This is a genomic window from Citrobacter sp. MGH104 (assembly GCF_001034485.1).
Taxonomy (GTDB): Bacteria; Pseudomonadota; Gammaproteobacteria; order Enterobacterales; family Enterobacteriaceae; genus Citrobacter; species Citrobacter freundii.
The window spans coordinates 403,701-461,147 of record NZ_KQ089818.1 but is presented as its reverse complement, the minus strand read 5'-3'; the positions used below and the strand labels follow the sequence as shown (position 1 = coordinate 461,147).

Sequence of the window (57,447 nt, the reverse complement as noted above, 5' to 3'; positions counted from 1 at the left end):
CATTTACCGCCTCGATGAGCTAAAGACGCTGTCACCCCAGCAGTTGCAGCGTTATTTCATGCGCGGTACCGGTCCGCATGAAGGGCTGGTACGCGTTCGGCAGGAACTGGCAGGTCATGTTGAATTTTCCAGCGTCAATTTACTGGATAAGCAGTACAACGTGCCAGGCCCTTTTGATGCCATATTTTGCCGTAACGTGATGATCTATTTCGATAAAACGACGCAGCAGGACATTTTGCACCGTTTTGTTCCACTTCTTAAACCTGACGGACTGCTGTTTGCAGGTCATTCAGAAAACTTTAGCAACCTTGTGCGCGAGTTTAGCCTGCGTGGACAGACCGTGTATGCGCATGCGCCAGGTAAGGATAAAGCATGAGTAAAATCAGGGTGTTGTCGGTAGATGATTCTGCATTGATGCGTCAAATCATGACCGAAATTATTAACAGCCACAGTGATATGGAAATGGTGGCGACGGCGCCGGATCCGTTGGTCGCCCGGGATTTAATCAAAAAATACAATCCCGACGTCCTGACGCTGGACGTGGAAATGCCGCGCATGGACGGCCTCGATTTCCTTGAGAAGTTGATGCGCCTGCGTCCGATGCCGGTGGTTATGGTTTCTTCACTGACCGGTAAAGGTTCTGAGGTCACGCTGCGGGCCCTGGAACTGGGGGCGATTGACTTTGTCACCAAGCCTCAGTTGGGGATCCGCGAAGGCATGCTGGCGTATAGCGAGATGATTGCGGAGAAAATCCGCACCGCATCGCGGGCAAAACTGGCCGCCCACAAACCCTTGGCGGCACCGACGACCTTGAAAACGGGGCCATTACTCAGTTCAGAAAAACTGCTGGTCATCGGCGCCTCAACCGGAGGAACAGAGGCAATTCGCCATGTACTCCAGCCATTGCCGCTTTCAAGTCCCGGTATTCTTATTACCCAGCATATGCCGCCAGGATTTACCCGATCGTTCGCCGAACGTCTGAACAAACTGTGTCAGATTACCGTAAAAGAGGCAGAGGACGGAGAGCGCGTTCTCCCTGGGCATGCGTATATCGCGCCTGGCGACAAGCATATGGAGCTGGCGCGCAGCGGCGCGAACTATCAAATCAAAATTCATGACGGTCCGCCGGTTAACCGGCACCGGCCCTCAGTGGATGTGCTGTTTCATTCGGTGGCGAAACATGCGGGGCGTAATGCCGTTGGGGTGATCCTGACCGGTATGGGCAACGATGGTGCAGCCGGAATGTTAGCGATGAACCAGGCGGGTGCCTGGACCATTGCGCAAAACGAAGCAAGTTGTGTGGTGTTCGGCATGCCGCGCGAGGCCATCAATATGGGTGGCGTAAGCGAAGTGGTCGATCTTAGCCAGGTGAGCCAGCAAATGCTGGTGAAAATTAGTGCCGGACAGGCAATACGTATTTGAATCAGGAGTTTATTTTTATGGCGGATAAAGAGCTTAAGTTTTTGGTTGTGGATGACTTTTCCACCATGCGTCGCATCGTGCGTAACCTGCTTAAAGAGCTGGGATTCAACAATGTTGAAGAGGCTGAAGATGGCGTGGATGCGCTGAACAAGCTACAGGCAGGGGGATTCGGTTTTGTTATTTCTGACTGGAACATGCCGAACATGGATGGACTGGAACTGCTGAAAACCATCCGTGCAGATGGTGGGATGGCTTCTCTGCCGGTGCTGATGGTCACGGCAGAAGCGAAAAAAGAGAACATCATTGCGGCGGCACAGGCAGGCGCCAGTGGCTATGTCGTGAAACCGTTCACGGCGGCGACGCTGGAAGAAAAACTGAATAAAATCTTTGAGAAACTGGGCATGTGAGGGTGTGATGATGATGCAACCACAAATTAAACCTGCTGACGAACACTCTGCAGGGGACATCATCGCGCGCATCGGCAGTTTGACCCGAATGCTGCGCGACAGCCTGCGTGAACTGGGGCTGGATCAGGCTATTGCCGAAGCGGCAGAAGCAATTCCCGATGCCCGCGATCGTCTCGATTACGTTGTACAGATGACCGCTCAGGCGGCAGAGCGCGCGCTGAACAGCGTCGAAGCTTCGCAGCCGCACCAGGACGCGATGGAAAAAGGGGCCAAAGACCTGACCAAACGCTGGGATGAATGGTTCGAAAATCCGATCGAACTGTCAGACGCTCGTGAACTGGTCACCGATACCCGTCAGTTCCTTGGTGATGTGCCCGGACATACCAGCTTTACCAATGCCCAGTTGCTGGACATCATGATGGCGCAGGATTTCCAGGATCTCACCGGACAGGTCATCAAGCGCATGATGGATGTTATCCAGGAAATTGAACGTCAGCTGTTGATGGTTCTGTTGGAAAACATTCCGGAACAGGGCGCTCGTCCTAAACGTGAAAACGAAAGCTTGCTGAACGGCCCGCAGGTTGACGCCTCGAAAGCTGGCGTAGTGGCAAGCCAGGATCAGGTTGACGACCTGCTGGATAGCCTCGGGTTCTGATGAGTATTTGCCGGATGTGAGGCGTGGGCCTCTCATCCGGCTTACGCGCAATTCTGCTTAAAGCCATAAATCCCGTCTTTTTTACCGCTTACTCTTCCCATTGCTGGATAGCTGTTCTGGCATCATTCTCGCCTATATCTCTATCCAGGGTCTGATGCGTGGCAGAAGAAAGCGACGACGACAAAACAGAAGCCCCCACACCCCACCGACTTGAAAAAGCGCGGGAAGAAGGGCAGATCCCCCGATCCAAAGAGCTAACCTCACTACTTATTTTGCTGGTGGGCGTGTGTATTATCTGGATTGGCGGGGAGTCGCTTGCCCGCAGACTGGCCGGTATGCTGTCGGCCGGATTACGTTTTGACCACAGTATGGTTAACGATCCAAACCTGATCCTCAGCCAAATCATCCTGCTGATTAAAGACGCGATGATTGCGCTGTTGCCGTTGATTACCGGCGTCGTTCTGGTGGCATTAATCTCCCCGGTGATGCTTGGCGGCTTGATTTTCAGCGGTAAATCCCTGCAACCCAAATTCTCTAAGCTGAATCCGTTGCCGGGCATTAAGCGCATGTTTTCCGCGCAAACCGGCGCAGAACTGCTCAAAGCGATACTGAAGTCGACGTTAGTGGGCAGCGTGGCCGGGTTTTATCTCTGGCACAAGTGGCCAGAGATGATGCGGCTGATGGCGGAATCTCCGATTACGGCGATGGGCAACGCCCTGGATTTAGTCGGCATGTGCGCGTTGTTGGTGGTGCTTGGTGTCATTCCGATGGTGGGATTCGACGTTTTTTTCCAGATTTACAGCCATCTGAAAAAGCTGCGCATGTCGCGCCAGGATATCCGTGACGAATTTAAGCAAAGCGAAGGTGACCCGCACGTTAAGGGCAAAATTCGTCAAATGCAGCGCGCGGCCGCTCAGCGTCGCATGATGGCGGATGTACCAAAAGCAGACGTTATTGTCACTAACCCTACGCACTACTCAGTGGCGTTGAAGTATGACGAGAACAAAATGAGTGCGCCGAAAGTTGTCGCTAAGGGGGCCGGGCTGGTTGCGCTGCGCATTCGTGAAATTGGCGCAGAGCACCGTGTCCCTACGTTAGAAGCGCCACCACTGGCGCGTGCGCTCTATCGCCATGCTGAAATTGGTCAGCAAATACCGGGTCAATTATATGCCGCCGTTGCCGAAGTGCTGGCATGGGTATGGCAGCTAAAACGCTGGCGTCTGGCTGGCGGCAAACGTCCACCACAACCTGAAAACCTTCCGGTGCCTGAAGCACTGGATTTCATGAACGAGAAGAATACTGATGGCTAATCTGGTCGCGATGCTGCGTCTGCCCAGCAACCTGAAATCCACGCAATGGCAAATCCTTGCCGGACCGATCCTCATCCTGCTGATCCTGTCGATGATGGTGCTGCCGCTGCCGGCTTTCGTCCTCGATTTGCTGTTCACATTTAACATTGCGCTGTCGATCATGGTGCTGCTGGTGGCGATGTTCACCCAGCGTACGCTGGAATTTGCCGCATTCCCGACGATTTTGCTGTTTACCACATTATTACGCCTGGCGCTGAACGTTGCGTCGACCCGTATCATTTTGATGGAAGGACACACCGGCGCGGCGGCGGCGGGGAAGGTGGTTGAAGCTTTTGGTCACTTCCTGGTGGGCGGTAACTTTGCGATCGGCATCGTGGTCTTCGTGATTCTCGTCATCATTAACTTTATGGTAATCACCAAAGGTGCAGGGCGTATCGCCGAGGTTGGCGCGCGCTTCGTGCTGGATGGTATGCCCGGCAAGCAGATGGCGATTGATGCGGATTTGAATGCCGGTCTGATTGGCGAAGATGAAGCTAAAAAACGACGCTCGGAAGTGACCCAGGAAGCGGATTTTTACGGCTCAATGGACGGTGCGAGTAAATTCGTCCGTGGAGACGCCATTGCCGGTATTTTGATCATGGTGATCAACGTAGTCGGCGGTCTGTTAGTTGGGGTGTTGCAGCATGGTATGAGCATGGGCAGCGCTGCGGAAAGTTATACCCTGCTGACCATCGGTGACGGGCTGGTGGCACAAATTCCTGCGCTGGTTATCTCTACCGCGGCGGGCGTTATCGTGACCCGCGTGAGTACCGACCAGGACGTAGGCGAACAGATGGTGACCCAACTGTTCAGCAATCCTAGTGTCATGTTGCTCAGTGCGGCGGTACTTGGACTTTTGGGCCTGGTTCCGGGCATGCCGAACCTGGTGTTTCTGATGTTTACTGCCGCATTGCTGGGCCTGGCCTGGTGGATGCGCGGTCGTGAGCAAAAAGCGCCAGATGAACCGCAGCCGGTGAAAATGCCGGAAAACAACTCCGTGGTGGAAGCCACGTGGAACGACGTGCAGTTGGAAGATTCGCTGGGAATGGAGGTAGGTTATCGCCTGATCCCAATGGTGGACTTTCAGCAGGATGGCGAGTTACTGGGGCGAATTCGCAGTATTCGTAAGAAATTTGCTCAGGATATGGGCTTCCTGCCGCCGGTGGTACACATCCGTGACAATATGGATCTGCAGCCGGCCCGCTATCGAATTTTGATGAAAGGGGTAGAAATTGGCAGCGGTGATGCCTATCCGGGACGCTGGCTGGCCATTAACCCAGGTACTGCTGCCGGGTCGCTGCCGGGCGAGAAAACGGTCGATCCGGCTTTCGGACTGGACGCTATCTGGATTGAAAGCGCATTGAAAGAACAGGCGCAGATTCAGGGCTTTACGGTGGTTGAAGCCAGTACTGTTGTTGCTACGCATCTAAATCACCTGATTGGCCAGTTCGCCGCTGAGCTGTTTGGCCGTCAGGAAGCGCAGCAGTTACTGGATCGAGTGTCGCAGGAAATGCCAAAGCTGACGGAAGATCTGGTGCCGGGCGTTGTGACGCTCACCACGCTACATAAAGTGCTGCAGAACTTACTGGACGAGAAAGTACCGATTCGTGATATGCGCACCATTCTTGAAACGCTGGCGGAACATGCGCCGCTGCAAAACGATCCGCATGAGCTTACCGCGGTCGTCCGTGTTGCGTTGGGACGCGCCATCACTCAGCAGTGGTTCCCGGGGAATGAAGAGGTTCAGGTTATCGGTCTTGATACTCCGCTCGAGCGTTTGCTGCTGCAAGCGCTGCAGGGGGGGGGAGGCCTGGAGCCTGGGCTTGCAGACCGCCTGCTGGCCCAAACACAGGAAGCGCTGTCCCGGCAGGAAATGTTGGGCGCGCCGCCGGTCTTGCTGGTTAATCACGCGTTGCGTCCGCTGCTGGCGCGGTTTTTACGTCGCAGCATCCCGCAGTTGGTGGTGTTATCGAACATGGAGCTTTCCGATAACCGCCATATCCGCATGACGGCGACCATTGGAGGTAAATAATGCGCAAGTTACTGTGGTTGTTGTTTTTTCCTCTGGTGGCGCAGGCCGCCGGAGAAGGGGCCTGGCAGGCAAGCGGTATGGGGATCATCTTAAATTACCGTGGCCAGTCAGCCTCGTCTGCGCCTTTGGTTCCTGGCCAGCCGGTCTCAGGCTTAATGACGCTGGTAGCCTGGCGCTATGAGCTGAATGGCCCCACGCCCGCAGGTCTGCGGGTGCGTTTATGTTCTCAGTCCCGTTGTGTCGAGCTGGACGGGCAAAGTGGGACCACCAACGGGTTCAATAATGTTCCGGCCATTGAACCGATGCATTTTGTCTGGGAAGTCCCCGGCGGTGGTCGCCTGATCCCCGCGTTACGCATTCAGAGCAATCAGGTGATTGTGAACTACCGTTAACACCCTCCGTCATTCAGACCAGCAGTTGAAACTGCTGGTTGTTTCAACACTCCAGCCTCTCATTCAATTAAATAGAAACGCAGTTTTATAAAATAGGTGACGTACGTTGCCGGACTCTTTGTATTGTTGCCATTTCACGAATCCTTCTGGCAGAAATAGAAAGGTTTCGCTTCCTGTTTGCTTTTACTGTGCCCCTATAAGGATGCCCATTGTCAAAGCGAGGATTGCGGGGCCTCCCAAATACAGCTGCTGCGCCGCAACAGGGGCAGGTCACAGCATTGAATCCGACATTGACAGAGGTTAAGTAAATGATTGTTTACCCGGTTAAACATAGCCCGTTGTTGCGCCAGCCAGAACATTTTATTGCCAGGGATGAATTAAAAACGCTGATCAAAAAGGTGACGCATAACCTGGTCAATATTCATGACGAAACTGGTGAGTTCTTGCTGCGTCTGGACGATGGACGCGTAATTGATACCAAAGGCTGGGCGGGATGGGAGTGGACGCACGGCGTCGGCTTGTACGGGATGTATCAGTACTATCTGCAAACCGGCGATGAAACGATACGCGATATCATCGATAGCTGGTTTGCCGATCGCTTTGCTGAAGGTGCAACCACCAAAAACGTTAACACCATGGCGCCATTTTTAACGTTGGCGTATCGCTATGAAGAGACGCGTAATCCAGCGTATCTACCGTGGCTCGACAGCTGGGCTGAGTGGGCAATGCATGAGATGCCGCGTACCGAGTTCGGCGGTATGCAACACATTACGCTGGCGGAAGAAAACCACCAGCAGATGTGGGATGACACGCTGATGATGACGGTTCTACCGCTGGCGAAGATTGGCAAGTTACTCAATCGCCCTGACTACATCGAAGAGGCAACGTATCAGTTCCTGCTGCACGTGCAAAACCTGATGGATAAAGACACGGGGCTGTGGTTCCACGGCTGGAGCTATGAAGGAAATCATAACTTTGCCAATGCCCGCTGGGCGCGTGGCAACAGTTGGTTAACTATCGTGATCCCGGACTTCCTCGAATTACTTGATTTACCAGAAAACAATGCCGTTCACCGCTATCTGGTACAGGTCCTGAACGCACAAATCGCGGCGCTGGCGAAATGCCAGGATGAAAGTGGGTTGTGGCATACCTTGCTGGACGACCCGCAGTCGTATCTGGAAGCATCGGCAACTGCCGGATTTGCTTATGGGATCCTCAAAGCTGTACGTAAACGCTATGTTGGGCAAGAGTATACGCTGGTGGCCGAAAAAGCCATTCGTGGCATTGTGCAGCATATTTCACCGGAAGGTGAACTGCTGCACACCTCGTTTGGCACCGGGATGGGACACAATCTCGATTTCTACCGCAACATCCCTCGGACTTCTATGCCTTACGGACAAGCGATGGCGATGCTGTGTCTTACCGAATACTTGCGTAAGTATTTTTGATATCGGTATTCGATGGCGCTAACGCTATCGGACCTGATGGTTGAGTCGTCACTGTGTGTACCGTGTTGTCCTGCGGGGCAAAGAGATGATCCATGATTTGACGCATAACCGGCGCGGCGGTGACACCATCGCTGCCGCCGTTTTCCAGAATTAACGCCACCGCGACCTTCGGGTTCTTATAGGGCGCAAATGCGGTATAGAACACGTGGTCGCGCAAGCGGACAGGGATCATCTTCGCATTGTAGGTCTGATTTTCTTTCAGGCTAAAGACCTGCGAGGTGCCGCTTTTCGCCGCAATGCCGTAAGGTGCTGTGTGAAAGAACTTATAACCTGTACCATTTGGTTCATTCGCCATGCCGAACATCGCCTGACGCACCAGTCCCCAGTAGGGTGACGAGGCTGAGGCGATTTGTGACGGTGCTTCTGGAGCCTGATACGGCGTGAAGGTTTTGCCATTTTCTTCATCGAGTAGCAGGTGAGGGACGATAACCTTGCCGTTGTTAATCAGTGCGACCATGGCTTTGACCATCTGGATAGGAGTGGCAATCCAGTAGCCCTGGCCGATGCCAACTGAGATAGTATCCCCCTGATACCAGGCTTTTTTATGCACTTTTTGCTTCCATTCACGGCTCGGGAGCAGGCCGTTATACTCCTCATCAAGATCGATGCCGGTCGGTTTACCGTAACCAAACTGGCTGAGCATGCTGTTAATCCGGTCGATCCCCATCATATACGCTACCTGATAGAAGAACGTATCGGCAGACTCTTCTATCGCTTTGGTGACATCCAGCATACCGTGGCCTGTTTTTTTCCAGTCACGGTAATGTCGCTCGGTGCCGGGTAGCGTCCAGGTAGGAGCACCGAAGAAACTGGTCTGCGGCGTGATCACACCGTTTAGTAATGCTGACATCGCCATATACGGTTTGACCGTTGAAGCGGGGGGGTACAATCCCTGTGTGACGCGGTTGATTAATGGCAGGTCTTTATCCTGGAGTAGCTTGTTATAGTCCTGATAGCTAATGCCTTTGACAAACGGATTAGGGTCATAGCTGGGGTTTGAGACCATCGCCAGTACAGAACCGTCGTGTGGATCTTCAACCAAAACGGCGGCACGCTGGCCAGCCAACAAGCTCTCAATATATTGCTGTAAATGTAAATCCAGCGTCAGATGGATATCTTTACCGGCAACGGGCGGCACATCTTTGAGCAGGCGTACGATGCGTCCGTGGTTATCTACTTCCACCTCCTGATAACCGGTCTTTCCATGCAGTTCATTTTCGTAATAGCGCTCAATACCTTGCTTACCGATATTGTGATCGGCGGCGTAGTTCTCAGCCTGACCCTTTTGATCCAGAGCTTTCAGGTCGTTGTCATTGATTTTTGAAACATAGCCAAGGACATGTGCCAGCGCCGCGCCATAGGGATACTGGCGGTCTTCGTAGCTATTGATGTTTACGCCGCTAAAATGAAACTGGTTTACCGAGAAACGGGCGATTTCCACATCGGTAAGCGCATTTTTTAGCACGACCGGACGATAACGGCTGCTGGCTTTTAGCTCATGGCGAAACTGATCAATATCATCAGGAGTGAGGTCAACGATGGGCGTGAGCTGCTGGATTAACGCATTCATATCACTGATTTTATAAGGCGTAACGGAAATATCGTACCAGGTGACGTTGCGCACCAGCGGGATGCCGTTGCGATCGTAAATCATGCCACGTGTGGGGGCGACGGGTAGCATTTTGATATCGTTTGCATTCGACCGGGTGGTGTAATACTGGTGCTGACAGATTTGTAAGTTATACAGATTGTAAATCAGGATGCCAAAACAGATGACCACCAGGCCAAAGGCCACCAACACACGCCGCTGAAAGAGTTTTTCTTCCGCCTCAAAATCTCTGAATGTCATTGACCCGTACCCGATTAATTCGCCGCCTAATGATACGGAGGCTTAAACGGGATGACAGGCAAAAAATGTTCCATATCTCTAGGGAAATGTGTCATTCCTTGTGGGCTGTTACAAATTACAGTGAACGTCGCCGCTTCTCGTAGGCCTGATTGCGCTGCCATGAGAACGGGTCAGGGAAAATAAAAAAGCCCGCGACATAGCGCGGGCTTCCACATTACTTGAGGTAATTACATACGTTCTACGGTTTCGATACCCAGTGTATCCAGACCCAGCTTCAGGGTTTTCGCCGTCAGCTGTGCCAGTTTCAGCCGGCTGTTACGAATCTCTTCGTTTTCAGCGCTGAGGATAGGGCAGTGCTCGTAGAAGCCGGAGAACAGACCGGCAACGTCGTACAGGTAAGCACACATCACGTGCGGTGTACCTTCACGCGCAACGACGGTCAGCGTTTCTTCAAACTGCAGCAGACGCGCAGCCAGCTGAGCCTCGCGATCTTCGTTGATAATCACCTGCGCATTTGCCAGCGCGCTTTCGTCGATATCCGCTTTACGGAATACGGACAGTACGCGGGTGTAAGCATACTGCATGTACGGAGCGGTATTGCCTTCGAACGCCAGCATGTTGTCCCAGTCGAAGATATAGTCGGTGGTACGGTTTTTGGACAGATCCGCGTATTTCACCGCACCGATACCGACCGCATTTGCCAGCTTTTCCAGCTCATCGGCAGGCATGTCCGGGTTCTTCTCCGCGACCAGACGACGTGCGCGCTCCAGCGCTTCATCCAGCAGATCGGCCAGTTTAACCGTGCCGCCAGCGCGGGTTTTGAACGGTTTACCGTCTTTACCCAGCATCATACCGAACATGTGGTGTTCCAGCGGCACCGAATCCGGCACATAACCAGCTTTACGTACGATGGTCCAGGCCTGCATTAAGTGCTGATGCTGACGAGAGTCGATGTAATACAGTACGCGATCGGCATGCAGGGTTTCGTAACGATACTTGGCACAGGCGATGTCGGTTGTGGTGTAGAGATAGCCGCCATCTTTCTTCTGAATGATAACGCCCATCGGTTCGCCTTCCTTGTTTTTATACTCATCAAGGAATACGACGGTAGCGCCTTCGCTTTCAACAGCCAGGCCTTTGGCTTTGAGATCGGCCACGATGCCAGGCAGCATCGGGTTGTACAGGCTCTCGCCCATGACGTCGTCACGGGTCAGGGTAACGTTGAGGCGATCGTAGGTTAACTGGTTCTGCGACATGGTAATGTCGACCAGTTTACGCCACATCTCGCGGAAGTATTCGTCGCCGCCTTGCAGCTTCACGACATAACTACGGGCGCGTTCCGCGAAGGCTTCATCTTCGTCGTAATGTTTTTTCGCGTCACGGTAGAAACCTTCCAGGTCAGCCAGCGCCATCTCTCCGGCATTTTCCTGCTGCTGTTTTTCCAGCCATGCGATGAGCATACCGAACTGAGTACCCCAGTCACCGACGTGGTTGGCGCGGATAACCTTGTGACCAAGGAATTCCAGCGTACGCACCGCCGCGTCACCGATGATGGTGGAACGCAGGTGACCAACGTGCATCTCTTTCGCTACGTTAGGCGCGGAGTAGTCAACCACGACGGTTTGTTTAGTCGGTTGGGTGACGCCCAGACGATCGGAAGCCAGCGCCTGCTGAACGTGCTGCGCCAGAAATGCCGGGTCGAGAAAAATGTTGATAAAGCCCGGGCCTGCAATTTCAACTTTGCTGGCAATCCCGTTGAGATCCAGATGAGTCAGCACCTGCTCAGCCAGTTGTCGCGGCGCCATACCCAGTTTTTTAGCGACAGCCATCATGCCGTTAGCTTGATAGTCGCCGAACTGTACTTTTGCTGACTGACGAACCTGTGGTTCGCAATCTGCAGGCGCGCCTGCAGCAATCATGGCCTGACTGACTTTTTCTGAGAGAAGAGCCTGAATATTCACCGGAATACCTTACATTTATGAAGCGGCCTAAAATTCACCGCACCAGTTTAAGAATTAAGGGCGGGAGTATACTGCAAATGCCCGTTGCCGTCAGCATTGTGTGTACCGCCAGTAGCCTGAAATGTAAACCATGCAATGGCGTAAATTTATCCATGATGTGTTCGGAGAAAACAGCGGTTGGATGGCGCAGCGCAACAGAGTAAATTAGCGACTTTGAACATGGATATGAGCTTTTAATATGGCGAACTGGCAAACCGTTGCAGAACTACAGGATATTTCTGCAGATTTACCGCATTTCACGCAGGCATTAACGGAACTTTCTACCCGTCTTGGGCTGGATATCACAGGCCTGGAAGCCGATCACATTTCCTTGCGTTGCCATCAAAATACCACTGCAGAACGCTGGCGTCGCGGGTTTGAACAGTGCGGTGAATTGTTGTCAGAAAACATCATTAACGGCAGACCTATTTGTCTTTTTAAACTGCATGAGCCGGTTTGTGTGCAACATTGGCAATTTTCCATCGTCGAACTGCCGTGGCCGGGCGAAAAACGTTACCCACATGAAGGCTGGGAACATATTGAAATTGTTCTGCCGGGTGAGGCACAAACGCTGAATGCGCGAGCGCTGGCGCTGCTTTCCGATCACGGTCTGAGTCAACCTGGTATATTTGTGAAAACCAGCTCGCCAAAAGGAGAACGTGAACGTTTACCGAATCCGACGCTGGCGGTTAGCGATGGTAGCGTGACGATAAAATTCCACCCGTGGTCGATTGAAACCATTGTGGCAAGCGAACGTCAGGAGTGAGCATGACTATACTGGAAATCTGCTGTTACAGCATGGAGTGCGCGCGCACGGCGCAGCAAAACGGCGCGGATCGTATTGAGCTTTGCTCGGCACCCAAAGAAGGGGGCTTAACGCCTTCGCTGGGCGTCTTGCGTTCTGTTCGCCAGCACATTTCGATTCCCGTCAATCCCATTATTCGTCCACGTGGAGGCGACTTTTGTTACACCGAAGGTGAATTCGCTGCAATGCTGGATGATATAGCGATGGTCAGAGAACTAGGGTTCTCAGGGCTGGTGACCGGCATTTTAGATGCGGATGGCGATGTCGATATGCCGCGCATGGAGAAAATAATGATCGCCGCCGGTTCACTGCAAGTCACTTTTCATCGTGCCTTTGATATGTGTGCTAACCCACTCAATACGCTTAAAAAATTAGCTGATTTGGGCATCGCCAGAGTACTCACCTCCGGGCAAAAATCAGATGCGGCGCAAGGTTTAACAAAAATAATGGAACTTATTACGCAGCCTGGTGCTCCAATCATTATGGCCGGAGCGGGGGTTCGCGCCTCGAATTTGTCCCTGTTCCTTGATGCTGGGGTGCAGGAAGTCCACAGTTCTGCCGGAGTATGGCTGGCTTCACCAATGCGTTATCGCAATTCGGGGTTGTCGATGTCTTCGGATGCGCAGGCGGATGAGTATTCTCGCTATGCGGTAGACGGGGCGGCGGTTGCTGAAATGAAAGCAATCATTGCACACCATCAGGCCAGCTGATTTTACCGTTGCATCATGTCGCCCAATATGATGCTTGCTCGTACCAGGCCCCTGCAATTTCAACAGGGGCCTTTTTTTCTCCTTCTCCTGCATATTTCGGTCTGCAACTGTGTTGGCTTTCCTCGCTCACCCCGGTCACGTAGTTATCTACGCTCCCAGGGATTTGCTGCGTCGCCGCCTTGTTGCAAACCGAACTATTTTGGAGAAATGGTGCTATACGTAATAGTCATTTGGCAAAAATGACTACGGTTTACGCGCAATCAATACCGCACGCAGTGGGGCAGGGTAGCCTTCCACCGTCTTGCTGTGGTCGTTCGGGTCAAGGAAGTCGGCCAGCGATTCGGTAATCATCCATTCGGTGCGGCGCTGTTCTTCGGTAGTGGTCACACATACGTCGGCAATGCGCACATCAACAAACCCGCATTTTTCCAGCCAGTTTTTTAGCGCCAGTGCAGACGGGATAAAGTAAACGTTACGCATCTGGGCGTAGCGATCGCCCGGCACCAGCACGGTATTTTCATCGCCTTCGACGACCAGCGTTTCCAGTACCAGTTCGCCGTCTTTAACCAACTGATCCTTTAACTGCCACAGGTGTTCCAGCGGCGAGCGGCGGTGATAAAGCACGCCCATGGAGAATACGGTATCAAAGGCGTTGAGCGCCGGAAGCTGTTCAATACCCAGCGGCAGCAGATGCGCGCGCTGGTCATTGCCCAGCAGTTTACGCACCGCCTCAAACTGGCACAGGAACAGTTGGGTCGGATCGATACCGACCGCCAGATGTGCGCCCGCGCCAATCATGCGCCACATGTGATAGCCACTGCCGCAACCGACATCAAGAATGGTACGTCCGGTGAGATCAGACAAGTGCGGCAGGACGCGATCCCACTTCCAGTCGGAACGCCATTCGGTATCGATATTGACGCCGTACAGCGAGTAAGGTCCTTTACGCCATGGCATCAGGTTACGCATCAGGGTGTCTATGCGTTTAAGCTGACCTTCGCTGAGCGGCTCTTTGCTTTCTGCGGTAACGCTGTGCAGTAAGTCCAGACGATGCGGCGTTAGCTCGGGCAGAAACTCGACGGCGTTTGACCATTGTTTAAAAAGACCGTGCTGATCGCGCTGCCAGGCAGCGATTTGCGCCGGAAGTGTTTCCAGCCAATGGGACAGATGATTTTTGGCAATCAACTGATAAAAGTTACCAAAATCGATCATGCGCTAACCTCAGCCTTCAACGCCACCAGAGAGCCAAAGTTGAAGCACTGGAACCACAATTCGCTGTGCTCAAAGCCGGCCTGATGCAGTCGCGCTTTATGCGTTTCGACCGAGTCGGTGAGCATCACGTTCTCCAGCATGCTGCGCTTCTGGCTGATTTCCAGTTCGCTATAGCCATTGGCTCGTTTGAAGTCGTGGTGCATGTTGAACAGCAACTCGCCTACGTTCGCGTCTTCGAAGCTGAATTTTTCAGATAGCACCAACGCGCCACCGGGATTCAGCCCCTGATAAATCTTATCCAACAACGCCTGGCGCTCGGGTGGCTCAAGGAATTGCAGGGTAAAATTCAGCACCACCATCGAGGCATTTTCGATAGTAATGTTGCGAATATCGCCTTCGACAACCTCAACCGGGGTCGGTGCCTTATAGGCGTCAATATGACGACGGCAGCGCTCAACCATCGCCGGAGAGTTGTCGACAGCAATAATTTTGCAATTCTCGTGATGAATATTGCGACGCACCGAGAGCGTCGCCGCGCCCAGAGAACAGCCCAGATCGTAGACCTGCGTGTTGGGTTGTACGAAACGTTCGGCCAGCATGCCAATCATAGAAATAATATTGGAATAGCCAGGAACGGAACGCTGGATCATATCCGGGAAGACTTCAGCTACCCGTTCATCAAAGGTCCAGTCACCCAGACTGGCGATAGGCGCAGAAAAAAGCGTGTCGCGGTGAGACATAACGTAAAAATCCGGGAAAAATAAAGTGGCGTATTGTGCGCTAATGCAGGGAGAAAACCAACTCCCAGGGCATATACCAAAGATTCGCCAGCACCATTAGCAACAGCGAACACCAGGTTGCGCTCATGCCTGAACGGCGCCAGCGGAAAAGCCGATGGTGGAATCCGTAATAATGCATCAGTCGTCCGGCAATCAACATCAGCCCGCAAAGATGCACCATCCACGTCTCTGCGCCGTTCATTTCCATAAATAACAGCAGCACTAACGCGACGGGAATATATTCCACCGCGTTACCGTGAATGCGGATAGCGCTTTGCAGTTCGCTAAAACCTCCATCGCCATAGGCAACGCGATATTGCATGCGCAGGCGAACAACGTCAAAGGAGAACTTTATTAACAATAACGCACCCAATACGGCATAAAGCGCGCTTACCATACAAACTCCCTTTTAAAATGGCTGATGGCCTTGACTATGATAGGTGGCATTTTCAGAAAAGAGAAGATTGCTGTGGAATAGACGGCGCTGATCCGATCTCTGGCAGAGCATTGCGTAAATCTGCCCATAGCGTATCAACAAGCTCCGGGGCCTGCGCGATGTCCGGCGTATGCAAAAACAGATACGGCGTCGTGGTGTGTTGCCATAGTGATAGCTTGGTCAGCCAGACGGCAAAAAGCGCGCTGTTTTGTGCCATATCATCGCTGCCGATAAAGCGTACCATCGGATGGTTTGCCGTCACCACCGCATGCACCGGAACCTTTGGTTTCTTACGCTGGGCGTCACGTATCGCTTCGGTATGTGGGATTGCGGCATGTACCGGGCGGCTGTCCAGAATCACCCGGTTTACTCCACGCTCGTGTAACCCGCGATTAAATAGCTGTTCGGCTTCGCCTTTGGCAAAGAAGTCTGGATGGCGAACTTCCACACCGTAGGTAAAGCATTCGGGGAGCGCATCGAGAAACTGCCACAGGGCAGGCAGGTCGCGTGGGCTAAAAGTCGCGGGTAATTGCAGCCAGTATTGTCCAATGCGCGATCCCAGCGGCGACATGCGCGTAAAAAATTCCTGCACCAGGTCATCACAATTACGCAGCGCGGCCTTATGCGAAATGGTCGCCGGAAACTTAAAACAAAATCGAAACGTATCGGTGGTCTGTGCTTGCCAGCGGGCAACAATATCGGCTTTAGGCAGCGCATACAGCGTGGTATTGCCCTCCACGCAGTTAAAGTGGCGGGCATACTCTTCAAGACTTGTGATCCCCAAACGCACCCATTTTGGATGCGACCACTGGGGTAAACCGATATAGATCATAGCGCTTGCAAAATCTCTTCCACGCTGCGAACGCGCGCAATGCGGGGGAAAATGTGAGTCATGCTGCCCAGGTGTTGCTCAGCACTGGCGGCACTACAGGCATCCTCTGCAATGATAAGACTGAAACCCAGCTCCCACGCATTTCGCGCCGTCGACTCAACGCCAATGTTCGTAGAGATGCCGCACAGGACGATGGTATCGATACCCCGGCGACGCAGCTGCAATTCCAGATCGGTGCCGTAGAATGCGCCCCACTGGCGTTTGGTTACTTCGAGGTCGCTGGTGCATTTACCCAGAGCAGCCGGGTAATCCCACCAGTTTTCGGGCAACGCTTTTGCTGGAGTCTGAGCATCTACTGGTTGTTTTAGCGCTTCGGCGTAATCGTCAGACCACCCGACGCGCACCATTACCACCGGGGAACCGTGGGTACGGAATTTTTCCGCCAACTGCGCGGCGCGGGCAACCACAGCGTGTGCCGTATGAGGTCCGCCAGCGAAAGGCAGGATCCCTTCCTGTAAGTCAATCACGACAAGGGCAGTTGTTTTTGCGTTCAGTTCCAGCATGGTCACTCCAGTAAAAAATAGAATTCCGTTACACCTTAAGCGCGAATCAGTGTGAAAGGGGCGACAATTTTTGTTATTTTTTGTGAGATTACGCAATGCCCGTCCAGGAAACAGGCGTACAGTCAGTACCGGACTTATCGTGCGGCAGAATTTCCAGTATAATAGCCGCCTTTTTTCATTCAGTTGTGACATTCAGCTAAAGCTGCGACTTCGTCATCTGCGAGACAGGTGACAATCCGCCTGCGGCAAAGTTAAGGGATATCTCATGCGTACAGAATATTGCGGACAGCTACGTCTGTCCCACGAGGGGCAGCAGGTGACTCTGTGTGGTTGGGTCAACCGTCGTCGTGATCTTGGTAGCCTGATCTTTATCGATATGCGCGACCGCGAAGGTATCGTGCAGGTATTTTTCGATCCGGACCGTGCGGACGCGTTAAAGCTGGCCTCCGAACTGCGTAATGAGTTCTGCATCCAGGTTACGGGCACCGTGCGTGCGCGTGACGCGAAAAACGTCAACGCCGAGATGGCGACGGGCGAAATTGAAGTGCTGGCCTCCGATCTGACCATCATCAACCGTTCAGACTCGCTGCCGTTGGACTCTAACCACGTCAACACCGAAGAAGCGCGACTGAAGTATCGCTATTTAGATCTGCGTCGCCCTGAAATGGCGCAGCGCCTGAAAACGCGTGCCAAAATTACCAGTCTGGTGCGTCGTTTTATGGACGACCACGGCTTCCTCGACATCGAAACACCGATGCTGACCAAAGCGACGCCGGAAGGCGCGCGCGATTACCTGGTACCTTCTCGCGTACATAAAGGTAAATTCTACGCGCTACCGCAATCACCTCAGTTGTTTAAACAACTGCTGATGATGTCTGGCTTTGACCGCTACTATCAGATCGTAAAATGCTTCCGTGATGAAGACTTACGTGCTGACCGTCAGCCTGAATTTACCCAGATCGACGTTGAGACTTCCTTCATGACCGCACCGCAGGTGCGTGAAGTGATGGAAGCGCTGGTGCGTAATCTGTGGCTGGAAGTTAAAGGGGTGGATCTGGGTGATTTCCCGATCATGACCTTTGCCGAAGCTGAGCGTCGTTACGGTTCCGATAAACCAGACCTGCGTAACCCGATGGAGCTGGTTGACGTTGCCGATCTGGTGAAAGACGTTGAGTTCGCAGTGTTCTCTGGTCCGGCAAACGATGCGAAAGGCCGCGTAGCTGCTCTGCGTGTACCGGGCGGTGCCGCACTGAGCCGTAAGCAAATTGACGATTACGGCAACTTTATTAAGATTTACGGCGCGAAAGGTCTGGCTTACATCAAAGTCACCGAGCGTGCGAAAGGTCTGGAAGGTATCACCAGCCCGGTTGCTAAGTTCCTGAACGCAGAAATCGTGGAAGCGATTCTGGCGCGTACCGGTGCGCAAGACGGCGACATGATTTTCTTCGGTGCCGACAACAAGAAAGTGGTTGCCGACGCGATGGGCGCGCTGCGTCTGAAACTGGGTAAAGACCTGAACATTACCGACGAAGCCAAATGGGCGCCGCTGTGGGTTATCGACTTCCCAATGTTTGAAGACGATGGTGAAGGCGGACTGACCGCAATGCACCATCCGTTCACCGCGCCGAAAGATATGACTGCTGCTGAGCTGAAAGCTGCGCCAGAAGACGCGGTTGCTAACGCATACGATATGGTTATCAACGGCTACGAAGTGGGCGGCGGTTCCGTGCGTATTCACAACGGCGACATGCAGCAGACCGTATTCGGTATTCTGGGCATTAACGAGCAAGAGCAGCGTGAGAAATTCGGCTTCCTGCTGGATGCGCTAAAATATGGTACACCACCGCATGCGGGCCTGGCGTTTGGTCTGGACCGTCTGACTATGCTGCTGACCGGTACTGACAACATTCGTGACGTTATTGCTTTCCCGAAAACCACTGCTGCAGCGTGTCTGATGACTGAAGCGCCGAGCTTTGCCAACGAAGCTGCGCTGGCGGAACTGAGCATTCAGGTTGTTAAGAAGGCCGAGAATAACTGATATGAGATACAAACAGCCTGTCTCGGTGTTAGTCGTGATTTATGCAAAGGACACCGGGAGAGTGCTGATGTTACAGCGACGCGACGATCCTGATTTCTGGCAGTCGGTCACCGGCAGCCTTGAAGAGGGTGAAACCGCGTCGCAAGCCGCTATGCGCGAAGTAAAGGAAGAGGTCGCCATTGATGTTGCATCTGAGCAACTGACCTTAATTGACTGTCAGCGCACGGTGGAGTTTGAGATTTTTAGCCATTTACGTCATCGCTATGCACCGGGAATTGAACGAAATACTGAATCCTGGTTTTGCCTGGCACTTCCCTCAGAACGAGAGATCGTGTTCACCGAACATCTGACCTATCGTTGGGTTAATGCGGTTGAAGCCGCCCAATTAACCAAGTCGTGGAGTAACCGGCAGGCGATTGAAGAGTTTGTAATTAACGTCGCCTGAAAAGGCGCGCTTTTTGGAGATATTATTTATGGCAGGTCATAGTAAATGGGCCAACACCAGACACCGTAAAGCAGCGCAGGATGCTAAACGCGGTAAAATTTTCACCAAAATAATTCGTGAGCTGGTGACGGCGGCAAAACTCGGCGGCGGCGATCCGGACGCTAACCCGCGTCTGCGTGCAGCGGTTGATAAAGCGCTGGCTAACAACATGACCCGTGACACCCTGAACCGTGCAATCGCTCGCGGTGTGGGTGGTGATGAAGATTCCAACATGGAAACCATCATCTATGAAGGTTATGGTCCTGGCGGTACAGCCGTTATGATTGAATGTCTGTCTGACAACCGTAACCGTACTGTTGCGGAAGTGCGTCACGCGTTCACGAAAACGGGCGGCAACCTCGGTACCGACGGTTCCGTGGCTTACCTGTTCAGCAAAAAAGGCGTGATCTCCTTTGAACAAGGCGACGAAGACGCCATCATGGAAGCGGCGCTGGAAGCAGGTGCTGAAGACGTGGTGACCTTCGACGACGGCGCAATTGACGTTTACACCGCGTGGGAAGAGATGGGTAAAGTGCGTGACGCGCTGGAAGCGGCGGGTCTGAAAGCGGACGCGGCTGAAGTGTCTATGATTCCATCCACCAAAGCAGATATGGATGCAGAAACAGCGCCGAAGTTGTTGCGTCTGATCGATATGCTGGAAGACTGCGACGACGTGCAGGAAGTTTACCATAACGGCGAGATCTCTGATGAGGTTGCAGCTACCTTAGAATGAGGTGGCTGTACCGCAACCTGACAGGAGGTGCGTGATGTCTATCATTCTCGGCATTGACCCGGGGTCGCGCATCACCGGTTATGGCGTTATTCGTCAGGTCGGAAGACAGCTGACCTACCTCGGCAGCGGTTGTATCCGCACCAAAGTCGAGGATCTCCCGTCACGCCTGAAGTTAATTTACGCGGGCGTGACGGAAATCATCACCCAGTTCCAGCCGGACTATTTTGCCATTGAGCAGGTCTTTATGGCGAAGAACGCTGACTCGGCGCTAAAGCTTGGACAGGCACGTGGCGTGGCAATCGTTGCGGCGACCAATCAGGATCTACCGGTCTTTGAATACGCGGCCCGCCAGGTAAAACAGACTGTGGTGGGGATCGGTAGTGCGGAAAAAAGCCAGGTCCAGCATATGGTACGCACGCTGCTAAAACTCCCGGCGAATCCGCAAGCGGATGCCGCGGATGCGCTGGCGATTGCTATTACCCACTGCCATGTCAGTCAGAATGCCATGCAAATGAGCGAGTCGAGGCTGAATCTGGCGCGAGGGCGGTTGCGTTAGTTATGATGCCTCGGTCTCTGTAGACTGCGGCATTTCAATTCCCTTTTCGTCAATCAACTCTAAATTTGGATGCTGCCACAAACTGGCTGGTGTCACCGTTTTCCGCTCCCAGGGAATAGACCCTAAAAACCACAGTTTCCAGAAGGTGAGCTTCGCATTCGGATTACTGTGCAGCAACGCTTCAAACGTCTCGACCTCGCCTATCGGAATACACAACGCTTCTTTGTAGATATCAAACACAAATTTCGAACAGAACTGGCGTGATGACTCATATTTAAATCCCGTATGATAAAACTTACTCAGGCGAGCAGGGACCTGCTCCATGATGGCGAGCTTCTGTTCGATGGTCAGGCCGCCGTGCAGGCGACGAATAGCGTAACGCTGCCCGACTGAACGTTGTATGAATAATGACAGCGTGGTAACGGTTGACAGCGGAACACGGCTTTCTGCCACCAGATAATCCTCGCCATTGTGGCCGATGATAATGCCAACATGATTGCTCCAGCATTGTGAGGCCGTGGATATCTGGCCGAATAGCGCTGCCCCTATACAGGTGAATACAATATCTCCGGTTTCATAGTTGGCGGTATAATTTTTTTCCAAGATTCACTCCATTGTTATTGTCTGAAGTAATTTCCATCTTCTAACCTGGTGCATAATTAACATTATATTGAAAGAGTGACCAGATAGTGTTCTGAATGAATTTTTCAGATGAGTATCTGGTCGCATATTAATTTACCGTGTCAATTAATTGATGGAGAGGGGAGATTACGCAAGAGCAACTTTGCAATAGCAGGGTGAAAGCTCCTCAGCGTATAACCACTGAGGCTACTGCGTTCTTATCCCTAATCCTATTATTATAAGCGGTTACCGGAAGGATTCCTGGCAATTCCGATACTCTACCCCTTGCGGCCAGACATCTGGTTCTGTTTGCCCTTGAATCATCTTGTCGGCCTTCAGAAACACGTCTTTATCACGCGCAATACAGGCAGTTGCTAGAATATTATTGAGTGTCCTGGTCGATGGATATTGTTGATAGCGATCTTCCCAACCTTGTCGCATATTGTCCCATGAAATAACTTCATGTTTATTTAATAAGGTTAAAAATTCTGGTTGGAAAGAGATCGCATTGAACCAGATATAGGAGTAATAAGATAAACCTGACTTATTTTTGTTGTTCTCAGCAGCCATACGTGCGATTTTCTCGACCTCTTCGGCTGATCCCCCCCACTTAGGTAAACGACCTTCCATCGCCTGTAAATAAATGTTCTGATAGGTAGGGAATTTTTTGCTCCCTTCCTGCAGAGTACTGTAGAGCAGCTCTTTATCGTCAAGATTACGAGCAACCATTTCCATTTCCTGATACCAGGTTGCATCTTTATCGGCAATATCTTTATTTTTCAGCAGGAATTCTTTTTCTTCGACCATGAGTTTTTTGTACTTAGGCCATACATCGGGATCTACCGAACTGGCGGCGCCTTCTCCACGCAAACCGACGGCTTTGACATCAAATACCATGGCTTGCAGCATTCTCGCGCCGGTAGAGTTCGGCCTGGCCTTAAGCCACTGAGTCGCAACATCATCGATACTTTTACCGGAAATATCGCCTGCGTAAAGGCCATAGATTCCTTCCCAGGCAAGAACCAGTTTATGAGTTCCGCCGCTGGTGGTTGGGAATCCGGTATTATATTCCTGAATCATTTCATCTAATTTGGCCCAGTCTCCGCTAACTGTATAAGCAATGGCCTGTTGTTCAATGACCATACGTTCCTGGGGTTCTGTAATACTATTTGCTGAAGCCAGCATGGGCGTTGCTAATAAAGAACAAAAAATGATATTTTTAAAGTGCATATTATTCTCTCTGTGAATGATTTTGGGAGATAGAGGTGGTTTTGAAAATATCTAAGCAAATAGTTTATAATATAATGGTGATTGTTTTTTAGATGTTCAACTAGTCTGATGTGTATGAAACAGGATGTTTATTACAACTATAATTCGCGTGATATTTATCATATTGGTGTATATAAATACTCTTATCGGTGGTTGGATGCAGAATTGGTGGGGTAATGCGCAATGTAACGATAATAAAGCGTACATAACCGGTATCCTGACCTACCGATACTGATGACCTGGCGCATTATGAATCTCCTCAATCAGTCGTTACTGGAAACACAAGATCGAGAAGAAGCGCGACGGTTTATCGATAGCAGTTATCGCATTTGCCATACGACGCGCGGGCAGGAGGTTATCCGGGTAGGGCGAAAGAAAGTCGATAATCATTATACGGTATATTTTGTGCGCGCCAGCAACGGCACTCGCAGGCGATAAAGCGCCTGGCAAATCGCGAAAGACGTTTTTCATCTGGATATCTATCCAGCCTTTTTTTATGATAGCGCATTACCTTTTAGCCCTTAACGCAGGAGCGTCACGTGATAGGCAGACTCAGAGGCATCATTATTGAAAAACAACCCCCGCTGGTCCTTCTGGAAACGGGTGGGGTAGGCTATGAAGTGCATATGCCGATGACCTGTTTCTACGAGTTGCCGGAAGCCGGGCAGGAAGCGATTATCTTCACCCATTTTGTGGTGCGTGAAGACGCTCAACTGCTGTATGGCTTTAACAACAAGCAAGAGCGCACGCTGTTTAAAGAGTTAATCAAAACCAATGGCGTGGGGCCGAAGCTGGCGCTGGCGATCCTCTCCGGAATGTCTGCGCAGCAGTTTGTTAATGCCGTTGAGCGCGAAGAGCTTGGCGCGTTAGTGAAATTACCGGGCATTGGTAAGAAAACCGCAGAGCGTTTGATTGTTGAAATGAAAGACCGCTTTAAAGGCCTGCATGGTGACCTCTTTACCCCGGCGGCGGATCTGGTTCTGACCTCTCCGGCCAGTCCGACAACGGACGACGCCGAGCAGGAAGCGGTTGCTGCGCTGGTGGCGTTGGGCTATAAACCACAAGAAGCCAGCCGCATGGTGAGCAAAATTGCCCGCCCTGATGCCAGCAGTGAAACCCTGATTCGTGAAGCGCTTCGCGCGGCATTGTGAGGTAAAGGATGATTGAAGCAGATCGCCTGATTTCGGCTGTCAGCACGACCCCTGAAGACCTGGTGGATCGTGCGATCCGCCCTAAATTTCTGGAAGAGTATATTGGCCAGCCTCAGGTCCGTTCGCAAATGGAGATTTTTATCCAGGCGGCGAAGCTGCGTGGTGACGCTCTCGATCACCTGCTGATTTTCGGTCCTCCAGGTCTTGGTAAAACCACGCTTGCCAATATTGTCGCCAATGAAATGGGCGTTAATCTGCGCACCACGTCCGGTCCGGTACTGGAAAAAGCGGGTGACCTGGCGGCAATGCTTACCAACCTTGAACCCCACGATGTGCTGTTTATCGATGAAATCCATCGTCTTTCACCGGTGGTGGAAGAGGTGCTGTATCCGGCGATGGAAGATTATCAGCTGGATATCATGATTGGTGAAGGGCCGGCTGCACGTTCGATCAAGATCGATCTGCCACCGTTTACGCTAATCGGGGCGACGACGCGCGCCGGGTCGTTAACGTCTCCGTTGCGTGACCGTTTTGGTATTGTACAGCGCCTGGAATTCTATCAGGTGGCTGATCTGCAGCACATTGTAGGACGCAGTGCGCGTTTTATGGGCCTGGAAATGAGCGATGAAGGCGCGCTGGAAGTGGCACGCCGCGCCCGCGGTACGCCGCGTATTGCCAACCGCTTATTACGCCGGGTACGTGATTTCGCCGAAGTGAAGCATGACGGCACGATTTCAGCAGATATCGCCGCTCAGGCGCTGGATATGCTCAATGTGGATGCGGAAGGATTTGATTATATGGACCGTAAGCTGCTGCTGGCGGTTATCGACAAATTCTTTGGCGGACCGGTCGGACTGGATAACCTGGCAGCGGCGATCGGGGAAGAGCGTGAAACCATTGAGGACGTGCTTGAGCCATATCTGATTCAGCAAGGTTTTCTGCAGCGTACGCCGCGTGGACGTATGGCAACCGTGCGCGCCTGGAACCATTTTGGCATTACGCCGCCACAAATGCCTTAATGCATGATGTCGCTACGCTCACCAGGCCTGGGCGATTTTGTAGGCCCGGTAAGCGCAGCGCCACCGGGCAACGCATGCTTAGCTCGCTTGCTTTTTCATCATGCTGAAAATAAACAGCAGCGCGGCACACAGCACCACGGAGGGACCTGCCGGGGTGTCATAGAAGGCCGAGAAAGTCAGCCCGCCTGTAACCGCTATCATTCCCACACCAACGGCAACTCCTGCCATCTGTTCCGGCGTACGGGCAAAGCGACGGGCGGTCGCCGCAGGGATAATAAGCAGCGAGGTGATAATCAACGCCCCGACAAACTTCATCGCCACGCCAATCGTTAACGCCGTAACCAGCATCAGCAGCAGCTTCACGCGTTGCAGCTTCACGCCATCGACAAATGCCAGATCCGGACTGATGGTCATCGATAGCAGGTTACGCCACTGCCAGAACAGAATCGGCAGAACAATAACCACGCCGATGGCGATGGAGATAAGATCTTCAGGCGTCACGGCGAGCAAATCACCAAACAGGTAAGCCATCAGATCCACACGGATGTTGGACATCAGGCTGACGACAACCAGCCCCAGCGACAATGCACTATGCGCCATAATGCCCAGTAAGGTATCGATCGCAAGGTGAGGGCGCTTTTCAAGCCATACCAGACCGCCAGCCAGCAACAAAGTGACGGCGATAACCGCATAGAAAGGGTTTACATCCAGCAGCAGGCCAAAGGCGACTCCCAGCAGCGAAGCGTGGGCCAGCGTATCACCGAAATAAGACATTCGACGCCAGACCACAAACGAGCCGAGTGGGCCAGCAGCACAGGCCAGCATGATCCCGGCTAACCAACCGGGTAATAACAATTCAATCATGAGTGACCATTTCCCCGGCGTAAGACGATACGACCCTGTAAATCGTGGCGGTGATTGTGATTATGACGGTAAATTCCGAGTTGTTCGGCGCCGCGTTGCCCGAACATTGAGATGAATTCCGGGTGCATGGAAACCACTTCCGGTGCACCGGAACAGCAAATATGATGGTTCAGGCACAGTACTTCATCGGTTTTGGCCATCACCAGATGCAGGTCATGGGAAACCATCAGTACGGCGCAATCCAGTTCACGTCGCAACTGGTCGATAAGGTCGTACAGTGCGACCTGCCCATTGACATCTACGCCCTGGGTCGGCTCATCGAGCACCAGTAGCTGAGGTTTATTCAATAAAGCACGGGCTAACAGGACGCGTTGCGTTTCCCCGCCAGAGAGCTTTTGCATCGGCGAATTCATCAGATGTCCGGCCTGAACGCGCTTCAGTGCCGGAAGGATATCCTCTTTTTTGGTGCCGGGACGTAAGCGCATAAACCTGCTTACCGTCAGCGGAAGCGTAGTATCGAGGTACAGTTTTTGCGGTACATAGCCAATCCGCAATTGGCCATTACGCTTGATAACTCCCTCATCAGCCGCTACCAGTCCTAATACAACGCGTACCAGCGTAGACTTCCCGGCACCATTTGGGCCGAGAAGCGTTAAAATTTTACCGGGTCGAAGTTCAAGCGATACGTCAGACAGGACGCGGCGTTGACCATAAGAGACCGAGACATTTTCCAGTGAAACCAAAGTCGTCATATCAATTTTAGTCTTGCAGAAGTTATAGAATGTTATAATATCACATTTCTTACATTCATTACGATGATTGGTCGCATTATGTTACATAAAAATACGCTTCTTTTCGCAGCATTATCCGCTGCTCTTTGGGGTAGTGCAACACAGGCAGCAAATGCTGCTGTGGTGGCCTCGCTCAAGCCGCTGGGATTTATTGCTTCGGCCATTGCGGACGGGGTAACAGACACTGAAGTTTTGCTGCCTGACGGGGCTTCCGAACACGACTATTCACTGCGTCCATCAGACGTAAAACGCTTACAGGGCGCGGACTTAGTCGTTTGGATTGGACCTGAGATGGAAGCGTTTATGGAAAAGTCAGTCAAGAATATTCCTAACGCGAAACAGGTAACGATTGCGCAGCTCAATGACGTGAAACCGTTACTCATGAAAGGTGCTGACGACGACGATGACGATCATGGACACAATGATGCTGGCAGTGAAAAAAGTGACGAGCATCACCATCACGGCGATTACAACATGCATCTTTGGCTTTCCCCAGAGATAGCGCGGGCCTCAGCGGTTGCAATCCATGAAAAATTAGTGGAACTTATGCCGCAAAGTCGAGCCAAACTTGACGCCAACCTGAAGGATTTTGAGGCACAATTAGCCGCAACCGATAAGCAGGTAGGTAACGAGCTCGCACCGCTCAAGGGAAAAGGTTATTTCGTTTTTCATGACGCCTATGGCTACTACGAAAAACACTACGGACTAACACCGCTTGGTCACTTTACCGTGAACCCTGAGATTCAACCTGGTGCGCAGCGTTTACATGAAATAAGAACACAGTTGGTTGAGCAAAAAGCAACCTGCGTTTTTGCTGAGCCACAGTTCAGGCCAGCGGTCGTTGAAGCCGTCGCGAGAGGGACATCCGTTCGAATGGGAACGTTGGATCCGCTCGGTACGAATATCAAACTGGGTAAAACAAGCTATTCAGCGTTTTTGAACCAATTAGCCAACCAGTATGCGAGCTGCCTGAAAGGAGATTAATGAGGAAGTGAATACGTGCAACAGATAGCCCGCTCTGTCGCTCTGGCATTTAATAATCTGCCGCGACCCCATCGCGTTATGCTGGGGTCGCTTACCGTACTGACGTTGGCCGTCGCCGTCTGGCGGCCTTATGTTTACCATCCCGATTCTGCACCCATCGTCAAAACTATCGAGCTGGAAAAAAGCGAGATTCGTTCTCTGTTGCCTGAGGCAAGCGAACCTATTGATCAGGCTGCACAGGAAGACGAAGCCATTCCGCAGGATGAACTGGATGACAAAACGTCTGGTGAAGCTGGTGTGCATGAGTATGTCGTCTCCACTGGCGATACGCTGAGCAGTATTCTGAATCAGTACGGCATCGATATGGGCGATATCAGTCAACTCGCTGCTTCCGATAAAGAGCTGCGTAATCTGAAAATTGGTCAGCAACTTTCCTGGACCTTAAGCGCGGAAGGTGACCTGCAGCGTCTGACCTGGGAAGTATCCCGCCGTGAAACCCGTACTTACGATCGCACTGCGACGGGTTTCAAAATGAGCAGCGAAATGCAACAGGGCGATTGGGTTAACAGTCGTATCAAAGGCACGGTGGGCGGAAGCTTCGTCGCCAGCGCCAAAGATGCCGGGCTGACCAGCTCTGAAATCAGCGCAGTGATTAAGGCCATGCAGTGGCAGATGGATTTCCGCAAACTGAAAAAAGGTGATGAGTTCTCGGTGCTGATGTCTCGCGAAATGCTGGACGGCAAGCGCGAGCAAAGCCAACTGCTGGGCGTGCGTTTACGTTCTGAAGGCAAAGACTATTATGCCATCCGTGCAGCAGACGGTAAGTTCTATGACCGTAACGGTACCGGGCTGGCGAAAGGCTTCATGCGTTTCCCGACGGCGAAACAGTTCCGTATTTCCTCGAACTTTAACCCGCGTCGCCTGAATCCGGTGACTGGACGCGTAGCGCCGCACAAAGGTGTCGACTTTGCGATGCCGCAGGGGACGCCGGTACTGTCGGTGGGCGATGGTGAAGTGGTTGTAGCGAAGCGTAGCGGCGCTGCCGGATACTATGTTGCGGTTCGTCATGGTCGCACCTACACCACGCGTTATATGCACCTGCGTAAGCTGTTGGTGAAACCAGGTCAAAAAGTGAAACGTGGCGATCGTATCGCGCTGTCAGGTAACACCGGGCGTTCAACGGGGCCGCATCTGCACTATGAAGTATGGGTTAACCAGCAGGCCGTGAACCCTTTGACGGCGAAACTGCCGCGTACAGAGGGTCTGACCGGCTCGGATCGCACCGATTACCTGGCGCAGGTGAAAGAGGTTATGCCTCAGCTACGTTTTGATTAATTAGTACACTGACAAAGCCGGTACGCTATGCGTGCCGGCTTTTTTATTTTGTACGGCGCACGGTGCGCCGCTACACTATCAGCAGATTTACTTTTCGCGGCACCAGACACTGGAAGAGCATGGAAACGAAAAAAAAGAATATTGAGTATATCCCTGAGTTTCACAAATCATTTCGCCATCCGCGCTACTGGGGCGCCTGGCTGGGGGTGGCGGCGATAGCTGGTATTGCGTTAACGCCGGCAGCATTTCGTGATCCTATTCTGGCAAAACTCGGACGGCTCGCCGGAAGACTGGGAAAAAGTTCCCGTCGCAGAGCATTGATCAATTTATCCCTCTGCTTTCCTGAACGTAGCGAAGCTGAGCGTGAAGCCATTGTTGATGATATGTATGCAACTGCGCCTCAGGCGATGGTCATGATGGCTGAATTAGCAATACGTGGCCCGGAGAAAATTCAGAGTCGGGTTGACTGGCAGGGCCTGGAAATCATCGAAGAGATGCGGCGCAACGATGAAAAAGTTATTTTTCTCGTTCCACATGGCTGGGGGGTAGATATCCCGGCGATGCTGATGGCGTCCCAGGGACAGAAAATGGCGGCGATGTTCCACAATCAGGGGAACCCGGTATTCGATTACGTCTGGAACACGGTACGCCGTCGCTTTGGTGGTCGTTTGCATGCGCGTAATGATGGCATTAAACCGTTTATTCAGTCTGTCCGTCAGGGATATTGGGGATACTACCTGCCGGATCAGGACCATGGACCTGAACACAGCGAGTTTGTTGATTTTTTTGCTACCTATAAAGCAACGTTACCGGCGATTGGACGTCTGATGAAGGTCTGCCACGCGCGCGTGGTACCGCTGTTCCCCGTATACGATGGGAGAACGCACCGCCTGACGATCCATGTTCGTCCACCGATGGATGACATCCTGACGGCGGATGACCACACCATTGCCAGACGGATGAACGAAGAGGTGGAGATTTTTGTCACGCCTCATGTCGAACAATACACCTGGATTCTGAAACTGCTTAAGACGCGTAAACCCGGCGAGATTGAGCCCTATAAGCGCAAAGATCTCTATCCGAAGAAATAAAAAAAAGCCTCTCAAACGAGAGGCTTTTTTACATTTAAGCGACTTATTCTACGGTCAGAATACGCGTGGTATTGGTTGAGCCAATGGTGCTCATCACATCGCCCTGGGTCACGATCACCAGGTCACCAGAAACCAGGTAGCCTTTATCGCGCAGCAGGTTCACCGCTTCATTGGCGGCAACGACGCCGTCAGTTTCGCTGTCGAAGTGAACCGGGGTGACACCGCGGTACAGGGAGGTCAGATTCAGCGTGCGCTCATGACGAGACATCGCGAAAATCGGCAGGCCGGAACTGATACGAGAAGTCATCAGCGCAGTGCGACCGGACTCCGTCATTGCGATGATAGCGGTGACCCCTTTCAGGTGGTTAGCAGCGTACATCGCTGACATCGCAATCGCTTCTTCAACGTTATCAAACTGCACGTCAAGGCGGTGTTTAGAGACGTTGATGCTCGGGATCTTTTCAGCGCCGAGACAGACGCGCGCCATTGCCGCGACGGTTTCCGCCGGGTACTGACCTGCTGCTGTTTCTGCAGAGAGCATCACGGCATCGGTGCCGTCGAGGACGGCGTTAGCCACATCCATCACTTCCGCACGAGTCGGCATTGGGTTGGTAATCATCGACTCCATCATCTGCGTAGCGGTGATGACCGCACGGTTCAGCTGGCGTGCGCGACGAATCAACGCTTTCTGAATACCTACCAGCTCAGGGTCACCGATTTCAACACCCAGGTCGCCACGGGCTACCATCACTACGTCAGAAGCCAGGATGATGTCATCCATCGCATTCTGGTCGCAGACGGCTTCTGCACGTTCTACTTTGGCGACAATTTTCGCATCGCAACCGGCATCGCGCGCCAGACGGCGGGCATAATTCAGATCTTCGCCGCAGCGCGGGAAGGAGACAGCCAGATAGTCAACGCTGATTTGTGCTGCGGTAATGATGTCGGCTTTGTCTTTTTCGGTCAGAGCTTCAGCAGAGAGACCGCCGCCCAGTTTGTTGATGCCTTTGTTATTGGATAGCGGGCCACCGACGGTGACTTCGGTGAAGACTTTCATGCCCTGAACTTCCAGCACCTTAAGCTGTACGCGACCATCGTCGAGCAGCAGGATATCGCCAGGCACGACGTCAGCAGGCAGCCCTTTATAATCAATACCGACTTTTTCTTTGTCGCCTTCGCCTTTGCCGAGGTTGGCGTCTAACAGGAACTTGTCGCCAACGTTAAGAAATACTTTACCTTCTTTAAAGGTGGATACGCGGATTTTAGGTCCCTGCAGGTCACCCAAAATAGCTACATGACGTCCCAGTTTTGCGGCAATTTCACGGACTTTATCCGCCCGCAGTTTGTGATCTTCTGGAGAGCCATGGGAAAAGTTCATACGTACGACGTTCGCACCCGCGGCGATAATCTTCTCAAGGTTGTTATCGCGGTCAGTTGCCGGGCCTAACGTGGTAACGATTTTGGTTCTGCGAAGCCTTCTGGACATGTAATACTCCGTTGACTGAAACAACTTGGTGTTGCGTGAACATTGATCCGGCCGTTCTCAAACATTAACGGTAAATGAACAACCCGGATGATAAAAGGGTAGAACATTGTTATTGCTTTTAGCGGTCATCACTCTTGATGAGTAATTCTTTATCAAAACGCGATTCCTTGAGCGCTTCCTTGACACGCTTCAAGTTATCTCTAAATTTTGCCCCTCGGCGCAAAGTAAATCCTGTAGCCAGCACATCTATCACGGTCAGTTGAGCAAGTCGAGAGACCATGGGCATATAAATGTCAGTATCTTCCGGTACATCGAGGGTAATTGCCAGCGTGGCTTCCCGTGCCAGTGGCGTACCGGGAGAGGTGAGGGCGATAACCATGGCATCGTTTTCCCGCGCTAATTGCGCCAGTTCAACCAGACTTTTGGTTCTTCCGGTATGAGAAATAAGCACAATGACGTCGTCGTCGCTACAATTCATACAACTCATGCGTTGCAGAACAATATCGTCGGAATAAATTACCGGCACGTTAAAGCGGAAAAATTTATTCATCGCGTCATGCGCTACCGCGGCGGAAGAACCTAAACCAAAGAAGGCAATTTTCTTCGCCTGGGTTAATAAATCTACCGCCCGGTTTACCGCCGCGTTATCCAGCGACTGGCGAACGTGGTCGAGGCTTGCCATCGCTGACTCGAAGATTTTCCCCGTGTAAGATTCTACGCTGTCATCCTCATCCACATTGCGATTAACATAAGGGGTGCCATTTGCCAGACTTTGCGCCAGATGCAGTTTAAAATCAGGAAAGCCGCGGGTGTCCATGCTGCGACAGAAACGGTTCACCGTTGGCTCGCTGACATTCGCTTCTACAGCAAGTGCAGCGATGCTTGAATGGATTGCCCGCTCGGGAGAGGCAAGAATAATGTCGGCGACTTTACGCTCTGACTTGCTCAAATGTTCCAGTTTTAACTGGATTTTTTCCAGCATATTCATGATGTAGGTAGACTCATGGGTCATGGGCAAAAACGATTTCAGCGATACGGGGAAACCGATACACAATTTAGTGTATAGATATTACCCCTGCTAATGCAGCAACGGAGCAAAATGGACAGAATAGTTGTTGTTTTTTTTCATTACATGATCGGAGTCGGATTTTCATACTTCGTCATGGGTACGGAAAATACGACTTTTTTATCCATTTTGATGGGTTATACGCCAATAAAGCGGCTGTTCGCGGTAACAGCACGGCTGGATAAGCGTTTACGGTTTCCGGATTCACGTAAAAGCAGTACAGTGCACTGTAATAAAATTACAACCAGTGTCTGGCAAAAGCACCAGGCACTTAATTGAGGAGAATGACATGGCGGTAACGCAAACAGCCCAGGCATGTGACCTGGTCATTTTCGGTGCGAAGGGCGACCTGGCGCGACGGAAATTGCTGCCTTCCCTGTATCAACTGGAAAAGGCCGGCCAGATTAACCCGGAAACCCGTATCATTGGGGTTGGGCGTGCCGACTGGGACAAAGCAGCTTATACCAAGGTTGTGCGCGAAGCGCTCGAAACCTTCATGAAAGAAAAAATCGATGAAGGTTTATGGGAGACCCTCAGCGGTCGTCTGGAGTTTTGTAATCTGGACGTCAATGATACCGCCGCATTTAGCCGTCTGGGTGAAATGCTGGATCAGAAATCACGTACCACTATTAACTATTTCGCGATGCCGCCAAGCACTTTTGGCGCAATCTGCAAAGGTTTGGGTGAAGCAAAGCTGAATGCTAAGCCTGCCCGCGTGGTGATGGAAAAACCGTTAGGAACGTCACTGGCAACATCGCGCGAAATCAACGATCAGGTCGGCGAGTATTTCGAAGAGTGCCAGGTTTACCGCATCGACCACTATCTCGGCAAAGAGACGGTACTGAACCTGTTGGCACTGCGTTTTGCCAACTCCCTGTTTGTGAACAACTGGGATAACCGCACTATCGATCACGTAGAAATTACCGTGGCGGAAGAAGTGGGCATTGAAGGGCGCTGGGGCTACTTTGACCAGGCCGGTCAGATGCGCGACATGATCCAGAACCATCTGCTGCAAATCCTATGCATGATCGCGATGTCTCCCCCGTCCGATCTGAGCGCTGACAGCATCCGTGATGAAAAAGTGAAGGTACTGAAATCACTGCGTCGCATCGATCGTTCGAACGTGCGAGAAAAAACGGTTCGCGGTCAGTACACCGCCGGTTTTGCCCAGGGCAAAAAAGTTCCGGGATACCTGGAAGAAGAAGGTGCGAACAAGAGCAGCAATACGGAAACGTTTGTGGCAATCCGTGTGGATATCGATAACTGGCGCTGGGCGGGTGTTCCATTCTACCTGCGTACTGGTAAACGTTTACCGACCAAGTGCTCTGAAGTCGTGGTTTACTTCAAAACGCCTGAGCTGAACCTGTTCAGAGAATCCTGGCAGGACCTGCCACAGAACAAGCTGACCATCCGTTTGCAGCCTGATGAAGGTGTCGATATCCAGGTACTGAACAAAGTGCCGGGTCTGGATCACAAGCATAACCTGCAAATTACCAAACTTGATCTGAGCTACTCCGAAACCTTCAACCAAACACATCTGGCCGACGCTTATGAGCGTCTGCTGCTTGAAACGATGCGCGGCATTCAGGCGCTGTTTGTGCGTCGAGATGAAGTTGAAGAAGCATGGAAGTGGGTCGACTCTATTACCGAAGCCTGGGCAATGGACAACGACGCGCCGAAGCCTTATCAGGCCGGGACTTGGGGACCGGTTGCCTCTGTGGCCATGATTACCCGTGATGGTCGTTCCTGGAACGAATTCGAGTAAAATATCATCTAGCCCATAGGTGTTATTTTACCGGTAACATGATCTAACACAGATTGTAGAATAATTTTTGCACTTTTAAGCCTCGCGTGGATTCACCCGCGGGGCTTTTTTTATTACACTGCCTGAAACGATTTTGCCCCTGAGCTACGGCTAACAAGCGATTCAGCTGTTTTTAACCCAACTGAAACACATTGTTTTTCCAACGCTCTGACAGATAAATTTTAGGAGCCTCTATGAATCCGAATTTGTTACGCGTAACACAACGTATCGTCGAACGTTCTCGCGACACACGTTCCGCCTACCTTGCCCGTATTGAACAAGCGAAATCGACTACCGTTCATCGTTCACAACTGGCGTGCGGTAACCTGGCGCATGGTTTTGCTGCCTGCCAGCCGGATGACAAGGCTTCGCTGAAAAGCATGCTGCGTAACAATATCGCGATCATTACCTCCTATAACGATATGCTTTCCGCACATCAGCCGTACGAGCATTACCCGGACATCATTCGTAAAGCGCTGCATGAAGCCAATGCGGTAGGCCAGGTCGCTGGCGGTGTTCCTGCGATGTGCGACGGTGTGACCCAGGGACAGGATGGGATGGAGCTTTCGCTGTTGAGTCGCGAAGTGATTGCTATGTCGGCTGCTGTGGGCCTCTCACATAATATGTTCGACGGCGCGTTATTCCTTGGCGTGTGCGACAAAATTGTCCCGGGTCTGGTGATGGCGGCACTGTCATTTGGTCATCTGCCTTCGATCTTTATTCCCTCCGGCCCGATGGCGAGTGGTCTGGCGAACAAAGAAAAAGTGCGTATCCGTCAGTTGTATGCTGAAGGTAAAGTCGATCGTATGGCGCTGCTTGAATCCGAAGCTGCGTCTTATCACGCACCGGGTACCTGTACGTTCTATGGCACGGCAAACACCAACCAGATGGTAGTGGAGTTTATGGGGATGCAACTGCCAGGATCCTCATTCGTGCACCCGGATGCGCCGCTGCGCGAAGCGTTGACCGCCGCTGCGGCTCGTCAGGTAACGCGTCTGACCGGCAACGGCAATGAATGGATGCCGATCGGTAAAATGATCGATGAAAAAGTAGTGGTCAACGGTATTGTCGCGCTGCTGGCGACCGGGGGCTCCACTAACCATACAATGCACCTGGTCGCGATGGCGCGCGCAGCCGGTATTCTGATTAACTGGGACGACTTCTCCGATCTGTCCGATATTGTGCCGCTGATGGCGCGTCTGTACCCGAATGGTCCGGCAGACATTAACCACTTCCAGGCGGCGGGTGGCGTGCCGGTGTTAATGCGCGAACTGCTTAACGCGGGTCTGCTGCATGAAGATGTGAACACCGTTGCCGGGTTTGGTTTATCGCGCTACACCATGGAACCCTGGCTCAACGAGGGTGAGCTGGACTGGCGTGAAGGTGCGGCGAAGTCGCTGGACAGCAACGTGATAGCCACCTTTGACCAGCCTTTCTCCCACCACGGCGGCACCAAAGTGCTGAGTGGAAACCTCGGCCGCGCAGTGATGAAAACGTCGGCGGTACCGGTAGAAAATCAGGTGATTGAAGCGCCCGCGGTTGTTTTCGAAAGTCAGCATGATGTATTGCCTGCCTTCGATGCGGGACTGCTCGACCGTGATTGCGTAGTAGTTGTGCGCCATCAGGGACCAAAAGCAAACGGAATGCCAGAATTACATAAACTCATGCCGCCACTTGGTGTATTATTGGACCGTTGTTTCAAAATTGCGTTAGTTACCGATGGACGACTTTCAGGTGCTTCAGGTAAAGTGCCTTCAGCAATCCATGTAACCCCAGAAGCCTATGATGGCGGGCTGCTGGCAAAAGTACGCGATGGCGACATCATTCGTGTGAATGGACAGACAGGTGAATTGACGCTGCTGGTTGATGAAGAGGAACTTGCTTCTCGTCAGCCTCATATTCCTGACCTCAGCGCATCGCGCGTGGGCACAGGCCGTGAAATGTTCAGCGCGTTGCGTGAAAAGCTGTCCGGTGCGGAACAGGGCGCAACCTGTATCACTTTTTAAGACTTATTTTGTAATCAGGCGAGAGAAAACTCTGATGAAAAACTGGAAGACAAGTGCAGAAGCAATCCTGACCACTGGCCCGGTTGTACCGGTTATCGTGGTTAATAAACTGGAACACGCAGTGCCGATGGCAAAAGCGCTGGTTGCAGGCGGCGTGCGCGTTCTGGAAGTGACCCTACGTACCGCATGTGCGATGGATGCCATTCGCGCGATCGCAAAAGAAGTTCCGGACGCTATCGTTGGTGCAGGTACTGTACTGAATCCACAACAGCTGGCTGAAGTTACCGAAGCCGGTGCACAGTTTGCTATCAGTCCGGGTCTGACCGAGCCGTTGCTGAAAGCCGCAACTGAAGGCACTATTCCGCTGATCCCTGGTATCAGCACCGTATCTGAACTGATGCTGGGTATGGACTACGGTTTGAAAGAGTTCAAATTCTTCCCTGCTGAAGCAAATGGCGGTACTAAAGCGCTGCAGGCGATTGCGGGTCCGTTCTCACAGGTCCGTTTCTGCCCAACCGGTGGTATCTCTCCAGCGAATTACCGCGACTACCTGGCACTGAAAAGCGTGCTGTGCATCGGCGGTTCCTGGCTGGTTCCGGCGGATGCGCTGGAAGCGGGTGATTACGATCGCATTACCAAACTGGCTCGTGAGGCTGTTGAAGGCGCGAAGCAATAATTGCGCAAAATGCCCGGTAATCACTACCGGGCATCGAATCTGTAACGGGCCATTCGGCCCGTTTTTTATCCAGTAACTTTCACCTGTGCGGCCGCGTCTTTCGCGCGTATCACCGCATCTTCAATGCTCTGTGCTGTGGCCAGCACAACGCCCAGACGACGGCTCCCGTCGATTTCCGGTTTGCCAAAGAACCTAACTTGCATACCCGCACCTACAGCGGCCTGCACGTTATCAAACGTGATATTCTGACTGGTAAGTTGCGGCAGAATAACAGCGGAAGCAGAAGGCCCATACTGGCGGATTTCGCCAACGGGCAGACCGAGAAATGCACGTACGTGCAGGGCAAACTCAGACAGATCCTGCGAAATTAAGGTCACCATACCCGTGTCGTGAGGGCGAGGGGAGACTTCGCTGAAAATCACCTCATCACCGCAGACAAACAGCTCCACGCCAAACAGTCCGTGACCACCCAGCGCCAGAACCACCTTGCGGGCAATCTCCTGCGCGTGCGCCAGCGCCAGTTCACTCATCTGCTGCGGCTGCCAGGACTCGCGATAATCGCCATCTTCCTGTCGATGTCCAACCGGCGCGCAGAAATGCACGCCATCAACGGCGCTAACGGTTAGCAGGGTGATTTCAAAATCAAAATTCACTACGCCTTCGACGATAACGCGTCCGGCACCAGCCCGACCGCCCTGTTGAGCATAGTCCCAGGCTGCAGTGAGCTGATCGGCTGAACGGATAAAGCTTTGTCCTTTACCGGACGAACTCATTACCGGTTTCACGATGCAGGGATAGCCGATTTCAGCGACGGCTTCGCGAAAGCGGACTTCACTGTCGGCAAAGCGGTAAGAAGAGGTCGGTAGAGACAATTCTTCGGCGGCGAGGCGACGGATTCCTTCCCGGTTCATGGTCAGTTGCGTTGCTCTTGCACATGGCACAACACGCTGGCCTTCCTGCTCCAGTTTTACCAGCATATCCGTGGCGATCGCCTCAATTTCCGGCACGATATAATGTGGTTTTTCACGCTCGACGAGCTGGCGTAATGCTTCGCCATCCAGCATGTTGATAACGTATGAGCGATGGGCAACGTGCATGGCTGGCGCGTCGGGGTAACGATCCACGGCAATGACTTCCACACCCAGGCGTTGACATTCAATTGCCACTTCTTTACCCAGTTCTCCCGAACCTAATAACATCACTCGCGTTGCTGCTGGACGCAGCGCTGTGCCTAATAACGTCATAAATTAATCCCCTGTTTTATCTGGGCGCAGTATATACGAAAACGTTTGCGTCTGTCTTTATTACCAGGTTGATTTCAGGGCTTAAAAAGAATATACTGTACATAAATACAGGTAATTTAAGAGGCTGCAAAATGGCGGTTGAAGTTAAATACGTTGTCATTCGGGAAGGTGAGGAAAAAATGTCGTTTACCAGCAAAAAGGAAGCCGATGCGTATGACAAAATGCTGGATACAGCAGATCTGCTCGACACATGGCTGGAGCAATCGCCGGTAGCGCTTGAAGACGAGCAGCGCGAAGCGCTTTCCCTGTGGCTGGCTGAGCAAAAAGATGTGCTGAGCGCCATTCTGAAAAATGGCAAGCTGCCTTCGCCGCAGGCTGTCGAAAACGATGCGCACGCTGGGGATGATACTCAGGCTGCCTGAAACGACTTGCGCTCCTGACGTTTTGTACCATGCTTTTCCCTGAATCATTGTGCAATCCCTGACGTTATTTCTCGTTGCTAGAGGCAATCTGAATGACGAAGGGGAGATTAAGGAGAAAAGAATGTATAAAAAAAGAACGTTATTGAGTCTGCTGCTGCTGTCTGCCAGCGTATCTGTATTTGCGGCAAATATGGAAAGCAAAAACGTCCAGTTCCCCAAGTGTGAGGGACTGGACGCTAACGGTATTGCGGCGAGCGTGAAACGTGATTATCAACAAAATCGCATCGCGCGCTGGGCTGACGATCAAAAGCGCGTCGGGCAAGCCGATCCTGTCGCCTGGGTAAACACGCCCGATATTACGGGCAAAGACGGGAAATGGTCAGTTCCCCTGACTGTTCGCGGTAAAAGTGCGGATATTCACTATCAGGTAAAAGTCGACTGCAAAGCCGGAACAGCGGAGTATCAGCCGCAGTAACGGAGGTATTTGCACATCTTTTGATGACCTGAACACTTCCTGACATCCCCTCGGGTACGCTTTGATGATTATTCGTCTGTACTTGAGGGGCAAAATGGCTAACTGGCTAAATCAACTACAATCTCTTCTTGGGCAAAAAGCTTCCTCCGCGTCATCTTCTGGCGAGCAAGGGCTGAGTAAACTTCTCGTTCCAGGCGCGTTAGGCGGTCTGGCAGGATTACTGGTTGCCAACAAATCTTCTCGTAAATTACTGAGTAAATACGGCACCAGCGCGCTTCTGGTGGGCGGAGGCGCGGTTGCCGGGACTGTGTTATGGAACAAGTACAAGGATAAAGTTCGCGTAGCGCATCAGGATGAGCCGCAGTTTGGCGCACAAAGCTCACCGCTGGATGAGCGAACTGAACGTCTGATTCTGGCGCTGGTTTTTGCGGCGAAAAGCGATGGCCATATTGATGCCAAAGAACGTAGCGCCATTGAGCAGCAGCTCCGTGAAGCGGGCGTGGAAGAGCAGGGCCGCATTCTGATTGAACGCGCCATCGAACAACCGTTAGACCCTCAACGACTGGCGCATGGGATCCGTAACGAAGAAGAAGCGCTAGAAATTTACTTCCTGAGCTGTGCGGCGATTGATATCGACCACTTTATGGAACGTAGTTATCTCAACGCGCTGGGCGATGCGTTGAAGATCCCGCAGGATGTTCGTGAAGGCATTGAACAGGATCTCAAGGAACAAAAACAGGCGTTACCGGGTTAATTACTTACCGCTAAGGCGCATGTTTCGCTTGCATCATTGCTGTCTTTTGCCACCCTTATAGGATGTTTAAGCAAAAGAACAATGACATGCTACCAAAAGCTTCTCGTATTCCCCACGCCATGACGCAGCATGGCGATACTCGTGTTGATAATTATTACTGGTTGCGAGATGACACTCGCTCGCAGCCAGAAGTGCTGGATTATCTGCAACAAGAAAATGCGTATGGCCGTCAGGTTATGGCCTCGCAGCAGGCTTTGCAGGATCGCGTCCTGAAAGAGATTATCGACCGCATCCCACCTCAGGATGCTTCTGCCCCCTATGTGAAGAATGGTTATCGCTACCGGCATATTTATGAACCGGGGTGCGAATATGCCATTTATCAGCGTCAGTCTGCCTTCAGTGAAGAGTGGGATGATTGGGATACTCTATTGGATGGGAACCAGCGCGCGGCACACAGCGAGTTTTATACGCTGGGAGGACTGGCGATATCACCGGATAACACCATCATGGCACTGGCCGAAGATTATCTCTCTCGCCGGCAATATGGCGTGCGTTTTCGCAACCTGCAAAGCGGCAACTGGTATCCGGAAGTGCTGGAAAACGTCGAAGCGGATTTGGTATGGGCGAATGATTCTCAGACTTTCTATTACGTGCGCAAGCACGAAACGACGTTATTGCCGTATCAGGTCTGGCGACATACAGTCGGCTCGCCATCGTCACTGGATGAGCTGGTGTATGAAGAAGCCGATGACATGTTTTATGTCAGTCTGCATAAAACCACATCATTGCATTATGTGGTTATCCACATTGCCAGTGCGACCACCAGTGAAGTTTTGTTGCTTGATGCAGAACTGGCAGATGCCGAACCGTTGGTCTTTTTAGCGCGACGCAAAGACCACGAATACAGTCTCGATCACTATCAGCACAATTTTTATCTGCGCTCCAACCGTCAGGGGAAAAATTTCGGCCTGTACCGTACCCGTGTTCGTGATGAACAAGCCTGGGAGACGCTGATCCCACCGCGTGACAACGTGATGCTGGAGGGCTTTACGTTATTCACCGACTGGCTGGTGGTAGAAGAGCGTCAGCGGGGCTTAACCAGCCTGCGGCAGATTAATCGTGAAACGCGCGAAGTGGTCGGGATCGCCTTTGACGATCCGGCATATGTGACCTGGCTTGCCTATAATCCAGAGCCGGAGACATCGCGCCTGCGCTATGGCTATTCCTCCATGACTACCCCGGACACATTGTTTGAACTGGATATGGACACCGGGGAACGTCGTGTGCTTAAGCAGACGGAGGTCCCCGGATTTGATGCGGCGAATTACCGTAGCGAACACGTATGGATAACGGCACGTGATGGCACCGAGGTTCCGGTTTCGCTGGTTTATCATCAAAAGTATTTCCTGAAAGGAAAAAATCCGTTACTGGTTTATGGCTATGGCTCATATGGCGCCAGCATGGATGCCGATTTCAGCAGCAGCCGTTTAAGCTTACTGGATCGCGGCTTTGTTTACGCCATTGCCCATGTGCGTGGCGGTGGTGAATTAGGACAACAGTGGTACGAGGACGGTAAGTTTCTGCGCAAGAAAAATACCTTTAATGATTACCTCGACGTCTGTGATGCGCTGCTAAAAATGGGCTATGGCGCGCCTGAGTTATGTTATGGAATGGGAGGAAGCGCCGGGGGAATGTTAATGGGCGTCGCCATTAATGAGCGCCCGGAACGCTTCCATGGTGTTATTGCGCAGGTGCCGTTTGTCGATGTGCTGACCACAATGCTCGATGAATCAATTCCCCTGACGACCGGTGAGTTTGAAGAGTGGGGTAATCCACAGGACGAAGAGTATTACACCTATATGAAAAGCTACAGCCCGTATGACAATGTAACCGCGCAGGCGTATCCGCATCTGCTGGTCACGACGGGATTACACGATTCCCAGGTGCAATACTGGGAACCAGCAAAATGGGTGGCAAAACTGCGTGAGCTGAAAACGGACGATCGTTTGCTGCTACTTTGCACGGATATGGATTCCGGACACGGCGGTAAATCCGGGCGATTTAAATCTTACGAAGGTGTGGCTCTTGAGTACGCTTTTTTGATTGGACTGGCGCAGGGAACACTGCCTGCTCAGGCGTGATCCAAATAGTGTTTTAGCGTTAATCGCAGTTCCGGGCTCATATTATCAAGGTTATTAAATAACCAGCGCAGATAGCCCGGATCGCGTTCAGCCACTTCTGATACCGGTTTTCCGCGGTACTTACCAAAAGTGAAAGTAGTGAGTAACGCGGGACGGCCGGTAATATCGACCATTTGATCGGCTGTCCAGCCTGACGTCTGCATGATGTCGATCAGGAGTGCAGCAGTGATGTAGCAGTCGTACAGGGCGCGGTGATGGTGGAGACCCGCTGGCGTCTGTACGCTCAGCTTGCGCGATTTATACAGCGCCATGTTGCTGTATTTGATCCCCGGCCACAAACGACGGGAGAGCTTCATGGTGCAAATCCACTCTCCGGGCATATCGGGTAATACGCGGCGGTCAAAGCTGGCATTGTGCGCCACGTACCACTCGCTGCCGTAATACTGCGGGATGATGTCTTCAATCCACGGCTTATCGGCCACCATTGCTTCAGTAATGCGATGGATAGCCATAGCCTGTGGGCTGATGGGGCGGTCAGGGCGTACCAGGTGGCTCATTGGGTTGACTATTTTTCCGTCAACCACATCGACAGAAGCAATTTCAACAATGCCTCCCTGTAGACCACAGGTTTCTGTATCTATTATGCGCAACATGCCATGCTCCTGACCCAAAACGACTAGCGTAATGGAATGATATCACCTTGCCAACCCCGTGGCGTGCGTTGACCGGTTAACAGCAAAGAACCGCTGTCTGCGCGAACAATCAATCGGCCTCGCTCATCCCATAACGCGCTGCTGCCACGCGCATTGGCCATTAATACAGCTATGGCAAACTTATGCGAGAAACTCTGTAGACGAGATGTGGAGGAGAGCAATTCGGGTTCGCTAATGGACTGACTGCTCGTGAATAGGGAGTAAGCCGGGTCGATATCGATACCTTCCGGTTGGCTATCCACTACGCTAATGGCATTTTGCTGTCTGGCGATACAGGCTCCGTGACTTTGATGAAACGTTAAGGGCGAGGTCATCCAGGGAGAAAAGAGCGCGATGCCTTTTACGAACCGGTTGTTATGTTCCACCGGTAGTCCCGCAATGATTGTCATACGATAAGTCACGGCGGCATGGGCGAGAGGTTCTAACAGCGATTCATCGGGCGGGGCAGGAAGCGCGTCATGTTCATCAACACAACCTAACAAGGAGAGGGAAGGAAAGACCAGCAATTCACATTGGCATTGGGCGGCTGCCTGAATGAATTGCAGGTGATGTGCGACATGCTCGGTAACTGAGGTGTGAAGAGGTTCGTACTGCGCTGCTGCGATTTTCCAGTGTGACATAATGATTTCCTTTTCATAGTGTCTACAATCATCCTGAAAGTATAGATTAAGAATATACTTATACTGTAGCAGCCATCATGTAAGGAATCGTAACGTAGTATAAGTTTTATTTAACTTTAGGCTCGTAAGGTAAACGTGAAAGGGAAACGGATGCCAGTCGGTGCGCGATGAGTCTTTCGCGAAACCAGTCGCGTAAATGTTCGGGCTGTTCACGCTCAACAACTTCGGCAACAACCGGCATGTTGTATCGCTCCTTAAACGCTACACCCGCAGCGGCCAGGTCAACATTGACCTTATCCATTTCCGCTTGCTCAAGTTTGGCCAGATTGATGTTCATGGGCTTCTCCTTTTCTCTGTCTTTCGGCGCGCAAAGTTACTAAGAGTGTGCATTAATGGCAAGACCGAAATGATGATTCTCGACTCGATCATTGTAGAAGGTTATTCTCTATAGATTAGACATAACAAAAAGGAATAGTTGAAATGGCTTCATCTGCATCTATGCTTCGCAGCGCTCTCATCGTACTCGCCAGCGTGCTGGCAACGCCCGCCGCCCTGGCGCATGCCCACCTCACAAAACAAAGCCCGGCGGCTAATGCCGAGGTTGCGGCATCTCCTCAGGCGTTGACGCTGAATTTTTCTGAAGGCGTAGAGCCGGGATTCAGCGGCGCAAAGCTAACAGGTCCAAACAAAGAACAGATCAAAACGGGTAAGGCGTCACGCAGTGAGCAGGACAAAACACAGCTGATTGTTCCGCTTGATCAAACACTTGAAGCTGGAAAATATACGGTCGACTGGCACGTTGTTTCCGTGGATGGTCACAAGACGAAGGGGCAATATACCTTTAGCGTGAAATAACCGATGCTGGCATTTACCTGGGTTGCATTACGGTTTATCCATTTTACCACGTTGATGCTGGTGTTTGGCTGTGCGCTTTACGGCGCATGGCTGGCTCCCGTTTCGGTTCGTCGTTTAATGATGCGTCGTTTTTTGCGTCTGCAACGGCATGCCGCAACGTGGAGCTTTATCAGCGCGACGCTGATGCTGGCGATCCAGGGCGGGTTAATGGGCTCAGGCTGGCGGGATGTTATCTCTACAGATGTATGGGGCGCGGTGTTGCAAACGCAGTTTGGCGGCGTCTGGTTATGGCAGATTATCCTCGCGCTGGTCACTCTGATGGTGGTTATTATCGTACCGCGTAGCATGCCGCGACGGCTGTTAATGCTGACGATTGCGCAGTTTATTTTGCTGGCTGGCGTCGGGCATGCGACGCTGCATAGTGGTGTTACTGGGGCAATCCAGCAGGTTAACCATGCCTTGCATCTGATATGCGCCGCCGCCTGGTTCGGTGGCCTGCTACCCGTACTTTACTGTATGCGAATGGCGCATGGCCGCTGGCGAGAACAGGCCATCAGCACCATGATGCGTTTCTCCCGCTACGGGCATCTTTTTGTTATCGGTGTTTTACTTACCGGTATTATGAATGCGCTGTTTATTGTTGGTTTTTCTGTTCCCTGGCACATGGCTTACGGGCGACTGCTTTTGTTAAAAGGTGCCCTGGTCATGCTAATGGTGGCGATTGCGCTGGTGAATCGGTATGTTCTGGTACCACGCATGCAGCAGGATAACCGCGGCATGACTCTCTATTTTATTTGGATGACCAAGCTGGAATGGGGTATAGGAGCCGTTGTGCTGGCAATTGTCAGCCTGTTCGCAACCCTTGAACCTTTCTGATTGATGGACTGGCGAAACGCATGAAAAAAATCATTATCTCTTTATTACTCCTGGCAAGCTCCGGAGCCGCGCTGGCTGCGCCGCAGGTCATTACCGTCAGCCGTTTTGAGGTTGGCAAAGATAAGTGGGCGTTTAATCGGGAAGAGGTGATGCTGACCTGCCGCCCGGGTAACGCGCTGTATGTCATCAATCCCAGTACGCTGGTGCAATACCCGTTGAATGATGTTGCCAGACAGCAGATGGAGAGCGGAAAAACCACGGCAAAGCCGATCGAGATTATCCAGATTGATGATCCGGCGAAACCTGGCGAAAAAATGAGCCTGGCACCGTTTGTGGAGCGTGCAGAAAAGCTCTGCTAATTGTCAGATGTAGCGCTCTGATTTCCAATAAAAAACCGCAAGGATCTCACACGAGAACTTGCGGTTTTTGCGTTTGGATGCGTAACAAACGTCCTTTTTTTCCGGCCACTTTAGTCGCGGACTGGAAAACCTGGCGCTGTCATCTATTCTTAAATGGCAGGGTAACTTAGCCTGCATTAATGCCAACTTTTAGCGCACGGCTCTCTCCCAAGAGCCATTTCCCTGGACCGAATACAGGAATCGTATTCGGTCTCTTTTTATGTGGCGAATGCGATGCCATCCAGGGCAAAACACGTCTTATCGCATGCTGCATTCTCCATAAACCATACCATACTCCTGCCCTCGATCGTCCAGGCTTTTTTACCATCATTGCTAAAATTATAACCAGGTACCCTTGTACTCTGGAGGCGACATGGGACGACCTGACAATATCTATCAACGAATCGACGGTACACAGTGGCGTCACGTCTGGGTGGTTGGGGATATCCACGGCTGCTTCTCGATACTGATGGCTAAACTGCGCCAGTACCGTTTTGATCCCTGGCAGGATCTGCTGGTTTCAGTGGGGGATGTTATTGACCGTGGACCAGACAGTTTGCGTTGCCTGAAATTATTGCGTAAACGCTGGATTGTCGCGGTCAGGGGGAATCATGAACAGATGGCGCTGGACGCGCTGGCGACGGGGGATAAATTCATGTGGTTAATGAATGGTGGCTCGTGGTATGCGCAGGCGGAGCAACCGGCAGCAAAATTCGCTCTTGAAGAGTGTTGGCAATTACCCTGGATTCTGGAGCTGCACTGTCAAAACGGCATACACGTTATTGCTCATGCCGATTACCCGGATGATGATTATCAGTGGCTAAAAAAGATCGATTTACAGCGTGTGCTGTGGGATCGTTCGAGGCTAATGAACAACGGTTGTGGGATTCGCGGCGCGGATCACTTTTGGTTTGGCCACACGCCGTTGCGCCATCGGCTGGATCGCGAGAATCTGCATTATATTGATACCGGTGCTGTATTTGGCGGCGAGTTAACGCTGGTACAACTGCAATAATCAAAAATCGCTGTATTCCTGGGCCGGGTGCCAGAAACTTTCGATGTAGTCATCCGCGGGTAAACACCCTCCGTTACGAATACGTTGATCGTCCATCGATATCAGGCACTGCTGCTCAGTTTTGTAGACATCAACCACGATATCTTCACAACCGCCATCCAGGTAGCACACAAAAAGAACCAGCGTGAACATTCCATCCTCAAATGGTAAAGCCATAGCTGTAGTGTAGAAGATGTTGATAGATGAGGGAAATTAACCAGGAAATAACCCGTCTGGCGACGGGTTCTTTTTGAATCAGGCAAGGCGCATGATCCAGGCATCTGACTTACGATCGTAGTGTTCGCGAAATAGTACTGAATGTTCTCCGTTCAACAGGGCCGGGACGCTGGTATCGGCATCCCAGGCATCCAGTTGCATACATAAATCCGGGTCGGATTTACACGGAATGGTTAACGTTCGGTCCCCCGGCGATTCGCCATGTAACTCGGCGTCGTCGATTTCAAAAGCGCCAATGCGCACACTGGTTTTCATCATCGTGCTCTCCGTTAATTTGCTGATTGTGGTACGACCAGTTAGGTCGTCCATTTTTCAGCGTAGTCAACGTTAGCAAAAGCGCCAGTAAAAACGTGCGTTATCCCGTAAAGAGTTTGCCATCCCGGACAAGATCGCGTGGGTAGCTATTCTTCAGTCGCGATCCAATACGTTTTGCCAGACCGATAGGCTGATGCTGGAATGTAACCAGTACGTCGTCACTCGTCGGTGTGGCTTGTGGGTAGACATCCCGGCCGCGGTACCACTCTTCAGCTTCGGCAAGCGTCAGTTCAAACGCATTGCTGTGATTTGGGTTGGCGAACGCGATGACGGCTTCATGCTGCCAGCGGTAGCCTTTATTGTGCGTTTCAGCTAATTTGACGCCGAGTCGGGAAAAGCGGACTTTGCCGATCAGTGGCTCAATTTCTGTTGGGAACAGCCAAATCTCTTTATCGCGCTGCCACAGGCGTAAATTATCTTCCCACTGCAGTCCACAAGCGCTCGCGGCTTGCGCGATAAGCGCGGACTCGCGTCCTTTCAGCGGGCTAAACGGAAAGTTACCGACTTTATATGTCGGCGCAGGTAGTGGAGGGATGGCGGCTGTTTTGCGCAAACGCGCAACGAAGAAACCTTCGCAATCGTAAATTTGCGGAAACACATGCAGGAATCCTTCCGGCGTCAGAGCGCGTTCGGCCTGTGGAAATAAATCGCCGAGTGGTAAAAACTCGACGGCGTCCGGGTAGGTTTCAATCAACCACTGCATGACGTTTTCATTTTCGTCACGGTTAAGTGTACAGGTGGAGTAAACCAACGTGCCGCCGGGGCGCAGAGCGTGAAAGGCGCTGTCGAGCAGTTCGCGCTGAGTTGCGGCAATTTCCAGATTACTTTCTGGCGACCAGTTTTTTAGCGCGTCAGGGTCTTTACGCACTACGCCTTCCCCGGAACACGGGGCGTCGAGCAATATGGCATCAAATGATTCCGGCAACGCAGCGCCAAATACTCGTCCGTCAAAATGGGTCAGGGCGACGTTGGCTATCCCGCAACGGCTGATATTGGCATGCAGGACTTTGACGCGACTGGCAGAAAATTCATTCGCCAGAATGGCGCCTCGATTATTCATTTTTGCGGCAATTTGCGTGGTTTTGGAGCCAGGGGCTGCCGCGACATCCATTACGCGTTCCGGGGTATTGCCTTCGGCAAACAGCGCAGCGACTGGCAGCATTGAGCTGGCTTCCTGAATATAAAACAAGCCGCTTAAATGTTCTGCTGTGCTACCGAGCGGCACTAACTCATCTTCATCGCGTTCGATCCAGAAACCTTCAGCACACCAGGGAACCGGAGTGAGAGACCAGTTGTAAGGTGCTGTCAGTGTGAGGAAATCGGCAACGGAGATTTTCAGCGTATTGACGCGAATGCTACGGCGCAACGGGCGCTGACAGGCAGCGAGAAAATCATCGAATGAGAGCGTGGAAGGCATTGCTTCACGCATTTTAGTCAGAAAGGCGTCGGGAAAATAAGCCACTTGGTACCACCGGCAAAAAAACAGATGCGCAGTGTAGCATAAGTGCTCCGGCGCGAGTACGCCGGAGCAAGTGGAGAGATTATCGTGGCAGGGCTGTTCCCCATTCACGCCACTCTTTGGGTTCGCTTTCGAGCAACAGGAAGTGTTTACCTGCCTGCGCTTTAGGAGCCAGCGGTGTGCCTGGTGGAGTCGCGAAGGCGATGCCGCCGCGGATGAACTGATTGAAGGTACCGGTCTTCACGACACCGCCCGTCAGGCCGAAGTCAAGATTGTAGCCGGATGCCAGCCAGAACACGGAGTTGTTGCGCACCAGATGCTGATAGCGCTGGCTAATGCGCATGGCAACCATCACACGATCGGAAAGCGAGCCCAGCGTCAGCCCGGTGACGGTCCCCACTTCAATACCTCTGAACAAAACTGGGGTTCCGATATTCAGTGAACCTGCTTCCGGTGCTTCCACCACAATACTCAGACCATCGAGGTAACGAGAGTCGGTAATGGTGGCTTCCTGCAGCTCAAAATCACGTCGCGGATTACCGCGTCCGGGTTCAACGTTGATGTACGGCTGCAGGATTGTATCCAGATGCTCCACGCCAGCTGCCGAAATTTGCGGGGTGATCACGGAGAAACGGGTACCGCTTCGCGCGAAGGTCTGCACGTATTCCGGGTACAGAACTGCTTTTGCCTGCACTTCGTTACGGGCGGTGATCAGCTCAAGCGTCTGAATCTGGCCGATATCGATTCCCAGGTAGCGAATCGGCATGCCAGCAGCGAGTTTACCGGCATCGAACGCATGCAGCGTTATCTGGCCACCTACCGCACGCGCGGCGGTTTCCGAAGCATACAGAATGCGCTTGTCGCCTTTGCGTTGGCTGGCGCTGGCACCGCTTAAATTATCGAAGCTAATTGCCCCTTTGAGCGCGCGCGAAAGGGGAGATGCCTGTACGGTTAATCCGCTGCCGTTAAGCTGAACTTTTGCTCCGCCTTCGGCCCAGAACACGCTGTTGCTGGTCAACAGGTTGCGATATTCCGGTTTAATATGCAGATCGATATCAAATGCATCGGCGCGAGGACGAACGCTGATCACTTCACCGACCTCGAATTTGCGGTATAGAACCACCGAGCCGGCCTGCACATCAGGCAGCGTTTCGGCGCTCAGGCTGACCGTGGTGGTTGGCAGATCGCTCAGGCTGTTTTCAATCGCTTTTTCCAGGTTGGCATACAGCGGGTAGCTTTTTTTCATTTCCCCCTTCGTACCGGGCAAAATACGAATGCCGCCGCTGAGCCACTCGCTGGCGCTGGCGCCAAGGAACTCCACGCCATCAAGTCCGACTTTGACGTCCACGCGGCTGTTGACCACGAACTTACTGTCACCTTGCACCAGGTCACGATGCTGCGGTTCGATGGCAACGGTAAATGAAACGCCTTTGCTGGAAAGCGTGCGCTCAATCACCTGACCGACCTGTACGCCGTGGAGAATCAGCGGCTGGCCAGCATCAATACCGTAACTTTCCGGTGCGGTGAGCGTAAATGTCATGACCCCTGGATCGTGTAACAACGACTTCTCTGCGGGGATAACCACAAACTGGCTACGCGGCTCGCCTTCGCCGGGGACCAGTTCAAACGTTTTACCCGTCAGCAGTGAGCTGAGATTGGCATCGTTTAACGATAATTTAGGGCTGTGTAATTCAATCCGCGTGTTGTCGCGCAGCAGCGTTACGACGCTGGGGTCGACCGTCATTTCTCCAGTCACTTTACCGCCTGGATTTAAATCCAGTTTGGTGAGTTGGCCGACTTGTAATCCTTGATACATCAGCGATGTTGAGCCAGCTTTGAGTCCGTCCCCGCTGGGTAAGTCAAGCTTGACGATCACCCCGCGCTGGCTGTGCGCGAGATCCTGATATAAACCAAACGTGTCGTCGGCTGCGGCGGGTTTTGAGTCTTCAGGCGAATCAAAAGCAATGGCGCCATTGACCAGCGCGGCCAGACTCTCCAGTTTGATCTTCGCGCCGCTGAGACTGACATCCGCATTCACACCGGAGACGTTCCAGAAGCGGCTGCCTTTTTTCACCAGATTGGTAAACCGACGTTCAATCAGCACGTCGATAGTTACGCCCTGATTGTTGGGGTTGATAGTGTAGTCATACACCCGGCCCACCGGAATCTTACGGAAATAAACCAGCGAACCGCTATTGAGCGAACCGAGGTCAGGCGCCCGCAGATGCAGCATCAAATCGCCATTATCCAGACGGTATTTGGGCTGCGTGTCGAGGGCAACGAAATGATCTTCTTCCTCGCCGGTTCCGGGCATCATGCCGATATAGTTACCACCAACCAACGCATCCAGACCCGAAACTCCGGCCAGCGACGCTTTCGGCGTGACCAGCCAGAACTGGGTATCTTTGCGCAGTGCATCTTTCATGCTCGATTTGATGCTGACGCGGACTTCAATTTTACGCAGATCTTTGCTGAGGTTGATATCCTGCACCGTGCCCACTTCAACGCCCTGATAACGAACGGGCGTGCGTCCTGGTACAATGCCGTCCGCGGACATGAAGTCAATGGTTACGGTATTGCCGCGATCTTCATAGCTTCCCCAGATAAGCCATCCTGCGATCATCAGTGCAATGAACGGCAGCAGCCAGAACGGAGAGATACGGCGTTTTGTTTTAATCTGCGCTTCAGTCTGCGAAGCGGGCGTTTCCTGACTCATGTGCATCCCAAAGTAAGCGGCTGTCCAGCCATTCCACAGCAAGAATAGTCAATATTACCGCCGCGCCGAAATAAAACGCAGCCGGTCCCATAGTAAAAGCAAGTATCTGATCGCGATTAATCAGCGACATGGTTAAAGCGATAACAAAGAGATCCAGCATCGACCAGCGACCAATCCAGGTCACCATACGCAGCAGTTTTATGCGGGTACGCAATCCTTGCTCGCAGTTAAAATGGATGCTGATGAGCAACGTAAACATCACAATCACTTTGGTGAATGGCACCAGAATACTGGCGATAAAAACGATCGCCGCCACGCCGACGTTGCTGTTTGCCAAAGACATTATGCCTGACAGGATAGTGTCTTCCTGCCTACCACCGTTGACATAAATTACCGAGATGGGCAGCAGATTAGCAGGCAAAAGCAGGACAATCGAGGCCAGTAGCGCCGCCCAACACTTTTGGATACTTTGATTCCTGCGCCAGCGCAGCGGGATATGGCAACGAGGGCAGCGACCCCGAGCGTCCGGATAACCTGTAAAGTGACAACCGAGGCAGACGCGGAGCTTTTCATCAGGGCGACGGGCTGGTCTTTGCGGGTAAAATCGGTCCCAAAGCTGCTCTACGTTGAGGTGCGACAGCGTCAAAATACTGAGGATCACCAGCGCAATAAAAGCAAACAGCCCCACACCGGGTTGCAAAAATGCATAGTCCTGAACTTTGATTGACGCGACGCCAATGCCCACAAGATAGATATCGAGCATCACCCACTCTTTGAGCCTTTCCAGCATCAGCAGCACCGGGCGCAGGTTCATCCCAAGAATATTGCCAAACCACAGATAAGCAATTGAGGTCACGAGAATTAGCGGCGCGCCAGCGACGCAAAAAAGCACGAAAGAAGCAGTGAGGGGGTCACCTTGTCGGGTCATTTGCCAGATGCCTTGCATAACATTGGCATCAATGCGCACGCCTAATAAATAGATGTGCAGGAGTGGCTCTCCCCAGGCAAAGGGCATCAGCAGCAACATGGTGAAAGCCATTGCCGCAAGTCGCGTTAATGACCAGTCGCGTCCGTCACGAATTTTTGCCTGGCAGCGTGGGCAAAAGGCACTTTGGTGCGAACGCATTTTAGGCAAGCTAAATATCAGGTCACATTCAGGGCAGCGATGATAATGTGCACGAGGTAGTGCCTCACCGATGGACCTGATGACTATTTTTTTAGTTGGCGTGATGCGTGGTGTCGTTAAGGCCATGTATCGCGAATCAAATTGTTGAAGTAATGTTATCTTAACTCATGACGGGAATGATCTTGAGCATTAACGCATTTAATGTTTATTTTAGTAGGCTGCAGTTTTAAGTAAGACAACTAAGTGATTACATAATGAACAAAATAGAGCTATACACGGATCTGAACCGTGATTTTCAGGCATTGATGGCAGGTGAAACCAGTTTTCTGGCAACGCTGGCGAATACCAGCGCATTGTTGTACGAGCGTCTTGCAGAAGTGAACTGGGCCGGTTTTTACCTGCTTGAGGACGATACGCTGGTGCTTGGTCCCTTCCAGGGCAAAATTGCCTGCGTGCGGATCCCGGTAGGGCGTGGTGTGTGCGGTACAGCAGTGGCGCAGAACCAGGTTCAGCGTATTGAGGACGTACATGCTTTTGATGGGCACATTGCTTGTGATGCCGCCAGCAACGCTGAAATCGTCCTGCCAATCACCGTCGAAAATCAGATAATCGGCGTGCTGGATATCGATAGCACGGCGTTTGGCCGCTTTACTGAGGAAGATGAACAAGGTCTGCGTACACTGGTGGCACAGCTTGAAACCGTGCTTGCAACGACGGATTACAAAAAATTCTTTGCGCACGTCGCAGGATAATCAACGGATAACGTAGCAATTACTGATGACGTCATTATAATGTCGCCTGTTCATGCCTGCGCTTGTTGGCTACGTCCGTTGTAATCAGGAAATTTCATGGAAAATCAACCTAAGTTGAATAGCAGTAAAGAAGTCATCGCGTTTCTGGCCGAACGCTTCCCGCAGTGTTTTAGTGCGGAAGGCGAAGCGCGCCCACTGAAAATTGGCATTTTTCAGGATCTGGTAGAGCGTGTTGAGGGCGAAATGAACCTCAGCAAGACTCAGCTCCGTTCAGCCTTACGTCTCTATACTTCAAGCTGGCGCTATCTGTACGGCGTTAAATTGGGCGCAACGCGTGTTGATCTCGACGGCAACCCTTGTGGTGAGCTGGATGAACAACATGTTGAACATGCGCGCAAACAGCTGGAAGAAGCTAAAGCCCGTGTTCAGGCGCAACGCGCAGAGCAACAGGCGAAAAAACGCGAAGCGGCAGCTGCTGCCGGTGAAAAAGAAGGCGCACCGCGTCGCGAGCGTAAGCCGCGTCCTGCACCGCGTCGTAAAGAAGGTGCAGAGCGTAAACCTCGCGCTGAAAAACCAGCAGCAAAAGCACCGCGTGCTCCTCGCGAAGAACAGCATACCCCGGTATCTGATATTTCAGTACTGACGGTAGGGCAGTCTCTGAAGGTGAAAGCAGGAAATAATGCGATGGATGCCACCGTATTAGAAATCACCAAAGATGGCGTCCGTGTACAGCTGAATTCGGGTATGTCTTTGATTGTACGCGCAGAACACCTGGTGTTCTGAAACGGAGGCCAGGCCTGGCATGAACACTTTTTTTAGGCTTACTGCGTTAGCTGGTCTGCTTGCATTAGCAGGCCAGGCACTTGCTGTGGAAGACATCACGCGTGCCGATCAAATCCCCGTTTTAAAGGAAGAAACCCAGCATGCGACGGTAAGCGAACGTGTGACGTCGCGTTTTACGCGATCACACTATCGCCAGTTCGATCTGGATCAGGCGTTTTCGGCAAAAATTTTTGACCGCTATTTGAATTTGCTCGACTACAGCCACAATGTGCTGTTGGCGAGCGATATCGAACAGTATGCAAAAAAGAAAACGGTCCTCGGCGATGAACTACGCACCGGCAAGCTGGATGTCTTTTACGATCTCTATAATCTGGCGCAAAAACGCCGATTTGAACGTTATCAGTACGCATTAAGCGTACTGGCACGTCCAATGGATTTTACCGGTAACGACACGTTTAACCTCGACCGAAGCAAAGCGCCGTGGCCGAAGAGCGAAGCAGAGCTTAATGCGCTGTGGGACGGTAAGGTTAAATTTGACGAACTCAGCCTGAAGCTGACGGGTAAAACCGATGCGGAAATTCGCGAAACGCTGACGCGCCGCTATAAATTTGCGATTCGCCGTCTGGCGCAGACCAACAGCGAAGATGTGTTCTCACTGGCGATGACAGCGTTCGCCCGTGAAATCGACCCGCATACTAACTATCTCTCTCCGCGCAATACCGAGCAGTTCAATACGGAAATGAGCTTGTCATTGGAAGGTATTGGCGCGGTTCTGCAAATGGATGATGACTACACCGTCATTAACTCAATGGTGGCAGGTGGTCCGGCAGCCAAGAGCAAGTCGATCAGCGTTGGCGATCGTATTGTCGGCGTCGGGCAGACGGGCAAGGGCATGGTCGATGTGATTGGCTGGCGTCTGGATGACGTCGTGGCACTGATCAAAGGACCTAAAGGCAGCAAGGTACGCCTTGAAATTCTGCCTGCCGGTAAAGGTACCAAGACGCGCACCGTGACGCTAACGCGTGAACGTATTCGTCTCGAAGACCGCGCCGTGAAAATGTCCGTGAAAACCGTTGGTAAAGAAAAAGTTGGCGTACTGGATATTCCTGGCTTCTATGTAGGTCTGACTGATGATGTCAAAGTCCAACTGCAGAAACTGGAAAAACAAAATGTCAGCAGTATTATCATCGATCTGCGTACCAACGGTGGTGGAGCACTGACTGAAGCGGTTTCGCTTTCCGGTTTGTTCATTCCTTCCGGCCCGGTGGTTCAGGTTCGTGATAATAACGGTAAAGTGCGTGAAGACAGCGATACCGACGGCGTTGTGTACTACAAAGGCCCGCTGGTGGTATTGGTCGATCGCTTCAGCGCCTCAGCATCAGAGATTTTCGCGGCGGCAATGCAGGATTATGGCCGAGCGTTGATCGTTGGTGAACCAACCTTTGGGAAAGGCACTGTCCAGCAGTATCGCTCCCTGAACCGTATTTACGATCAGATGCTGCGTCCGGAATGGCCTGCGCTGGGCTCTGTTCAGTATACGATACAGAAATTCTACCGCGTAAACGGTGGCAGCACGCAGCGTAAGGGCGTTACGCCGGATATCATCATGCCGACAGGTAATGAAGAAACTGAAACCGGCGAGAAGTTTGAAGATAACGCACTGCCGTGGGACAGCATTGATGCTGCGACCTACACTAAGTCAGATAATCTGACGCCGTTCGGACCTGAATTGCTGAAAGAGCACAATGCACGTATTGCGAACGATCCTGAGTTCCAGTACATCATGAAGGACATTGCGCGTTTCAATGCGATGAAGGATAAACGCAACATCGCTTCTCTGAATTACGCTCAGCGTGAAAAAGAGAATAACGAAGATGACGCAATGCGTCTGGCGCGTATCAACGATCGGTTTAAACGTGAAGGCAAACCGCTATTGAAGAAACTGGACGATCTGCCGAAGGATTACCAGGAGCCGGATCCGTACCTGGATGAAACGGTAAAAATCGCGCTCGACCTGGCGCATCTTGAGAAAGAGAAGCCAGCGGAACAGCCCGCAACCAGTCAATAACCTCGAACAGGCACAAGAAATTGTGCCTGTTTTTTTAACAAGTGCATGAAGACGTCAGCCTGATACGATAAAATGTAAAGTTGTGTCTTTCTGGTGACTTAGCACCTATGGATGCTTGAAAATAGTCATAAGACCCATACGATATGGGTAATCGCATAGTGCGTTTTGTTAAATTGAGGTTAAAAGAAAATTATGATGCGAATCGCGCTCTTCCTGCTGACGAACCTGGCTGTGATGGTCGTTTTCGGGCTGGTATTGAGCCTGACAGGGATCCAGTCAAGCAGCGTTCAAGGCTTGTTGATCATGGCACTGCTGTTTGGTTTTGGTGGTTCCTTCATTTCGCTGCTGATGTCCAAATGGATGGCGTTAAAGTCCGTTGGCGGGGAAGTGATCGAACAGCCTCGCAATGAAAGAGAACGCTGGCTGATGAATACAGTTGCGAATCAGGCCCGCCAGGCCGGGATCGCTATGCCACAGGTTGCAATCTACCACGCGCCAGATATTAACGCGTTTGCGACTGGTGCCCGCCGGGATGCCTCGCTGGTGGCTGTAAGTACTGGCCTGTTGCAAAACATGAGCCCGGATGAAGCCGAAGCGGTTATCGCGCATGAGATCAGCCACATTGCCAATGGCGATATGGTGACCATGACGCTCATTCAGGGGGTAGTAAACACCTTCGTTATCTTTATCTCACGTATTCTGGCGCAAATTGCCGCTGGCTTTATGGGCGGAAACCGTGATGAGGGTGAGGGTAGCAACGGTAACCCGTTGATCTACTTTGCGGTGGCAACGGTGCTGGAACTGGTGTTTGGTATTCTGGCGAGCATCATTACCATGTGGTTCTCACGTCATCGTGAATTCCATGCGGATGCCGGTTCTGCAAAACTGGTGGGTCGTGAAAAAATGATCGCCGCGCTGCAGCGCCTGAAAACCAGCTATGAGCCGCAGGAAGCGACCAGTATGATGGCGTTCTGCATCAATGGTAAATCCAAATCGTTGAGTGAGCTGTTTATGACTCACCCCCCGTTGGACAAACGTATTGAAGCGCTGCGCAGCGGTGAGTACCTGAAATAATCTGCAGCAGACAACAACAAAAAGCGCGTCGACAGACGCGCTTTTTTTATGACTGAACCCGCGGTTGTGTAATACGTAAGCCACTCACGATTGCGGCCAGCGAAGCCAGAATGCCCGCTGTTATCAGCGAGATGTGCGTTCCACTGTCACCAAACTGATTTAGCATCAGCGCAACCAGTGCGGCCCCGGTACTTTGACCCAGTAAGCGCGCCGTTCCGAGCATACCGCTCGCGCCTCCGCTACGATCTCGCGGCGCGGAGGTGATGATGGTGTGATTATTCGGTGACTGGAACAAGCCAAAACCCGCACCACACAAAATCATTGGCCAGATGATATTAAAATCGGAAGGTGATGCGGGCAGTAACACCAGCGAAAACAGCCCACACGCCATTACTGCCATGCCCAGCGCGCCAAGCAGACCTGCATGAACACGTTCAATC

At 52.1% G+C, this 57,447-nt stretch carries 58 protein-coding genes (2 of these 58 running past the window's edge); 34 read left to right on the top strand and 24 right to left on the bottom strand.

Annotation, left to right across the window (positions count from 1 at the left end; translation table 11 throughout):
* The 8 genes from cheR to bglB all read left to right on the top strand — a co-directional run.
* Positions 1-376, top strand: partial view of a protein-glutamate O-methyltransferase CheR gene (gene cheR / locus SK34_RS02165; protein WP_003034649.1) — the final stretch only. It extends 497 nt beyond the left edge of the window; the window shows 376 of its 873 coding nt (coding positions 498-873); its start codon lies beyond the left edge, outside the window; it ends in the stop codon at positions 374-376.
* Positions 373-1,422: a protein-glutamate methylesterase/protein-glutamine glutaminase gene (locus SK34_RS02160; protein WP_003034651.1), complete on the top strand. Its 1,050-nt coding sequence runs from the start codon at positions 373-375 to the stop codon at positions 1,420-1,422. The genes cheR and SK34_RS02160 overlap by 4 nt, the downstream gene beginning before the upstream one ends.
* Positions 1,423-1,439: 17 nt before the next feature.
* Positions 1,440-1,829 carry a chemotaxis response regulator CheY gene (gene cheY / locus SK34_RS02155; RefSeq protein ID WP_003034656.1) on the top strand — a complete coding sequence of 130 codons (390 nt, stop codon included), beginning with the start codon at positions 1,440-1,442 and terminating at the stop codon, positions 1,827-1,829.
* Between the two features lie 10 nt (positions 1,830-1,839).
* Positions 1,840-2,484 (top strand): protein phosphatase CheZ, encoded by a 645-nt coding sequence (cheZ, locus tag SK34_RS02150; protein WP_003034659.1) that lies wholly within the window; start codon positions 1,840-1,842, stop codon positions 2,482-2,484.
* Between the two features lie 158 nt (positions 2,485-2,642).
* Positions 2,643-3,794, top strand: a complete 1,152-nt coding sequence (gene flhB / locus SK34_RS02145; RefSeq protein ID WP_003034664.1) for a flagellar biosynthesis protein FlhB — start codon at positions 2,643-2,645, stop codon at positions 3,792-3,794.
* Positions 3,787-5,865, top strand: coding sequence for a flagellar biosynthesis protein FlhA (gene flhA / locus SK34_RS02140; RefSeq protein ID WP_003034666.1), 2,079 nt, complete (start codon positions 3,787-3,789; stop codon positions 5,863-5,865). Before flhB ends, flhA begins: the two co-directional genes overlap by 8 nt.
* Positions 5,865-6,257: a flagellar protein FlhE gene (gene flhE / locus SK34_RS02135; protein WP_048232244.1), complete on the top strand. Its 393-nt coding sequence runs from the start codon at positions 5,865-5,867 to the stop codon at positions 6,255-6,257. The genes flhA and flhE overlap by 1 nt, the downstream gene beginning before the upstream one ends.
* 308 nt (positions 6,258-6,565) lie before the next feature.
* Entirely contained in the window at positions 6,566-7,705 is a 1,140-nt protein-coding gene (gene bglB / locus SK34_RS02130) for a beta-galactosidase BglB (RefSeq protein WP_003034669.1), read from the top strand.
* Here bglB and mrdA read toward each other — a convergent pair.
* Together mrdA and argS are read right to left on the bottom strand one after the other, a co-directional pair.
* Positions 7,677-9,614 (bottom strand): penicillin-binding protein 2, encoded by a 1,938-nt coding sequence (mrdA, locus tag SK34_RS02125; protein WP_048232242.1) that lies wholly within the window; start codon positions 9,612-9,614, stop codon positions 7,677-7,679. The genes bglB and mrdA overlap by 29 nt on opposite strands.
* 227 nt (positions 9,615-9,841) lie before the next feature.
* Complete coding sequence (gene argS, locus SK34_RS02120; protein WP_003034673.1) at positions 9,842-11,575, bottom strand: arginine--tRNA ligase; 1,734 nt, start codon at positions 11,573-11,575, stop codon at positions 9,842-9,844.
* 238 nt (positions 11,576-11,813) lie between these two features.
* On the opposite strand from argS, the gene SK34_RS02115 reads away from it, so the two are divergent.
* Positions 11,814-12,380, top strand: a complete 567-nt coding sequence (locus SK34_RS02115) for a VOC family protein (protein ID WP_003034677.1) — start codon at positions 11,814-11,816, stop codon at positions 12,378-12,380.
* A 2-nt stretch (positions 12,381-12,382) separates the two neighbouring features.
* On the top strand, positions 12,383-13,129 hold the full coding sequence (cutC, locus tag SK34_RS02110) for a copper homeostasis protein CutC (RefSeq protein ID WP_032936856.1): 747 nt from the start codon (positions 12,383-12,385) through the stop codon (positions 13,127-13,129).
* Positions 13,130-13,372: 243 nt separating this feature from the next.
* Here cutC and cmoB read toward each other — a convergent pair whose 3' ends face one another.
* From cmoB to SK34_RS02085, 5 genes are read right to left on the bottom strand one after another with little or no spacing between them, the layout of a single operon-like run.
* Positions 13,373-14,341: a tRNA 5-methoxyuridine(34)/uridine 5-oxyacetic acid(34) synthase CmoB gene (cmoB, locus tag SK34_RS02105; RefSeq protein ID WP_003839177.1), complete on the bottom strand. Its 969-nt coding sequence runs from the start codon at positions 14,339-14,341 to the stop codon at positions 13,373-13,375.
* Positions 14,338-15,081, bottom strand: coding sequence for a carboxy-S-adenosyl-L-methionine synthase CmoA (gene cmoA, locus SK34_RS02100; RefSeq protein ID WP_003034686.1), 744 nt, complete (start codon positions 15,079-15,081; stop codon positions 14,338-14,340). The genes cmoB and cmoA overlap by 4 nt, the downstream gene beginning before the upstream one ends.
* A gap of 40 nt (positions 15,082-15,121) precedes the next feature.
* Positions 15,122-15,517 carry an MAPEG family protein gene (locus tag SK34_RS02095; RefSeq protein WP_003034689.1) on the bottom strand — a complete coding sequence of 132 codons (396 nt, stop codon included), beginning with the start codon at positions 15,515-15,517 and terminating at the stop codon, positions 15,122-15,124.
* A gap of 52 nt (positions 15,518-15,569) precedes the next feature.
* Positions 15,570-16,388, bottom strand: a complete 819-nt coding sequence (locus SK34_RS02090; RefSeq protein WP_003844158.1) for a DUF72 domain-containing protein — start codon at positions 16,386-16,388, stop codon at positions 15,570-15,572.
* Positions 16,385-16,951, bottom strand: coding sequence for a hydrolase (locus SK34_RS02085; protein ID WP_003841685.1), 567 nt, complete (start codon positions 16,949-16,951; stop codon positions 16,385-16,387). The genes SK34_RS02090 and SK34_RS02085 overlap by 4 nt, the downstream gene beginning before the upstream one ends.
* A gap of 265 nt (positions 16,952-17,216) precedes the next feature.
* Between SK34_RS02085 and aspS the strand changes: the two genes are divergently transcribed.
* From aspS to ruvC, 4 genes are read left to right on the top strand one after another with little or no spacing between them, the layout of a single operon-like run.
* On the top strand, positions 17,217-18,989 hold the full coding sequence (gene aspS, locus SK34_RS02080; RefSeq protein ID WP_003034862.1) for an aspartate--tRNA ligase: 1,773 nt from the start codon (positions 17,217-17,219) through the stop codon (positions 18,987-18,989).
* A 1-nt stretch (position 18,990) separates the two neighbouring features.
* Positions 18,991-19,434, top strand: a complete 444-nt coding sequence (gene nudB, locus SK34_RS02075) for a dihydroneopterin triphosphate diphosphatase (RefSeq protein ID WP_003844155.1) — start codon at positions 18,991-18,993, stop codon at positions 19,432-19,434.
* 28 nt (positions 19,435-19,462) lie between these two features.
* Positions 19,463-20,206, top strand: a complete 744-nt coding sequence (locus tag SK34_RS02070; protein WP_003034865.1) for a YebC/PmpR family DNA-binding transcriptional regulator — start codon at positions 19,463-19,465, stop codon at positions 20,204-20,206.
* Between the two features lie 34 nt (positions 20,207-20,240).
* On the top strand, positions 20,241-20,762 hold the full coding sequence (gene ruvC / locus SK34_RS02065; protein WP_048232240.1) for a crossover junction endodeoxyribonuclease RuvC: 522 nt from the start codon (positions 20,241-20,243) through the stop codon (positions 20,760-20,762).
* Here the strand turns inward: ruvC and SK34_RS02060 are convergent, their stop codons facing one another.
* The 3 genes from SK34_RS02060 to SK34_RS02050 all read right to left on the bottom strand — a co-directional run bounded on the left by SK34_RS02060 (position 20,763) and on the right by SK34_RS02050 (position 23,123).
* On the bottom strand, positions 20,763-21,365 hold the full coding sequence (locus SK34_RS02060) for a YebB family permuted papain-like enzyme (protein ID WP_048232238.1): 603 nt from the start codon (positions 21,363-21,365) through the stop codon (positions 20,763-20,765).
* A 264-nt stretch (positions 21,366-21,629) separates the two neighbouring features.
* Complete coding sequence (locus SK34_RS02055) at positions 21,630-22,526, bottom strand: DUF4034 domain-containing protein (RefSeq protein ID WP_087878987.1); 897 nt, start codon at positions 22,524-22,526, stop codon at positions 21,630-21,632.
* 396 nt (positions 22,527-22,922) lie between these two features.
* Positions 22,923-23,123, bottom strand: a complete 201-nt coding sequence (locus SK34_RS02050; RefSeq protein WP_048232235.1) for a hypothetical protein — start codon at positions 23,121-23,123, stop codon at positions 22,923-22,925.
* Between the two features lie 68 nt (positions 23,124-23,191).
* On the opposite strand from SK34_RS02050, the gene ruvA reads away from it, so the two are divergent.
* Together ruvA and ruvB are read left to right on the top strand one after the other, a co-directional pair.
* On the top strand, positions 23,192-23,803 hold the full coding sequence (gene ruvA, locus SK34_RS02045; RefSeq protein ID WP_003034869.1) for a Holliday junction branch migration protein RuvA: 612 nt from the start codon (positions 23,192-23,194) through the stop codon (positions 23,801-23,803).
* A gap of 8 nt (positions 23,804-23,811) precedes the next feature.
* Positions 23,812-24,822 (top strand): Holliday junction branch migration DNA helicase RuvB, encoded by a 1,011-nt coding sequence (ruvB, locus tag SK34_RS02040; protein WP_003841680.1) that lies wholly within the window; start codon positions 23,812-23,814, stop codon positions 24,820-24,822.
* Positions 24,823-24,900: 78 nt separating this feature from the next.
* On the opposite strand, the gene znuB is transcribed toward ruvB, so the two are convergent.
* On the bottom strand, positions 24,901-25,686 hold the full coding sequence (znuB, locus tag SK34_RS02035) for a zinc ABC transporter permease subunit ZnuB (RefSeq protein ID WP_048232231.1): 786 nt from the start codon (positions 25,684-25,686) through the stop codon (positions 24,901-24,903).
* A complete protein-coding gene (gene znuC, locus SK34_RS02030; RefSeq protein WP_046671223.1) occupies positions 25,683-26,438 on the bottom strand; it encodes a zinc ABC transporter ATP-binding protein ZnuC in 756 nt (251 codons plus the stop codon). The genes znuB and znuC overlap by 4 nt, the downstream gene beginning before the upstream one ends.
* Before the next feature lie 78 nt (positions 26,439-26,516).
* On the opposite strand from znuC, the gene znuA reads away from it, so the two are divergent.
* The 3 genes from znuA (at position 26,517) to lpxM (ending at position 29,887) form a co-directional block, all read left to right on the top strand.
* Complete coding sequence (znuA, locus tag SK34_RS02025; RefSeq protein WP_003844151.1) at positions 26,517-27,461, top strand: zinc ABC transporter substrate-binding protein ZnuA; 945 nt, start codon at positions 26,517-26,519, stop codon at positions 27,459-27,461.
* Positions 27,462-27,476: 15 nt separating this feature from the next.
* Positions 27,477-28,796, top strand: a complete 1,320-nt coding sequence (gene mepM / locus SK34_RS02020; RefSeq protein WP_003034883.1) for a murein DD-endopeptidase MepM — start codon at positions 27,477-27,479, stop codon at positions 28,794-28,796.
* Between the two features lie 119 nt (positions 28,797-28,915).
* Complete coding sequence (lpxM, locus tag SK34_RS02015) at positions 28,916-29,887, top strand: lauroyl-Kdo(2)-lipid IV(A) myristoyltransferase (RefSeq protein WP_003841672.1); 972 nt, start codon at positions 28,916-28,918, stop codon at positions 29,885-29,887.
* 43 nt (positions 29,888-29,930) lie between these two features.
* Here the strand turns inward: lpxM and pyk are convergent, their stop codons facing one another.
* Positions 29,931-31,373, bottom strand: a complete 1,443-nt coding sequence (gene pyk / locus SK34_RS02010) for a pyruvate kinase (protein WP_003034890.1) — start codon at positions 31,371-31,373, stop codon at positions 29,931-29,933.
* Positions 31,374-31,491: 118 nt separating this feature from the next.
* Positions 31,492-32,361 carry a MurR/RpiR family transcriptional regulator gene (locus SK34_RS02005; RefSeq protein WP_003034893.1) on the bottom strand — a complete coding sequence of 290 codons (870 nt, stop codon included), beginning with the start codon at positions 32,359-32,361 and terminating at the stop codon, positions 31,492-31,494.
* Positions 32,362-32,728: 367 nt separating this feature from the next.
* On the opposite strand from SK34_RS02005, the gene zwf reads away from it, so the two are divergent.
* The 3 genes from zwf (at position 32,729) to kdgA (ending at position 36,925) form a co-directional block, all read left to right on the top strand.
* Positions 32,729-34,204, top strand: coding sequence for a glucose-6-phosphate dehydrogenase (zwf, locus tag SK34_RS02000; protein WP_003034896.1), 1,476 nt, complete (start codon positions 32,729-32,731; stop codon positions 34,202-34,204).
* Between the two features lie 233 nt (positions 34,205-34,437).
* The gene (gene edd / locus SK34_RS01995) at positions 34,438-36,249 is read left to right on the top strand and encodes a phosphogluconate dehydratase (RefSeq protein ID WP_003841668.1); all 1,812 of its coding nucleotides are present in this window, start codon (positions 34,438-34,440) and stop codon (positions 36,247-36,249) included.
* Between the two features lie 34 nt (positions 36,250-36,283).
* Complete coding sequence (kdgA, locus tag SK34_RS01990; protein WP_003034901.1) at positions 36,284-36,925, top strand: bifunctional 4-hydroxy-2-oxoglutarate aldolase/2-dehydro-3-deoxy-phosphogluconate aldolase; 642 nt, start codon at positions 36,284-36,286, stop codon at positions 36,923-36,925.
* Positions 36,926-36,990: 65 nt separating this feature from the next.
* Here the strand turns inward: kdgA and purT are convergent, their stop codons facing one another.
* Complete coding sequence (purT, locus tag SK34_RS01985) at positions 36,991-38,169, bottom strand: formate-dependent phosphoribosylglycinamide formyltransferase (RefSeq protein WP_048232229.1); 1,179 nt, start codon at positions 38,167-38,169, stop codon at positions 36,991-36,993.
* A 131-nt stretch (positions 38,170-38,300) separates the two neighbouring features.
* On the opposite strand from purT, the gene yebG reads away from it, so the two are divergent.
* From yebG to ptrB, 4 genes are all read left to right on the top strand, one after another.
* Positions 38,301-38,591: a DNA damage-inducible protein YebG gene (yebG, locus tag SK34_RS01980; protein WP_003034906.1), complete on the top strand. Its 291-nt coding sequence runs from the start codon at positions 38,301-38,303 to the stop codon at positions 38,589-38,591.
* Positions 38,592-38,712: 121 nt separating this feature from the next.
* Positions 38,713-39,066: a protein YebF gene (gene yebF / locus SK34_RS01975; protein ID WP_003034909.1), complete on the top strand. Its 354-nt coding sequence runs from the start codon at positions 38,713-38,715 to the stop codon at positions 39,064-39,066.
* 94 nt (positions 39,067-39,160) lie between these two features.
* Complete coding sequence (locus tag SK34_RS01970) at positions 39,161-39,820, top strand: tellurite resistance TerB family protein (protein ID WP_016150461.1); 660 nt, start codon at positions 39,161-39,163, stop codon at positions 39,818-39,820.
* Positions 39,821-39,906: 86 nt separating this feature from the next.
* Positions 39,907-41,961 (top strand): oligopeptidase B, encoded by a 2,055-nt coding sequence (gene ptrB / locus SK34_RS01965; RefSeq protein WP_197081262.1) that lies wholly within the window; start codon positions 39,907-39,909, stop codon positions 41,959-41,961.
* On the opposite strand, the gene exoX is transcribed toward ptrB, so the two are convergent.
* The 3 genes from exoX to SK34_RS01950 all read right to left on the bottom strand — a co-directional run bounded on the left by exoX (position 41,952) and on the right by SK34_RS01950 (position 43,631).
* On the bottom strand, positions 41,952-42,614 hold the full coding sequence (gene exoX, locus SK34_RS01960; RefSeq protein ID WP_003841659.1) for an exodeoxyribonuclease X: 663 nt from the start codon (positions 42,612-42,614) through the stop codon (positions 41,952-41,954). The two genes, ptrB and exoX, sit on opposite strands and share 10 nt — an antisense overlap.
* 23 nt (positions 42,615-42,637) lie before the next feature.
* Positions 42,638-43,294, bottom strand: a complete 657-nt coding sequence (locus SK34_RS01955) for a carbon-nitrogen hydrolase family protein (protein WP_046671220.1) — start codon at positions 43,292-43,294, stop codon at positions 42,638-42,640.
* 106 nt (positions 43,295-43,400) lie between these two features.
* Entirely contained in the window at positions 43,401-43,631 is a 231-nt protein-coding gene (locus SK34_RS01950; RefSeq protein WP_003034925.1) for a DNA polymerase III subunit theta, read from the bottom strand.
* A gap of 143 nt (positions 43,632-43,774) precedes the next feature.
* On the opposite strand from SK34_RS01950, the gene yobA reads away from it, so the two are divergent.
* The 4 genes from yobA (at position 43,775) to pphA (ending at position 46,438) form a co-directional block, all read left to right on the top strand.
* On the top strand, positions 43,775-44,149 hold the full coding sequence (gene yobA, locus SK34_RS01945; protein WP_003034928.1) for a CopC domain-containing protein YobA: 375 nt from the start codon (positions 43,775-43,777) through the stop codon (positions 44,147-44,149).
* Positions 44,150-44,152: 3 nt separating this feature from the next.
* Entirely contained in the window at positions 44,153-45,025 is an 873-nt protein-coding gene (gene copD / locus SK34_RS01940) for a copper homeostasis membrane protein CopD (protein WP_048232225.1), read from the top strand.
* A gap of 20 nt (positions 45,026-45,045) precedes the next feature.
* Complete coding sequence (locus SK34_RS01935; RefSeq protein ID WP_003034934.1) at positions 45,046-45,384, top strand: YebY family protein; 339 nt, start codon at positions 45,046-45,048, stop codon at positions 45,382-45,384.
* A 412-nt stretch (positions 45,385-45,796) separates the two neighbouring features.
* Complete coding sequence (pphA, locus tag SK34_RS01930) at positions 45,797-46,438, top strand: protein-serine/threonine phosphatase (RefSeq protein WP_003034937.1); 642 nt, start codon at positions 45,797-45,799, stop codon at positions 46,436-46,438.
* On the opposite strand, the gene SK34_RS01925 is transcribed toward pphA, so the two are convergent.
* The 5 genes from SK34_RS01925 to yebS all read right to left on the bottom strand — a co-directional run bounded on the left by SK34_RS01925 (position 46,439) and on the right by yebS (position 52,456).
* The gene (locus SK34_RS01925) at positions 46,439-46,630 is read right to left on the bottom strand and encodes a YdfD/YebW family protein (RefSeq protein ID WP_003841978.1); all 192 of its coding nucleotides are present in this window, start codon (positions 46,628-46,630) and stop codon (positions 46,439-46,441) included. It lies immediately after the preceding gene.
* Positions 46,631-46,732: 102 nt separating this feature from the next.
* Positions 46,733-46,969, bottom strand: coding sequence for a YebV family protein (locus tag SK34_RS01920; RefSeq protein WP_029139506.1), 237 nt, complete (start codon positions 46,967-46,969; stop codon positions 46,733-46,735).
* 100 nt (positions 46,970-47,069) lie between these two features.
* Positions 47,070-48,491: a 16S rRNA (cytosine(1407)-C(5))-methyltransferase RsmF gene (gene rsmF, locus SK34_RS01915; RefSeq protein ID WP_071698462.1), complete on the bottom strand. Its 1,422-nt coding sequence runs from the start codon at positions 48,489-48,491 to the stop codon at positions 47,070-47,072.
* 79 nt (positions 48,492-48,570) lie between these two features.
* Positions 48,571-51,204 carry a PqiB family protein gene (locus SK34_RS01910; protein ID WP_003034947.1) on the bottom strand — a complete coding sequence of 878 codons (2,634 nt, stop codon included), beginning with the start codon at positions 51,202-51,204 and terminating at the stop codon, positions 48,571-48,573.
* Positions 51,173-52,456 (bottom strand): membrane integrity lipid transport subunit YebS, encoded by a 1,284-nt coding sequence (yebS, locus tag SK34_RS01905; protein WP_016150395.1) that lies wholly within the window; start codon positions 52,454-52,456, stop codon positions 51,173-51,175. Before yebS ends, SK34_RS01910 begins: the two co-directional genes overlap by 32 nt.
* A 128-nt stretch (positions 52,457-52,584) precedes the next feature.
* On the opposite strand from yebS, the gene SK34_RS01900 reads away from it, so the two are divergent.
* The 4 genes from SK34_RS01900 to htpX all read left to right on the top strand — a co-directional run bounded on the left by SK34_RS01900 (position 52,585) and on the right by htpX (position 57,007).
* A complete protein-coding gene (locus SK34_RS01900; protein WP_003034953.1) occupies positions 52,585-53,082 on the top strand; it encodes a GAF domain-containing protein in 498 nt (165 codons plus the stop codon).
* 96 nt (positions 53,083-53,178) lie between these two features.
* Positions 53,179-53,865 (top strand): RNA chaperone ProQ, encoded by a 687-nt coding sequence (proQ, locus tag SK34_RS01895; RefSeq protein ID WP_003034957.1) that lies wholly within the window; start codon positions 53,179-53,181, stop codon positions 53,863-53,865.
* 19 nt (positions 53,866-53,884) lie between these two features.
* The gene (prc, locus tag SK34_RS01890) at positions 53,885-55,933 is read left to right on the top strand and encodes a carboxy terminal-processing peptidase (protein ID WP_048232223.1); all 2,049 of its coding nucleotides are present in this window, start codon (positions 53,885-53,887) and stop codon (positions 55,931-55,933) included.
* A gap of 192 nt (positions 55,934-56,125) precedes the next feature.
* On the top strand, positions 56,126-57,007 hold the full coding sequence (htpX, locus tag SK34_RS01885; RefSeq protein ID WP_003034964.1) for a protease HtpX: 882 nt from the start codon (positions 56,126-56,128) through the stop codon (positions 57,005-57,007).
* A gap of 46 nt (positions 57,008-57,053) precedes the next feature.
* Here the strand turns inward: htpX and SK34_RS01880 are convergent, their stop codons facing one another.
* On the bottom strand, positions 57,054-57,447 hold the final stretch of the coding sequence (locus SK34_RS01880) for an MFS transporter (RefSeq protein WP_048232221.1). It continues 980 nt past the right edge of the window; only the last 394 of its 1,374 coding nucleotides appear in the window; its start codon lies off the right edge, out of view; the stop codon is at positions 57,054-57,056.

Bases quoted from the DNA above. Each gene is read 5' to 3' on its own strand.
- aspS (WP_003034862.1), top strand. From the start codon at position 17,217: ATGCGTACAGAATATTGCGGACAGCTACGTCTGTCCCACGAGGGGCAG.
- ruvB (WP_003841680.1), top strand. From the start codon at position 23,812: ATGATTGAAGCAGATCGCCTGATTTCGGCTGTCAGCACGACCCCTGAA.
- SK34_RS01950 (WP_003034925.1), bottom strand. From the start codon at position 43,631: ATGAACATCAATCTGGCCAAACTTGAGCAAGCGGAAATGGATAAGGTC.
- cmoB (WP_003839177.1), bottom strand. From the start codon at position 14,341: ATGATCGATTTTGGTAACTTTTATCAGTTGATTGCCAAAAATCATCTG.
- pyk (WP_003034890.1), bottom strand. From the start codon at position 31,373: ATGTCCAGAAGGCTTCGCAGAACCAAAATCGTTACCACGTTAGGCCCG.
- kdgA (WP_003034901.1), top strand. From the start codon at position 36,284: ATGAAAAACTGGAAGACAAGTGCAGAAGCAATCCTGACCACTGGCCCG.
- nudB (WP_003844155.1), top strand. From the start codon at position 18,991: ATGAGATACAAACAGCCTGTCTCGGTGTTAGTCGTGATTTATGCAAAG.
- znuC (WP_046671223.1), bottom strand. From the start codon at position 26,438: ATGACGACTTTGGTTTCACTGGAAAATGTCTCGGTCTCTTATGGTCAA.
- SK34_RS02050 (WP_048232235.1), bottom strand. From the start codon at position 23,123: ATGAAAAACGTCTTTCGCGATTTGCCAGGCGCTTTATCGCCTGCGAGT.
- yebG (WP_003034906.1), top strand. From the start codon at position 38,301: ATGGCGGTTGAAGTTAAATACGTTGTCATTCGGGAAGGTGAGGAAAAA.
- edd (WP_003841668.1), top strand. From the start codon at position 34,438: ATGAATCCGAATTTGTTACGCGTAACACAACGTATCGTCGAACGTTCT.
- htpX (WP_003034964.1), top strand. From the start codon at position 56,126: ATGATGCGAATCGCGCTCTTCCTGCTGACGAACCTGGCTGTGATGGTC.
- flhE (WP_048232244.1), top strand. From the start codon at position 5,865: ATGCGCAAGTTACTGTGGTTGTTGTTTTTTCCTCTGGTGGCGCAGGCC.
- proQ (WP_003034957.1), top strand. From the start codon at position 53,179: ATGGAAAATCAACCTAAGTTGAATAGCAGTAAAGAAGTCATCGCGTTT.
- flhA (WP_003034666.1), top strand. From the start codon at position 3,787: ATGGCTAATCTGGTCGCGATGCTGCGTCTGCCCAGCAACCTGAAATCC.
- prc (WP_048232223.1), top strand. From the start codon at position 53,885: ATGAACACTTTTTTTAGGCTTACTGCGTTAGCTGGTCTGCTTGCATTA.
- mrdA (WP_048232242.1), bottom strand. From the start codon at position 9,614: ATGACATTCAGAGATTTTGAGGCGGAAGAAAAACTCTTTCAGCGGCGT.
- znuA (WP_003844151.1), top strand. From the start codon at position 26,517: ATGTTACATAAAAATACGCTTCTTTTCGCAGCATTATCCGCTGCTCTT.
- SK34_RS02095 (WP_003034689.1), bottom strand. From the start codon at position 15,517: ATGGTAAGCGCGCTTTATGCCGTATTGGGTGCGTTATTGTTAATAAAG.
- SK34_RS01920 (WP_029139506.1), bottom strand. From the start codon at position 46,969: ATGAAAACCAGTGTGCGCATTGGCGCTTTTGAAATCGACGACGCCGAG.
- SK34_RS01900 (WP_003034953.1), top strand. From the start codon at position 52,585: ATGAACAAAATAGAGCTATACACGGATCTGAACCGTGATTTTCAGGCA.
- SK34_RS02055 (WP_087878987.1), bottom strand. From the start codon at position 22,526: ATGGTCATTGAACAACAGGCCATTGCTTATACAGTTAGCGGAGACTGG.
- SK34_RS02115 (WP_003034677.1), top strand. From the start codon at position 11,814: ATGGCGAACTGGCAAACCGTTGCAGAACTACAGGATATTTCTGCAGAT.
- SK34_RS01970 (WP_016150461.1), top strand. From the start codon at position 39,161: ATGGCTAACTGGCTAAATCAACTACAATCTCTTCTTGGGCAAAAAGCT.
- yebS (WP_016150395.1), bottom strand. From the start codon at position 52,456: ATGGCCTTAACGACACCACGCATCACGCCAACTAAAAAAATAGTCATC.
- SK34_RS02005 (WP_003034893.1), bottom strand. From the start codon at position 32,361: ATGAATATGCTGGAAAAAATCCAGTTAAAACTGGAACATTTGAGCAAG.
- copD (WP_048232225.1), top strand. From the start codon at position 44,153: ATGCTGGCATTTACCTGGGTTGCATTACGGTTTATCCATTTTACCACG.
- cmoA (WP_003034686.1), bottom strand. From the start codon at position 15,081: ATGTCTCACCGCGACACGCTTTTTTCTGCGCCTATCGCCAGTCTGGGT.
- exoX (WP_003841659.1), bottom strand. From the start codon at position 42,614: ATGTTGCGCATAATAGATACAGAAACCTGTGGTCTACAGGGAGGCATT.
- cheZ (WP_003034659.1), top strand. From the start codon at position 1,840: ATGATGCAACCACAAATTAAACCTGCTGACGAACACTCTGCAGGGGAC.
- SK34_RS02085 (WP_003841685.1), bottom strand. From the start codon at position 16,951: ATGCTGGAACTGAACGCAAAAACAACTGCCCTTGTCGTGATTGACTTA.
- pphA (WP_003034937.1), top strand. From the start codon at position 45,797: ATGGGACGACCTGACAATATCTATCAACGAATCGACGGTACACAGTGG.
- yebF (WP_003034909.1), top strand. From the start codon at position 38,713: ATGTATAAAAAAAGAACGTTATTGAGTCTGCTGCTGCTGTCTGCCAGC.
- cheY (WP_003034656.1), top strand. From the start codon at position 1,440: ATGGCGGATAAAGAGCTTAAGTTTTTGGTTGTGGATGACTTTTCCACC.
- yobA (WP_003034928.1), top strand. From the start codon at position 43,775: ATGGCTTCATCTGCATCTATGCTTCGCAGCGCTCTCATCGTACTCGCC.
- SK34_RS01935 (WP_003034934.1), top strand. From the start codon at position 45,046: ATGAAAAAAATCATTATCTCTTTATTACTCCTGGCAAGCTCCGGAGCC.
- SK34_RS02160 (WP_003034651.1), top strand. From the start codon at position 373: ATGAGTAAAATCAGGGTGTTGTCGGTAGATGATTCTGCATTGATGCGT.
- purT (WP_048232229.1), bottom strand. From the start codon at position 38,169: ATGACGTTATTAGGCACAGCGCTGCGTCCAGCAGCAACGCGAGTGATG.
- bglB (WP_003034669.1), top strand. From the start codon at position 6,566: ATGATTGTTTACCCGGTTAAACATAGCCCGTTGTTGCGCCAGCCAGAA.
- cutC (WP_032936856.1), top strand. From the start codon at position 12,383: ATGACTATACTGGAAATCTGCTGTTACAGCATGGAGTGCGCGCGCACG.
- SK34_RS02070 (WP_003034865.1), top strand. From the start codon at position 19,463: ATGGCAGGTCATAGTAAATGGGCCAACACCAGACACCGTAAAGCAGCG.
- SK34_RS01910 (WP_003034947.1), bottom strand. From the start codon at position 51,204: ATGAGTCAGGAAACGCCCGCTTCGCAGACTGAAGCGCAGATTAAAACA.
- znuB (WP_048232231.1), bottom strand. From the start codon at position 25,686: ATGATTGAATTGTTATTACCCGGTTGGTTAGCCGGGATCATGCTGGCC.
- zwf (WP_003034896.1), top strand. From the start codon at position 32,729: ATGGCGGTAACGCAAACAGCCCAGGCATGTGACCTGGTCATTTTCGGT.
- SK34_RS01925 (WP_003841978.1), bottom strand. From the start codon at position 46,630: ATGTTCACGCTGGTTCTTTTTGTGTGCTACCTGGATGGCGGTTGTGAA.
- SK34_RS01955 (WP_046671220.1), bottom strand. From the start codon at position 43,294: ATGTCACACTGGAAAATCGCAGCAGCGCAGTACGAACCTCTTCACACC.
- ptrB (WP_197081262.1), top strand. From the start codon at position 39,907: ATGCTACCAAAAGCTTCTCGTATTCCCCACGCCATGACGCAGCATGGC.
- SK34_RS02090 (WP_003844158.1), bottom strand. From the start codon at position 16,388: ATGATCTATATCGGTTTACCCCAGTGGTCGCATCCAAAATGGGTGCGT.
- lpxM (WP_003841672.1), top strand. From the start codon at position 28,916: ATGGAAACGAAAAAAAAGAATATTGAGTATATCCCTGAGTTTCACAAA.
- ruvC (WP_048232240.1), top strand. From the start codon at position 20,241: ATGTCTATCATTCTCGGCATTGACCCGGGGTCGCGCATCACCGGTTAT.